Origin of the sequence: Paenibacillus sp. LjRoot56, from assembly GCF_964253335.1 — a bacterium.
In the GTDB taxonomy this organism is placed as follows: Bacteria; Bacillota; Bacilli; order Paenibacillales; family NBRC-103111; genus Paenibacillus_E; species Paenibacillus_E allorhizoplanae.
In genome coordinates, this window is sequence record NZ_CAXURV020000001.1 from 623528 (window position 1) to 681198 (window position 57671).

Sequence of the window (57671 nt, forward strand, 5' to 3'; positions counted from 1 at the left end):
TAGGCGTTCAGCGGATTGCCGAATCTTCCTCTGTTGTGACGGAAGCCTCCCATACGTCGATGATGGAAGTGCAGCAAGGCCGTGTTGCTATCACGCAAGCCGTTGAACAGATGAAGTTCATTAATGAGTCGGTTGGCAAATCGGCCGAAGATATGAGAGCACTCGAAGCCTACTCGCAAAAGATTGGGGAAATCGTTTCGGTCATTACCGAAATTACGAACCAAACCCAACTGCTATCGCTGAATGCTTCGATCGAGGCGGCACGTGCTGGCGAGCAAGGTCGCGGCTTCGCTGTGGTAGCGAATGAAGTGAAGAAGCTTGCAGAGCAGTCGTCCTCGTCAGCAAAGGATATCTCCCAATTGATCCGTGAAGTCCAATCATCGACAGCGAGAGCGGTACAAGCGATGAACAATGGTGTCAAGGACGTGGAGAAAGGTTCCGATCTGATTGATGCAGCGGGTCAAGTCTTTAATCGTGTGACGGTTGCGTTCGAAGAAATCTCAGATCAAATCCAAGAGGTATCCGCAGCATCGCAAGAAATGTCGGCAGGAACAGAGGAAGTATCAGCGTCCATGAGCGAGATTGTCTACATGACGAAGGCGTCTCATGAGCATGGTCAAGGTATCTCAAAAGGTTCGGAGAAGCAGCTCGAGGCAATGGAAGAAATATCTGCCTCTGCAGAGGATTTAAGTCATATGGCGCAAGAGTTACAAGAATCGCTTTCTCGCTTTAAAACTCGCTAGTTGTAGGTCTAATCAGCTATATTTACATAAATAGCTAGGTATTTAGGAGGTCAATTAGGAAATTCTGATTGGCCTTTTTCACTAGAAACATAGACCTTATGTTATAATCGGCTAAGAGGGGTGAGTCACAATGAAAGCGATTACTTTGATGAGGTCAATGTGGACTTTTATCATCATCATAGCTTTACTAATAGTAGTTATTGGAACAAACTTCTACCAAATGTTCGCTCTGAAGGGGACCCTTGACCATGTCAAGACGAATTGGATGCCGAGTATTGCTAGAATTGTAGAGATGCAAGAGCTCATTACACAGGAAAGAGTTCTTCTGCATAAAATGTTACTTGAAACGGATAAGAATACCCTTCTTAACGTGATTACCTCATATCAGAATGTCAGCCGACAGTTTGATGAGAAGTATCGAGGTTATGAGTCTTTCATCAACTCTGAAAGTGAAAGACAGATTTATATAGAAGTGTCGGATAATGCGATAGATTACTTGCAGAAAGGTCAGCTTATCATCGATGCCGTCCAATCTGGTGATTATATCAGAGGGAAGAGCTTGCTGGACATGCTCACACCGAGTCGAGCGCAAGCTGACGCAAGCTTACAGAAGTGGATTGATTACAATTTGATGGGGACCCAAAGAGATGTAGATCGCACATCCAATCAGCGTGAGTTAGTACTTTGGATGGCGAGCATTTTCACGATCGTGGCGATTGCGATTGGGGTTGCTCTTGCCTTGCAGACTCGATCCGTGCGGAGGAAAGGCGAACAGAAGTTGATGAAGGAGAAAGAGAAGGCCCAGAGCTATCTCGATCTCATTGATGTCATGATTGTCGTTTTGGACCGAGATGGTAAAATTGACATGTTGAACCGTAAGGGTTACTCGGTGCTAGGTTATGAGGAAAAGCATGCCTTAGGTAAGGATTGGTTTGAAGTTTGTGGGCCTGAGCATCTTTTTGAAATACGGACAGAGCGCTACCAAGAATTCATGGATGGCGAAGCTTTGTCGGACTATTTTGAATCGCTCATCGTAGATAAATTAGGTGAAGAGCGCCTTTACGGGTGGAGCAACAACTTGATTTGGACAGAAACCGGAGAAGTGGGCGGCGTTATCTTTGCAGGTGTCGATATTACCGAACGTAAGCAGGCCGAAGAGACGCTGAATCAGTACAAAGACCATCTTGAAGTGTTGGTGGAGGAACGTACATCTGAGCTGGAAAACAAGAATCTGCTTCTTGCTGACGCTAAAGAGTCCGCTGAATCTGCTAACCGGGCGAAGAGTGAATTCTTGGCGAATATGAGCCATGAAATCCGCACACCGATGAACGCTATCCTCGGATTGAATTATTTGCTGCAGCAAACGGATCTCACGGAGCGGCAGAAGGATTACGTCGGGAAGACGGTTCTTTCGGCCAAAAGCTTGCTGACGATCATCAGTGATATTCTCGATTTCTCGAAAATTGAAGCAAAGAAGATTGTGCTGGAGCGCATCGATTTTGATTTGTATGAAATTATGAGCAATATATCGAATATCATTGGATTTTCACTGTATGAGAAGGGGTTAAAGCTGCATTTCTCCATCCACCATGAAGTTCCTCAAGTCTTGAATGGTGATCCGTTCCGATTGAATCAAGTTTTACTTAATTTGGTGAATAACGCTTTGAAATTTACGGATGAAGGTGAAATTACGATTGCGGTAAGTGTTTCTTCACAAGATGACAGTGGGGTTTCACTTCGCTTCGAAGTAAGAGATACAGGCATTGGGATGACACCTGAGCAGCAAGCATTATTGTTCCACGGATTCACACAAGCCGATATGTCAACGACCCGCAAATATGGGGGAACAGGTCTTGGTCTAGTGATCAGCAAGAGTATTGTAGAGTTGATGCAAGGGGAGATTCATGTCGAGAGCGAGCTGGGGAGGGGGAGTTCCTTCATCTTTACAGTAAGGTTCGAAGTAGGTTCTGAGCACTTGTTCAGTGCGCCAGTAGCTTCCTATTTAAAATTTCTGCGTGTGCTTCTCATTTGCGATGACGAAGAAATGCGCCTTGTTTTGAAGAGTCAACTGGAACAGTTCCAATTCATTGTTAATGACGTAGATTCTGCTCAAAGCGCATTGGAACAAATTAGTTCCAGCGGCCGATATGATCTGGTTATGATCGATTGGAAGCTTCAGGATGAGAAGGCGCACGCCTTGGCGGAGAAAATAAAGCTGGAATATGCGACACCTGTGCAAGTGATCGTACTGATCAGTTCGTATCATGAATCGGAGCTTCAGCTGAAATCTCAGTCGGCGTCCGTGAAAAAAGTGCTCTACTATCCAATGAGCCAGTCTCAATTATATAACCAAATAACGAACTTGTTCCAAGAGCAGCTACAGATGAAGATCGCATCACCACAGGGTGAGAGTGAAACCAAGAAACTGCACATGCTCCGTAACACGGAGGTCTTGCTGGTGGAAGACAATGAAATTAACCAACAGGTGGCGCAAGCCATTCTTCAAGAGATGGACATTCATGTAGACGTAGCAGAGAATGGCATCGAAGCGTTGAAACGTGTAGCGACTAAGCGGTATGATGCCATTTTGATGGATTTACAGATGCCGCTCATGGACGGCTTTGAGGCGACGAGAAATATTAGGGATTTCGATCAGGAGACGCCGATTATCGCGATGACTGCTGATGCTATGCAGGGAGTCAAGGAGCAGGTCCTGGAAGCGGGCATGGATGCGTATATTTCCAAGCCGTTTGAACCTATTCAGCTATTTAGCGTCTTACAGCGAACGATTCAGAGCTCGCGTGGGAGAGGGTATGCTGAAGTCGCAGCAGCGAAGCAAATCGAGGCGCTGCCTGCCTTGAACGCGGCGGAGGCACTAGGGCGCTTGGGACAAAATGCGAACCTCTACGAGCGGATTTTGCACAAGTTTGCAGCGAATCACGCGAACGCCATAGATGAGATACGAGAAGCGATCACGAACATAGACTATCCCGAAGCGCTGATGCTTGCTCATACGCTGAAAGGCGTGGCTTCCAACATCGGAGCAACGCCGCTCAGTCATACGGCTGATGAGCTTCAAACAGCGATCCATCAAGGTTCACTCGGGTTGCTGGAGGCGCTTTTGGAAACTGCCGAGAGCAGGTTGGCGCAGGTTAATCAAGCTATTATCGCGTATTTGGCAGCAAATGCTCAAGAGAAATAAAGGATTATCTTAGTGCTTAGACGAAGATAAGGCTCTTTTTAAAACACAAATGACCCGTAGGAGTGACATTTATAAAAATGCCACTCTTGCGGGTCATTATTGCGAGTTGAGGTTATTGGGGCTTGCTTGTTATTTCTTCAATGGTGTTTCCGTTTTGTGTTCAATCACTTGTGATACCTTTGGTTCAATAGCTTTTGACATTTGTTCAATGGAAGCATTGTTTTTAGGAACATTACCATTGTTTTCACCTTGCATTTGTAAACCGGCTTGCGTTTGTGCAATGACATCAATCACTTGTTGTTTAGAGATGTGTTTAGATGCTGCAATGTCCACAACAGATTTACCTTTTGCTAATTCTTCTTTTAATTCTGTAGGGCTAATTTGTAGTAAAGAAAGCAGCTTTTCATCATTTAAGTAGGCATCAGCAAAATGATCAGGCTTACCATCTTTAGAGAAAAAACCTTCTACTTTCGTATTTGAAGCTGTAGTTTCACCACCTACCAGAGACAGGCTGATGGTATTGCCTTGAACAAATACCTGATAGAAAGGTGTATTTGATCCCTTTTTAGTGTAATTCAACATCAACGTTTTTTGATCCGGATTCTCCATTTGCTCGATAGCAAACTCGTACTCTTCGATGTGACCATACAGGTTACTAATGAGATAATCTACCTTGCCCTTAATTTCTTGATCGGTCAAAGCAATGAGTGGCTTGTCCTTAGGCTCCCAATTCTCTTGATTCACGTGTTCAATCTTACCTGTACTACTGTTTGTATGTAGGATGAACTTTTTGCCAGTTCCTCCTTTTTCCTGGAGTATGATGCTTGTTTGAACACCTTGAACGTGGCTTGCCTCGATAATCTCAAACGATTTTGTTTCGGGAAAGGCGCTATACAGCTTCTCGAGTGTTGCATGGCCAACCTTATCTACTTTAACTTGTTCAGCAGTCATTGGTGTTCTAGTAAGCATTTCAATTAGGGTAGGGGCCGCGAATGCTGCGGTCGGAATCAAAAGTGCAGCAGCAACAAGTCCGCCAATTAGTCGTTTTTTCATGTTTTTTTTGCTCCTTTTTGATTGGAAATAGTCAGAATAGGATTGTTCGATTCGTTTGGAAATGGCCGGGGGACACGCCATCTTGTCTGCCTCATTGTGCAGATGCTCACGGATTTTGCGTTCAATAGTCATTGATTTGTTCCATCCTTTCCGGGGGGAGATTCCATATGTTTTTTCGAAGCGCCTGGAGCGCAGCATGATATCTGGACTTGACTGTACCCAGCGGAATATCGAGCAGAGTTGCAATTTCCTCAAGCGTATAGTCGTGATAAAAGCGAAAGATAATCACTTCCCGCTGTTTATCGGTCAGTTTTCGCATGGACTGCGATATCATGTGGTTCGACTCATCCATTAAAGTAGTATGTTGATCCCAATGAGGCTCTTCTCGCGAGAAGGCACGGATGCGTTCGAAAATTCGGAATCTCCGCCAGCTCTTGACCCGAAATCTCTGCACCTGACGAATGACCAAGCCGTGCAGCCAGAAGTGGAAAGGACGGTTTGTATCGTAGTTAGCAAGTGAGGTCCACATTTGCATATAGATCTCATTCATGACATCTTCCCGATCCTGCTGATGGTCCACAAGAAAGGAAAGTGTTCGGTAGATGTCTTGATAGGTGGCATCGTACATCGCGTGAAACGCCTGTTGATCACCATCTTTCATTTTTATAAGTAATTGGTACATGAATTCATTTTGCATTCGGAGGGCCCTCCTGAGTTAGCGTACACCCTATATTGTCTCTCAATCGGAAAAAGGTTCGGTTTTATTTTTATTTTTTTTATTTTTTATTCTGGGTCATTGTTTGGTTAATTATTTCATTTTCCGAGATAAGAAATAGCGGCAGCCATGGACGAGAAACTGAAGTCCGAGGCTGCCGCTGTTTTATTTTCAAAATTCATGGATGATTTACACGTTACCGCTAGTAAAGTTCATTGAAAATAAAGTAATCGCATCGATTCAATTTTTTGACGGATGTATGCCGTGGCCGCAGTGGGGGTCACCACTTTAACCTCATCCCCGAATTGCCAAATCAAATCCATGTAGAAATGAATGTCCTCTACCGCTATTTCCATCGTTAGGGATGCGCTTCCATCTTTATTGTGCTGTATGAATGGATTAAACCGCGGGTTCGATTCCAACAGCCACACCCCTTTATTGGTCATCTCAATTTCGAGTGTAATTTGTTCTCGATCATCCTTAGTAGGCTTATCCAGTAAAGTCTTCTGGTTGATGTCCTCCCGGCAAGCAATTCGTTCGTTCAGCGTAGCGGAAAGGATTCGATCAGCTCTGAACTGCCTTATGTCCTCCTTAGTAAAGCAATAAGCGGGACAATACCAATAACCCGAACTAGTATACAGACCAATCGGTTGAATATTCCTCTCTGATACACCGCTGCTGGATTTGTACTCGATATGGACTACACTACCGATCATGATAGCTTTTAGGAGAGTTTGAAGAATCTCTGCTGACATCAATCGATAAGGGTTCCAGAACATGATCCTGTTCTTTAGTCGGTCAATTTGTTCCTTTATATCTCCAGGTAAATAATGATAAAACTTATGAAGTGCGGAGTTTGCCCCCTCCCCAAAAGGTAAAGAGCTAAAATAATCCATCGTTTGACATGCAAAAAATAGGGAGAGCGCTTCACCCTCTGTAAAGCTGATTGGTGGCAAAAGTCTTTCTTGGAGTAGCCTAAAGCCTCCTCCTCTTCCTTGAATGGAGTATACGGGAACACCGAGTTCGCTTAACTCTAGCAGATCCCTTGTAATCGTTCGAGTGGATAGACCGAATTCATCGGCCAATTCCCTGACGGTGAAATAGGGTTTGGCGTTAATCCTCATAATCATTTGGATGAGACGCTGTGACTTCTGCAAAGACCCACCTCATTTGTAATCGTTTATTTCATAATACGCTATAAATAAGACATAAATTGTCTTGTTTACTTGATATTATTATCCTATAAGTAATCTAAAGCTACAACCAATGGGGGCTTGATCAATGTGGATAAGAATTCACGAGAAAAAATAGGTTTTGTATTTGTCAATGGGGCAGGCTTGGAAGGGCAGGTTTGGAGTAAAGTTGCGGATAATTTAGAACATCCTTACTTATTTGCCCAGTTTCCTCTGAGGAAAAGTTCCTTTGATTCTAGAAGCCATCTTTCTTTGGAGGATTATGTGACACATATGAAAAGACAAGTGGATGAATGGGGGACTCACAACATTGTAATTGTTGCACATTCACTTGGAGGCGTTCTTGCTCTTAGACTGGCATCCTTAATCACTGATCGATTGGTGGGGATTGTCGCTGTAGGAGCAGCAATTCCGAAGCGGGGTGGTTCTTTTTTATCCGTTTTGCCGTTTCCTCAGAGGATTCTGATGTCAATTATCCTGCGTACCCTAGGTACGAGACCACCAGAGTCTTCCATCCGCTCGGGATTGTGCAACGACCTCTCACCCTATCAAGCTATGGAGATCGTAAAAGGATTCATTCCCGAGGCCATACGCGTATATACCGATCGAGTCAACGTGCCCTTTCTCGATGTACCAAAGCTGTTTGTGAAACTAACTAAGGATAAAGAGTTCAGTCCTTCATTACAAGATAAGATGATCTCAAACCTTTCCCCGCAATCTATACGAAGTTTGGATACCGGACATTTACCGATGATTAGCAATCCAGAAGGCTTGCAATCGATACTGGTAGACTTTGTAACGAAAGAACTAAGTTAGCTTTACTAATTGTAGAGAAAACTTGCTGTTATTTTATTTATGATAAGGTAATTTTGCCTAAAAGTTGGCTGAATTCATATTCCAATTACTACGTAAGGAGAATCAGAGAGATTTGATTTGATTCCGATACTCACTCGGCGAGACGCCATACCAACGCCTGAACTGCTTAGAGAAGTACAGCGGGTCATAGAAGCCTACTGATGCTGCGATCTGCTCAATGGTGAGCTCTAGTCGCTCCCGCAGCAGCAGGCGCGCTTTGTCCACGCGCAGCTTGAGCAGGAACGTTACCGGCGTCAGCTTGGTGTGCCGCTTGAATATGCGCGATAAATAGGCGCGATTATAGCCCAGGCTCTCAGCCATCATTTCAATCGTAATGGGCTCCGCATATTGCGTGGACAAGTAGTGAATCGCTTGCTGCACGATGCGGTCGCTTTCGTCTTCCGCGACCAGTCCTGTTACCACAGGGGTAGACATGGCTTCACAGTACTCGCCGAGCAACAAGTTAAGGTAGCCCGCCGCTTTGAGTTGCGCATTGGATTTCTTGGATTTGAGCGCTAGCTGGATCTGGCGAAAAAGCACAGGCATATGCCGGTTGCGCGCGATATGGATGATGGGGTTCGCGGGCGTGAGGCCCGCCTCACCAACGAGCTTTGCCGCTTGCACGCCTGTAAAGGCAATCCAACAATAATGCCACGGATCTAACTCATCAGAGACGTAGCTGATGAGTTGTTCCGGCTCAATGACGAAGCTGTCGCCAGCGCCAATGGCATACTCTTCTCCATGTGTAGAGAATACGCCGCGACCCGATATGACATAATGAATTAAGTAGTAGTCATATACTTTTGGTCCCAGTCGATGTTCAGGCTTGGTCTGGCTTTCCCCTGCGAATAATACCGTGAAATCGCTCTCCCCAGCAGGAAGGGGGTTCGATACGACATAATAGCTCTCTGGCTTATCCATGGCGTTTTCTCATCTCCGTTCGAGTCCATTCGTTCCTTCCACTGTATCATACATCTAACATAAAACGGAATCTGTAAATCACATTTTTCCATGTTGAAATAACATGCCTCCATAGCCAATCCATGGCATATCTCTTATACTTAAGCTACAAACTTACACAAACATCATTTCTAACAACAACCAAGCAAACATACCAATACCACTAAAGGCGGTGCCACACATGGCAGATTTGCAAGCACTTAAAGACACGTTTATTGAAATTTACGGAGAAACAGCTGCGAAAATATCAGCATTTCACGCTCCTGGTCGAGTGAATTTGATCGGCGAGCATACGGATTACAACGGCGGTTATGTATTCCCGGCAGCTTTGACGTTCGGAACGACCTTGATCATTCGTCCAAGACAAGATCGCGTGATCGGCTTCGCATCTACGAATTTGGCACTTCGCAAACAAATTTCCATAGACGACTTGTCCTACCAAGAAGAGGATGATTGGATCAATTATCCGAAAGGCATCTTCGTTCACTTAGCGAAAGCAGGATTCCCAGTGACGCAAGGTTATGATCTTTTGTTCCACGGTGAAATTCCAAATGGTGCAGGGCTTTCTTCCTCAGCTTCGATCGAGGTTGTTACAGCTTTTAGCTTACTGACACTAGAAAAATACCCAATCGATACCGTCAAAATCGCGCTGCTCGCACAAGAAACAGAAAACCAATTCGTTGGCGTAAATTGCGGCATCATGGACCAATTCGCTGTAGCGAATGGCAAGAAAGACAACGCGATCTTGTTGATGTGCGATACGCTCGAGTATCGTCATGTTCCTTTTCAAAGCGGCAGCTATAAGCTTGTGATCGGCAACACGAACAAACGCAGAGGTCTCGTCGACTCCGCTTACAACGAGAGAAGAAGCCAATGCGAGCAGGCAGTTACTTACTTGCAAAAGCAATTCCCAGACATCACGCTGCTTGGTCAACTGAACCTTGAGCAGTTTAACGAATATAAACATCTGATCCCTGATGAAACGGTTCGCCGTAGAGCGGAGCATGTTGTTGAAGAGATTGATCGTGTTTTGAAATCCATCGAAGTACTTGAGAAGAATGACCTGGAGTCCTTCGGTAAGCTGATGATCGGTTCCCACGATTCCCTTCGTGACCTGTATGAAGTAACAGGCTTGGAGCTCGATACCATGGTTGCAGCGGCGTTAAAGGTGCCGGGTGTACTCGGTGCTCGGATGACGGGCGCAGGCTTCGGTGGTTGTACGGTTTCCTTAGTGCATGAAGACAGCGTTCAGACGTTCATCGACCAAGTAGGCGCAGAGTATACGGGCATTACAGGGCTTACACCGAGCTTCTATGTTTGCGATATTGGCAATGGTGTAGAGCAACTTGAGGAGGCGTTGTAAAATGGCAATTCTAGTTACAGGTGGAGCGGGGTATATTGGATCACATGCGGTAGCAGAGCTTCTAGCCAAAGGTGAAGAAGTCGTTATCGTTGATAATCTGCAGCAAGGACACAAGGACGCGGTGCTTGGCGGTAAGCTTTACGTTGGCGATCTGCGCGACGGCGAGTTCATGGATACAGTTTTTACAGAAAATAATATCGATGCCATTATTCATTTTGCAGCAAATTCCCTTGTTGGTGAGAGCATGACCAATCCGGCGAAATATTATCATAATAACGTGTACGGAACCCTTTGTTTACTTGAAAAAATGACGCAATACGGCGTGAAACGCATCGTATTCTCCTCAACAGCTGCCACGTATGGCGAGCCTGAGAACATCCCGATCCTCGAAAGCGATCGTACCTTGCCAACGAATACGTACGGCGAGACGAAGCTGGCGATGGAAAAAATGATGAAATGGTTCGATACCGCTCATGGTATCAAATACGTGTCGCTGCGCTACTTCAATGCAGCTGGCGCTCATGCGGGCGGCAAAATCGGTGAAGACCATAGCCCAGAAACGCATTTGATTCCGATTATTTTGCAAGTAGCGCTAGGTCAAAGAGCGCACATCTCGATTTTTGGCGAGGATTATGCGACAGAAGACGGCACTTGTGTTCGTGACTACATTCACGTTAGCGATCTAGCCAGCGCACACGTGCTTGCGGTAGAGAAGCTGCGCGGTGGTGCGGACAGCAACATTTATAACCTTGGCAATGGCACAGGCTTCTCCGTGAAGCAAGTGATCGATATCGCGCGCAAAGTTACAGGCCATGCGATCCCTGCTGTAGTTGAGCCTCGTAGAGCAGGAGACCCAGCAACGTTAATCGCCTCCTCGGAGCGCGCAAGAGCGGAACTAGGCTGGAAGCCAGCTTTGGATTCCTTGGAAGCGATCATTGAGAGCGCGTGGAACTGGCACCAGAAGCACCCGAAGGGGTACGCGGCGGAAGTGAACGTTTAACCTGAGGTTGAGGTTCTCATAAGAAAGGGAAGTGGCAATATGGAACGCACATTACAAACGCCGCAATCTGCAGCGTTAACGATAGAAAGACTTCTGCAATTCGCTACCCAGAATGGGTTGATCGAACAGCTGGACGTCTATACTTCACGCAATGCTTTGCTGGATTTGTTCGAACTGGCGGAGCCTTTCCAAGGGGAAGTACCTGCGGAGAAATTGAACAGTCCGGTTGGTCTGCTGGAAGAGCTGCTGGATGCGGCTTGGGAAGCGGGACTACTGGAAGAGAACACGATGACGTACCGCGATTTGTTGGACGCGCGCATCATGGGACTCATGATGCCTCGTCCTTCCGAGGTGGTAAGTGAATTTTGGAAGATCGCGAAAACGCAGAGTGTGGAAGCGGCGACGGCTTATTTCTACAAGCAATCCATTGATTCTAACTATATTCGTATGGATCGTATTGCGAAGAATGCTTACTGGCTGGCGGAAACAGCTTACGGGGATTTGGAAATTACAATCAACCTCTCTAAGCCGGAGAAGGATCCGAAGGAAATTGCGCTGCTCAAAACGCTGCCACAAAGCAGCTACCCCCTATGTCTACTCTGTGTAGACAATCTGGGCTATGCAGGCCGTGTGAATCACCCGGCTAGACAGAATCTGCGCGTTATCCCGCTTGAGTTGGATAATGAGAAGTGGTACCTACAGTACTCACCTTACGTGTATTATAACGAGCACAGCATCATCTTCCATGAGAAACATATCCCGATGAAAACTACAGCAAATACGTTCTATCGTCTGCTGGACTTCATCGAGCAGTTCCCACATTACTTCATCGGGTCGAATGCCGATCTGCCGATCGTTGGGGGTTCGATCCTGAATCACGATCATTTCCAAGGGGGACGCCACAAGTTCCCGATGGAAAAAGCGCCAAGTGAGAAAGCATTCTCACATGCGGATTTTGCTGGCGTGAAGGCCGCGATTGTGAAGTGGCCGATGTCAGTGTTGCGCCTAAGCGGGCACAACAAGCAACAGCTGTACAAGCTGGCTAGCAAGCTGCTCGACGACTGGCGTGCATACAGTGATGCGGAAGCGGAGGTCCTCGCGTTTAGCGAGAAGGACGGACAGCGGATCCCGCATAACACGATTACGCCTATCGCTCGCAACAATGCGCGCGGTGAGTACGAGCTTGACCTGGTGCTGCGGAACAACCGCACCAGCGCAGAGCATCCGGATGGGATTTTCCATCCGCATCAGCACTTGCACCACATCAAGAAGGAGAACATCGGCTTGATTGAGGTTATGGGGCTGGCGGTGCTGCCAGGCCGCCTGCAAGAGGAGCTAGCGGCTATCGCCAAGCTGCTCACCGGCAAAGCCGAGCTCAGCCGCGAGCTGAGCGACACGAGCCATCCGCTGCATAAGCATGCGGATTGGATCGCGGCGCTGCTCGCGAAGCATGGCGCGTCGCTGACGGCTGACGCGGCGAATACGGTGCTGCAGACCGAGGTCGGCAGCAAGTTCATGGACGTCCTGCTCGACGCAGGCGTCTTCAAGAGAGACGACGCCGGGCAAGCGGCGTTCGGACGGTTTTTGGCTGCGGTGGGCTTCGCGCAGCTCTAGGTTAGAGCGGAATCCCTGGTCGGTTGACTAGGGATTTTTTGTTGCGCGCGCCCGAAGTGGTCGCGCGGGTCTTGGGGTTGGCGATGGTTCCAGTAGCGTTAGCTAGAATAACTGGATAAACTACAGCTAATTTCAAGGGAAACCCATGAAATTGGAGGATAGATGGAAAAAGTACAGCTAATTTCCCCGGTTTCTCTCGTTAGGAGCTAAATGGTGAAAATTAGATGTAGAAAATCCAGCTAATCCGAAATTTGAGGGGGAAATGATGAGTTTAGATGGAGATTTTCCATCTAAGTGATAACTGGGCTACTTTAAGTTCTGGACCCAACCCAGCCTCTGCAATAAACTCACCAACCCCAGCAACCATCGCACTAAAAACAAGCTAATCACTCCCCGACCCACTCCCACCATCAGACGCACCATTCCCCAACAAGCCTCTCGCATCCGAAACAATCCAATCACTCCCTAACTCGCTAGCATCAACAGAAGTGCCATCACCACAAAGCTTTCCGCACCCGAAACAAACTAATTACTCCCTAACTCACCCCCACAACAGACGCGGAACGCCCACCAATCCGTCCTCACCAAAAAAATAAATACTCCAATCCACCCCACCAGCAACATCAGGCCCCTCCATACACATTTCTTCCCCAGCCCCTGATCATCCGGTCCTTCCTATCACGATCCCCTCACACGTGCAAATGGAAAAAAACGTATTGACAGAACAAGCATCGCTACCTAGAATATTGATTAGCCGACTAACTAAAAAGGAGCTGCTCCATTGTCCCGTCACCATAATCCTGATTCTCTGACACATATGATGTCTCATTTGCTAAAAATGCACCGCCGCAACATCGATCAAATCATTCATAAGTATGATGTTTATCCTGGACAGCCACCGCTGCTGCTAGCTTTGTTTGTCGAAGATGGTCTCAGCCAAAGCGAGCTTGCTGACCGCATCCACAACAAACGGGCGACCCTGTCCGTCATGGTGGACCGTATGGAAAAGACAGGACTCGTCGAACGTCGTCCTGACGAGAACGATCAACGGGTTACGCGTGTCTACCTGACCGATAAGGGCAGAGAAGTCACCGTTCATGTAAAAGAAGCGATTAAGGAGACCGATGAGCTGACATTTTCGCATTTTTTGCCTGAAGAATTGCTCTTGTTTCGACGTCTGCTACTCCAAATGAAAGATAATCTCCGCTCTACTGATATCGAAAATTAGTTAGCTGACAAACAAAAGGAAGGACATCATGCCATGTGGAAACTACGATCGTTTGTTAAACCGTATTGGTTCATAACGCTACTCGCACCTTTGCTGATGGTGATGGAGGTATGCATGGATTTATCCCAGCCTCGCCTCATGGCGACCATTGTAAATCACGGGGTTGCTGAGGGAAATCTCGCATTGATCTGGTCGACAGGCATACATATGTTAGGCGTCGCCATCATTGGTCTCATAGGCGGGGTGGGCTGTACATTTTTCACAGTGAAAGCGGCCCAAAGCTTCGGTGCTGACCTGCGATTAAGCGTATTCGAGAAGGTCCAGTCCTTGTCGTTCCGACAATTGGATACATTCTCGACCGGATCGCTGATCACACGTTTGACCAGTGATGTGATGCAAATGCTGAACATCCTTCAAATTTTACTGCGTCAATTTACACGTGAAGCGTCACTGCTTATCGGCAGTTTGATCATGGCTGTGGTCATTTCACCACGTCTTTCCTTGATCCTGCTAGCCGTTGTACCGTTTCAATTCGTCATTCTGTATCTATTGATGAAACGCTCTACACCACTTTTTCGCCAGATGCAGACGAAGATCGATCGCGTAAACACCGTTATGCAAGAGAGCACGACGGGCATTCGTGTGATCAAAGCTTTTGTTCGCGCCGCCTTCGAGCGGACGCGCTTTGGTAAGGCGAACACAGACCTGCTGAACGCCAGTCTTAGCTCCGCGCGTGCCTTGGCTACAAGCGGGCCGTTGATGACGTTGATTTTGAACATAAGTATCGTTGCCGTCCTCTGGTTCGGAGGTGCTCAAACGTGGAGCGGCTCGATGGCGATTGGTGATTTGGCCGCATTCATCATCTATATCAGCCAAGTGTTGTTTTCGCTTGTTTCCATTACGAATACGCTGATGAATATTTCCCGTGCGCAGGTTTCCGCTGAACGGATTCGAGAAGTGCTCGATACGAAGGTGGATCCGAATGAGCCTGCGCAGGATCAGAATAAACCAGAGCTACTTGAACCAGACCAATCTTCATCGACATCATCCCCTGTAGTAGGTTGCGAATTGGAATTTGAGCGGGTTTCATTCGTGTATGAAACAGCTCCCGATCAGCCAGTTCTCAAGGATATTTCGTTTAATGCACTGCCAGGTCAAACCATTGGCATACTTGGGGCAACAGGTTCAGGTAAATCTACACTGGTTAGCTTGATCCCGCGACTCTATGATGCCTCCAGCGGACATATTCGTCTAAATGGCGTTGATGTGAAAGAACTGCCAGTTGAGCACTTGCGTAGCCAGATTGGTATCGTGCTGCAGCAGTCTATTCTGTTTAGCGGGACGATTCGCGACAATATTCTTTTCGGCAAGCCAGGGGCATCGGATGCAGAGATGATGGCAGTCGCCAAAGCCGCAGAGGCGGATAGTTTCATCTCCAAACTGCCTGAGGGCTATGAAGCCAAGTTGGGGCAACGAGGCGTGAACCTATCCGGCGGTCAAAAGCAGCGAATAGCGATAGCTCGGGCATTGCTTCTGCGATCTCCTTTACTTGTGCTGGATGACAGCACGAGCGCAATTGATTTAGGTACGGAGAAACGCATCCAGCGTTCTCTGCAAGCGTTGATGGCAGGCAGCACGCGCATTATTATCGCTCAGCGCGTATCCTCCGTCCTGCATGCCGACCAGATTCTTGTCCTCGATGAGGGACGCATCGCTGCACGAGGAACACATGAGGATCTGCTGGCGACAAGCGCGCTGTACCAAGATATTTACAACTCCCAGCAAGGGAAGGAGGCTGCTCTGCATGGCTAACAAGCAAACACGCAAACCACGCGCGAAAAACATCGGCGCAACCCTCCTTCGCATGTGGGGGTATCTGAGGCTTCAACGTACCGGGCTGCTCACCGTTGCCGTCTTGACGGTCCTGGGCAGCGGTCTCGCCTTGCTCGGACCTTATTTAATTGGGAGAGCTATTGATGATTACATCATACCGCGAGATCGGAGTGGACTGCTCGGACTCTGCCTCCTTCTACTCGGTTGTTACGTAGTCAGCGGAGCTGCATCTTGGATCCAATCTTATCTGATTGCTGGGGTATCCCAGCGGACCGTCTGGCAAATGAGACAAGATCTGTTCCGCCACCTGCACAAGCTGCCTATCAGCTATTTTGACAAGACCTCACATGGGGAACTCATGAGCCGCACGACCAATGATGTCGATAACGTCGCAACCACGCTCAGTCAAAATTTAACGCAGATCATGACCAGTATCATTATGATTGTCGGGTCGTTGATTATGATGATTACTTTGAATATTTGGCTTACGCTCATCGCCTTAATCACGGTGCCGATCGTGCTCTTCACAACCAAGCAAATCACGAAACATACACAACGCTTGTTCAAAGAGCAGCAGCAGCGGCTCGGTGAACTGAATGGCTTAATTGAAGAGACGATTTCTGGGCAAAAGGTTGTGAAAACATTCCAACGCGAAGCTGCTGCCGTCGATCAACTCGCTGCAATTAATAAGCAGCTTCGAGTTGCTGGTACAGGTGCGCAGCAGCTATCGGGTATGATGGGGCCGAGCATGAATATGATCAATCATTTTAGCTTCATTCTGCTGGCTGCTATCGGGGGTTGGATGGTGCTGAGGGGATGGACGATGGTTGGCGTGATTATCAGCTTTTTGAACTATTCGAAGCAATTCAGCCGTCCGATTAACGATCTCGCTAACCAGTATAATATGATTCAGTCGGGTATTGCGGGTGCGGAGCGCGTTTTTGAAGTGATGGATAATGAGACGGAGTACGAATCGAACAAAGAGGGTATCCAGCTAACGGATGTCAAAGGGGAAGTCGTATTTCAAAATGTTTCCTTCAGCTACACGGACGAAGTGCCCACGCTGCATGAGGTTTCGTTTACTGCGGAGCCTGGTGATTTAATTGCCTTAGTAGGTCCCACGGGTGCAGGCAAGACCACAATCATCAATCTGCTAACTCGCTTCTATGATGTAAATGAGGGCTCTATTACGATAGATGGGCTCGACATTCGTAAGATGGAAAAAGACAGCCTTCGCAGCCAACTCGGCCTTGTACTGCAAGATGTTTACCTGTTCTCGGGGACGATCCGAGAAAATATCCGCTTCGGCCGCTTGGACGCGACGGACGAAGAAGTGGAGGCCGCCGCGCAGCTTGCCAACGCGGACGGGTTCATTTGCAAGCTGCCGAGCGGCTATGACGCCAAGTTGACCGCCGGAGGCGGCAACTTGAGTCAGGGCCAGCGGCAGCTGCTCACGATCGCGCGGGCGATTCTCGCCGACCCCGCGATTCTTGTGCTCGACGAGGCGACGAGCTCCGTCGACACGCGCACTGAACAGCACATCCAGCAGGCGATGGGCGTGCTCATGAAGGGGCGAACGAGCTTCGTGATCGCCCATCGGCTCAGCACGATCCGCGAAGCGAGTGCGATTCTGGTCATCCACGGCGGCGAGATCGTGGAGCGCGGCACGCACGAAGAGCTGCTGGCTCTTCGCGGCCATTACTATGACTTGTACGCGAGCCAATTCAGCGAAGCAAGTTCGTTTTGACGGACGGACGTGTAGGTCCGGCTACAAATAAAAAGGGAGTTCCCGTAGAGGGGAACTCCCTTTTGCTATTTGGTACAGTACGTATCCGTCCGTCGCCAACTTCGTCACATCTGTCACCAGCCACCAGTGCTCCGCCATTCCCCACCGCCACCAGCCACCAGTGCTCCCCCAACCCCGCGACCAGCCAATTAACTGGATTTCCTCCATCTATTTGGGTGCTTTTTCCCCGCGCGCGCTGAATAACTGGATTTCCTCCAGCTAATTCAGGCCATTTTCGCCGAAATGCTCGCATATGACAGAATTAGCTGTAGTTTTTCCATCTAAACTCAGGAATCGCCGAGTTAAGCTAATTTTAGCTGTAGTTTCTACAGTTAATGCTCACCGCGAGGTGCCGAACGTTACTTCCACAGGTCCGTCATAGACTTGGATCTGATTCCGTCCTGCCCGTTTGGCCTGATACAAGGCCATATCAGCATGCTTCAAAAGCATCTCCAAAGACTCCCCACGATGGTTTGCCTGCGTTAATCCGAAGCTTGCAGTTATGGCAATTGTTCCATAGCTGCCTCTCATCGGCTCAGCTGCGAGCCGTGCACGAATCTTTTCGGCGAGCAAGGCCGCCTCATCCAGCGAGCAGGCAGGCAATGCGATGACAAACTCCTCGCCCCCATACCTGGCAATCAGTACACTAGGTACATCTACCTCAATTTGCCTCGCCACTCTCACTACATGCTGAATAGCGAGATCGCCAACATCGTGACCGTAGGTATCATTGATACTCTTGAAATGATCAATATCGAAGAGCAGGATGCACGTCGATTTCTCGCCAATCAGATCTTCTTCCAGAATCATCTTGCCCCGACGCAGAAACTCCGTTCGATTCAGCAGCTTCGTCAAACCATCATAATAGGCTAGCCGTTCCAATTGATCTTGAAGCAGTTTCTGCTCTGTGACGTCGATCAGCATCAGTAGACTCCCCATCGGCTCCCCATTGCGTCCTCGTACAACGGAGGAACGGATCTGGTAATAGAATTCCTTGCCATCGGCGGCATGCCAACTAAATTCTTCCTGTGCACCGTCCTCTGACCGGACGACGGGAAACGGTGTACCCGATAACCGAATCCAAGCTTCATCGAGCGTTAGTCCTAGCATATCGGTTGTTAATCCTGGAAACATCGAGCTAATCACACCGTTAAAGTCCACCAGTCGGTCTGCGAAGTCCAGCACAATAGCACCTTCACGCATACTTTCAAAAATACGATCCTTCGCTATCGGAATCACCGTCAGCATTCTTGTAGATACAATCGCCCAGATGTACATGGCAGAAGTAATACAAAGAAGCATGGGGACGGGGTCAATGCCATACGGTGTTAGGCCCATGAGATAGACAAATGCGCCGGTCATTGGCATGAATTGCCCCATGATTAGGGTTACGAGCTGTAAACGGTAGGCTTTTTTGGTTTGACGCCATCTGCGTAGAAGCAAGACGACCGCTGCCAGCATACATCCGAATATATAAGCGCCGTGAACGATGTAATATTGTCCGATGACGATATCCGTAGTAGGGAAGGGTACATTTTCGCGAAAATACATGTCTTTATAAAATAAATGATGATATTCATTCGTACTCACCATAAAGAAGGTAATGGCTGGAATGACGAAGAGTGCTGCGATCTTACTACGAGTCAAGTTCAAGCCAACGTACTGCATGACAATCAGTAGACCAATGGCAGGCGCCGCCCCGATGCCGATATATTCGAGAATCGTCCATCGTTTTACTTCGGCTAACGTACTGCTGGCCATTTCAAAAGCATGGGCAAAAATGTAAATAGCTTCTGTAACCGTATAGATGACGAATGTATATGCACCGGGGATTTCTTTGCGTTTGATATAGGCATACATGCACAGAAAGACGGTGAAAACTCCCGAGGTCGAGATAAGTGAAATGAACATGGTTAGTTTAGGATCCATGGGTCGCACTCCAGTGTTTGTAAAATGATAAGTTATCTTGTCGATTTAATCGTATCACATCCTTACGTGCGGTCATAGGGAATGGTTGGAAAATGTGATTGGAGGTATAGGGATTCAAGAATGGAAAGGAGATACAAAATTTAGTAAACTATTAGAATCAACTGAAATGATGAGCAATAGCTTGGAGGCGCGAATATGGATAGCTTTAACGCAATAGTCGTGGAGCGAATACAGGATCAGTTTTCTTGCAAAATAAAAGAACTACGCATGGAGGATTTACCTGCTGGGGAAGTGACGATCCGCGTCGCTTACTCCGGCATTAATTATAAAGATGCGATGGCTTGCAGCCCATCGGGGCGAGTCGTGCGCCAGTACCCCATGGTACCTGGCATCGATTTGGCGGGTACGGTCGTGGCCTCGTCAGATCCCCGCTATCGCGAGGGCGATGAAGTGCTCGTGACCAGCTACGAGCTGGGCACAGGGCATTTCGGCGGATTCAGCGCGTATGCGCGAGTGCCCGCCGATTGGGTCGTGCCACTCCCGCAGGGACTGACCCATCGCGAAGCGATGATCCTTGGCACGGCGGGATTTACAGCAGCACTGTCCATTCACCGAATGGAACAGAATGGGCTGCGCAAGGAGCAGGGACCCGTGCTCGTGCGCGGGGCAACGGGTGGTGTGGGCAGCAGCAGCGTCTCGATGCTCGCCGCCCTCGGTTATGAAGTGGAGGCAAGCACAGGGAAGTCCGCTGACCACGCGTATTTGCTTGAGCTTGGTGCGACGCGGGTGCTATCTCGGGAGGAGCTTTCGCCTACCGAAAGTAAGCCGATCAGCAAGGAGTACTGGGCTGGGGCAGTTGATCCTGTGGGAGGCTCGGCGCTCGCGCATGTACTCAGTCGGATGAAATACGGCGCCTCCGTGGCGCTGAGTGGATTGACGGGCGGCGCGGATTTTACGGCGACGGTGTATCCTTTTATCCTGCGAGGCGTGAATGTACTCGGGATTGATTCTGTCTATTGTCCGTCAGCAGTGAGGAGGACGCTCTGGGAGCGGATGGCCACGGAGCTGAAGCCACGTCTGCTCGAGCAGACGGTGTATAAGGAAGCCCGGCTGGATGAGGTTGCTGAGGCTGCGCAGTTAGTGTTAGAAGGTAAGGTCAGAGGCAGGGTGTTGGTTCGGTTGTAACGGGATCGTTAGAATAATGAGGTGGGGGAGTGTTGGAATCATGAAGATGCGGGTATCCGCTGTTCAATATCATTTACATACGATAAGCAGCTTTGAAGAGTTTGCTGCACAGGTGGAGCATTATGTGAAGGTGGCGCAGGAGTTTGAGGCGGATTTCGTCCTGTTTCCGGAGTTGTTCACCACACAGCTGATGTCCATTGGCGATGAGAACGGCAAGGCATTGCCGATAGAAGCCCTCCCTTCTTTTACGGAGAAATATCACGACTTATTTCAAGGACTTGCTCAGCAAACGGGCATGCATTTGATTGGCGGCACGCACATTACGGCTGAGGGAGACAAGCTGTTCAACACAGCGTTCCTGTTCTATCCAGATGGTCGTATTGGCGAGCAGAAAAAGCTTCATATTACCCCAACGGAAGTGAAGGAATGGGGGATGGGCGCTGGGGATTCGCTGCAGGTTTTTGATACGGACAAAGGGCGAATTGCCATTCTCGTCTGTTACGATGTGGAGTTTCCCGAAATCGTGCGGATGGCTAGGGCTCGTGGGGCAGATGTGCTATTCGCTCCTTCATGTACAGATGATAGACATGGGTTCCATCGGGTTCGATATACGTGTCATGCCCGGACGATTGAGAATCAGATCTATGTGGTAACGACGGGGACTGTTGGCGCTTTACCAACGGTTGATTTCATGAGAGCGAACTTTGGGCAAGCCGCTGTCATTACGCCCAATGATGTGCCGTTCCCGCCCAAAGGTATTCTCGTCGAAGGTGAGATTAATGGCGATATGGTTGTGACCGCTGATCTTGACCTCTCGCTGTTGGCAGTCGTTCGGGAGCGGGGCTCCGTCACTACCTGGCGAGACCGCCGAACCGACTTGTACACCGATTGGTCATGATGGTATGAGAAAACATCTCTATGTTTTCGATGGTGATACCCCCGTGGAGGCCATCATTCGCACTTATGACGTGGCAGATTTTGAGGCGTTGATTGCTGTTCAGCAGGCAAGTTTTCCACCTCCCTTTCCATCTGAGCTTTGGTGGACGAAGGAGCAACTGACGGAACATGTGACTCGGTTTCCCGAGGGCGCGTTGTGTGTGGAAGTCGCGGGTCAGGTTGTAGGTTCAATTACGGGACTGCGTGTGGACAGTGAGGATATGGCGGCTAGCGCTGATCATAGTTGGTCAACAGTAACGGATAGTGGATCCATCCGCACGCATCGTCCAGACGGGGACACACTCTACATTGTGGATGTCTGCATCATGCCAGCGTATCGCAAGCTTGGGTTAGGCAAGTGGCTTATGCAGTCCATGTATGAAGTCGTCGTTCAGTTAGGGTTGGTACGGTTGCTTGGAGGCGGGCGGATGCCAGGCTACCACAAGGTTGCGGAAGCGATGAGTGCAGATAGCTATGTGTCAGCCGTGATGGCGGGGACGATGAAGGACCCGGTGATCACTTTTTTGCTAAGATGTGGCCGGACGCCAGTGGGCGTGGTTGCGGGGTATTTGGAAGATGAGGAATCGCTGAATCATGCGCTGTTGATGGAGTGGCGGAATCCTTTTACATATTACAAATAGGAGTGAGTTGAGCTTATGGAATTCAAACGTATAACAAGCATTGAGGATCCGTTGTTCCGATCGATGCACGATTTAATGAAAGAGGTATTTCCGCCGGAGGAAGTGCTGGATTATCCCTTGTGGAAAGAGCCGTTAGAAGACCCGGGCATTCGCGTTTTTGTTGCGGTGCATGAAGGCAAAGTGGTCGGTACAACGGAGTACCGCTATTACGAGGATTGGCAAGTGGCGATGACGGATTTCACCATTATTGGTGGGGCGGGGCTTGGGATCGGTCGGTTTCTCGCGAGAAAACGCTGGCAGGACCTTGAGCGACTTGCTGCAGAATCGGGTAAGCCAATGCTAGGGATGTTTGCCGAGATTTACGATCCGTATCGGATCGAGGGACATGCTTTTGGCGGCGTGAAGCCGATGGATCCTTACGTTCGACGTGAGGTGTTGTCGCATCTTGGCTATAAGCGGATTGATTTCTCCTACGTACACCCATCCTGGGAGAACAATGGGGAAGCTGTCGAGGAGCTGGATCTTTGTTTCCTGCCAACGGATGAAGATCAGGTGGAGATTAGTGCGGCGTTGGTGGCGAAATTCTTGCGGCGGTATTATGCGGTGCTTGCGAATAAGCCACATGCTTGGGAAGCAATGGTTGATGGTTTGGAAGGTAAAGAGAAGCTGGCACTGATGCCATTGTAATAGGTGTTGAGCTATGCAAAAAGGAGTCCAGATGGACTCCTGTATTTCTTTCTAGGTTAAAAGTCTACCAACCGAAATCTAGCGTTTTACCCGTCTCGGCTAGCGTCTTGATATTGCTGAGAATCATCCACCAGCTGGCCTTAGTAGACTCAAAGCTCGGGTGGTCTGGTGTCCATTGATCGTTCACAAGCGTCAATTTCGTACAGTTCCCAACCGTGTCTAGGGTAATTGTCATACGTGATTCAAACTCTGCATGGTTCTCCCGATAGGAAGGACCTGCATGCTCGGTACAGCTAAGTAACTTCTCAGGCTCATAGGCCAAAATTTTGCCATACACATGAACCGTCTCATCGCCATCTTGACCAGGGCCAATATAGGAATAGTCCGAGCCAATTTCAAAGGTAGAATGCAGCACGCTGCCAAATAAAATTTGCCGAGTACCCTCTGGTGTGATGAGAATATCCCAAACTTGCTTCGTACTTGCACCAATATAAAATTCATACTTTAGCTCCATAACCGCTCGCACTCCTTCGCTTCTGTGATCCTACCTATCATACGGCAACTGTTGTTCCCATGTATTGTAAAAACGCGACAAGGAGTGTTCGATATGTCTACGAATCCGAATCCTAATCCAAATCCGAGTACGAGTCTAGGGACGAAAGCGACTCCAACTTCAAGCCCCCCGTTACCTAGCCTGGGTATCATCAATTTTCAGCAAGGTGGGCACAAATTTCAACTATGTCGGTATGCGCCGGCTGAGGATATAGCCTTTTTCGTTCGGCATTACTGGGTTGTCAGATGGGACCTAGTCGGAAAAGAACCCTATACACAGCATGTTATCCCCAATCCTTGCGTGAACCTTGTTGTGGAACCAGATCGCACGGCCATTTACGGCCCTGGCAAAGAGAAATACGGACATCACCTGGAAGGTCAGGGGAGTGTGTTCGGCGTGAAATTTAAACCGGGTGGTTTCTACCCTTTTGTCAAAGAAAACGTATCTAGTATGCTAGACAATCCGTTAAGTATTAGGGATGTTTTTGACACCGACCCTCGTTCTTTGGAAGCTCAGGTGTTTAGCCATAGTGATGATGGGCGGAACATTCGTCTGGTTGAAAGCATGATTCGTTCTAAGCTTCCAGCGCAGGATGAACAGGTCCTACTAGTTAACCAAATCGTGGATTATGTGTACGGGCAACCCGATATTACCAAGGTTGATGCGATATGCGAACATTTTCAGATGAATATCCGCACGCTGCAGCGCCTCTTCGACCAGTATGTCGGTGTCAGCCCGAAGTGGGTAATCAAGATCGCCCGCATCCAAAACGCAGCGGAAACAACTGATGGAAACGACACGCACAACTGGGCTAAGCTTTCGATGGACCTTGGCTATCACGATCAGTCGCATTTTATTAAGGATTTCAAGTCGATCCTAGGGCAAACTCCGGAGGAGTATGTGCTAGGGAAGCGGGTAAAGTGATGGGAGGAGTGGTGGCGGGCGAGTGCAAGGAATGGGCAGACTCTTCGCAGGCACTTTACCGCCTATGCGATTGCGCAACTGCGGGATTGGATACTAGGCAGCTGCGCGTCAACCCTCATCTCTGGCACTCCGCACCTCCGCCGTCAAAAATAGCTGGAAAACCTCCAGTTATTTTTCAAGTATTTCACTAATATCAATGATTAGCTGGAAAAGCTCCATCTATTTTTCCGATTATCCGCATGAAGTCCCTGAACGGGACGAATTAGCTGGAGAAAATCCAGTTATTTTAAGAAATGAGCTCTTTTCGAGGAATTTAGCTGGAGAAAATCCATCTAATCGCTTTGGAGCAGATTTAACGCAGATGTAGAAAGTAACGGCAACCCATTTAATACACCACCAAAGCTACTCTACCTAAAACAACCACTTACTCACCCGATCGCCAACTAGCAATCCAGCAACAATGAGCTCCCCCATACAACCAGTCTCCCACATTTGCTGTGCATTAGTGGCACCCACCACAGTCACACCTGGCGAAACGGATGCCGCCGACACTTCCTACATTGCCTGTTGCTTGGAACTTGCTTGCTTTTTCTTAAGAAGCGGGCCAAGCAGCACGACCCCCGCGAACAGTAAACATCCACTCAAAGCATAGACGGTAAACAACGATGTCGAATCCTTCAAATAACCGGATAAAGCCATGCCTATTAGCATCATTCCCAGAAAAATCGGCGTAATCGCTCCGCCAACTCGCCCCATGAACGGCCCCTCAGTGTTCCGCATAATCAGGGTTTGAATACCAACATGGATACAAGGATAGAACAAGCCACTTACGATCTGTAGGATCAATGTCACGGATACGAGGGTGGAAGATCCGACGCCAACCGTGCAGAGGGCGCTGACTAATAAACCAGTGGCAAGCAAAAACTGCGGTTTAACCTTCTTCGCAATCCCCATAATAACAATCCCGCCGATGAGCATAGCGGCCCCATTGGCCATCATGAACCATTGGAGAGACTCTTTGCTTAATCCTAATTTCTCAATAGCAATGAATATCGCGAGTGGTTGAACTAGACCTGCGGCTAAACCCGTGACACCGAAGGTGAGGCTCAGCGTTCGTAGCGCACGGTTGGTTTGCACATACCGCAGGCCGGCTGTTAGCTCTTTTAAGAACTTAGTGCTCCCAGCGGAGACTTCTTCTCTGTCGTCTTTAGGGAGGGAAGTAAGCACAAGTGATGAGCCTAAGAACAGCACACCCGTGAGGATCAGCGAAGCCTCAATGCCATATTTCAGATAGATAAATGTACCGATGGCGGGTCCCAAGACCATGAAAATAGCTACAAGGGATTGCGACATGGCCATGACACCTTGGAGCCCATCCGCGGGTACATTCTTTTTGTAGAGCTTCATGGCAGACGGTTGAGAGAACTGCGATAAACTCGCGGAAATAAACGTCCCCACCAGCAAGGCGTACCAAGAGCCGGAGAGTACGGCAAGCAGCACGATGAATACGGTAATGGCGGATATGAAATCACACCAAACCATGGTTAGCTTCGGGCGCCAACGATCCGCGAATGTACCGCCAATGAAGGCGAAGATGAAAATAGGCGCTGTCTCTACAACGGAAATCAAGGATACATACTGCGGATTATTATGGGTAATATCCGAGATATAGAGGAGGATGGCGAAATTTCGGATCCAAATACCGAGCTGTAGGAGCACACGGGACAGGAGAATGGTACGTACATAACGATTGGTTAACAATGTTTTCAGTCCTTTCGATTGATATTTACTAAATTACTAATTTACTAAGTTAGTAAAATAACAACCAAATCATAGCTCACTGGACCGAAGGAAGTCAATATAGATTTTGAATTGGAAATAAAAAAAGGCTGCCCTGGAAGGCAACCGTAACGGTAGTACGTCATTCATTTCCGGTGAATCTTACGCACCGCGAACAGATAAACAATCGTGGGAACCGGGGCTTGAACAATGCCCCAAATGCCCCAAAACCAAGGGTGGCGAGCGCCACGCCTGCGGGAGTCAATGTACAGCCATGTGCTTTGTACGAGTAAAATCAATGCAATACCGATCCATGCCCAAAGGGGCAGTTGATCGAATTTAGATTCAGTTGGTGTCATGAGAGTCCACCTGCTTTCTTAGGATTAGCCAAGCTAACGGAACCAATATGGCCGCGGCTTGGATGGAGAGGAAGGCAACCGGCTGAGCTGTTACCGTAAGATATAATACATAAAACGAAAGCATCGCGCTGATCCATAGGATCACTAGATCGCGCATCAGTTTGGATTTCCGTTGGAGCTTCGCGGCGGCAATTTGCTGATCAAACCATGCGGCGCTCGGCGTTGGCACGTGGACTGCAGCCTCAATCAGATCCAGCCCTTCACGCAGCTTGCGAGAGGTTATTTCATCGGCCAGCTCCTCGCTCGTCTGCTCTCCGTCGTCCTGCTTCGCCGCCTCTCCTCCAAGCATCTCTGCTTGTCGCCGCTTGTGCAACTCATCAGCCATCTACTTCAGCTCCTTCCGTAATTGTTTTAATGCATGGTGCACCCGAGATTTTACGGTGCCCTCCGCGATGGCGAGCATGCCGCCAATTTCTTCATAGGTGTATCCGTAGTAATGCTTGAGAATGAGCGGAATACGACTCTCACGCGGCATGTCGGCCAAGGCATCTAACACTTCTGGCCAAGCGTCATCGGTGTGATGTGCTGTCTGCCATTGCAGTTGGCGTAAGGATTGCTGCTGCTCTTTCTCCTGCCACTTGCGCTCCCAGAGTCGACGTCTGCCCTGATCGATCATCAATCGTGTGGCGATGGTGATTAACCAGGATGAGAACTTGGAAGTCCCGTTGTAGAGCTTTATTTTTTCGATACATCGGACCATCGTTTCTTGCGTAAGATCCTCAGCTTGAGAGGGATTCAGCGTGATTTTGACTAAATATTTATAGACAAATGCATAATGCTTCTGCAGAAGCTGAGACAGAGCTGAGGTGTCGCCTAACATGGCTCGACGAATGAATTCATTCTCATCCAAGTGATTGAACACCCTCTCTGTCTGATATCATAGATAGTACGAATAGCTACTGCATACCGTTCACAGCTGCACGAAAAAATATGTAGAATGATTTATTAGCTTACCACGGCAGCGCTCAGACATGTATAATGACAGCAGGTAAGTCCATATGAATGAGATGACTAATGGAGGACAACATATGAAACAAGGCATATATGCAAGAGCAGGACTATCTCCTGAAGAGTTAGAGGAAGTTCGAGCGCTATGGGAGATATGTAACAAGCATGAAGGCATTGACATTAAATTAAACTGGAGCACCTTATCCAGCCGCCCTGCTGGCGTGACGAACGATTTCGTTTATTATGAAAATGACCGGATAGTTGGTTTCCTAGCTATTTACAGCTTTTTATCTACGGAGGTGGAAATCAGCGGCATGGTGCATCCAGAGGCGCGGCGCCGAGGGATTTTCAGGCAACTTGTTCAAAGGGCTAGGGAAGTGTGCAGCCAGAGAGAGGTTCCTAAGCTTATTTTCATCAATGAGCGTGGCTCGGAAAGCGGGAAGGCTTTTCTGACCAAGCTGGGCGCGGAGTATTCATTTTCGGAGTATGTGATGGAGCTGAAAGAGCAGGTTATCCCACCTGCCTCCACGCCAACAGAGTTGAGCATTCGCTTAGCAGATAGTTCCGATACGGAGCTGTTAGTTAAGTTGAATATGTCAGGCTTCGACATGTCGGAAGCTGACACACGTGAGTATGTTATGCAGACCATTACGGGTGACAAGGAACGGACGTGGATTGCGGAGCTAGGTGAGAACAAAGAGCCGATTGGAAAGCTTGGTGCCATGGTGGAGCCGGGTGTTAGTGGATTTATTTATGGTTTCTGCGTGTTGCCTGGAACCAGGGGTAAGGGGTATGGTCGTCAGATTTTGAGTCAAACGATTACAGCATTGAGAGAAAAAGATCAAACAGACCATATCAAACTGGAAGTGTCGGTAGAGAATGAGAAAGCGCTCGGCCTCTATGAATCCTGTGGATTCGCAACGAAAAATGCGAATGACTATTACGTGCTTCTACGCGCTTAAAAACAAAAGGATAGAACAGCGATCTTTCTGCTGCCTATCCTTTTTTGCTATTTGCAGGTTCACACTCGTCGCCACCGCTCTGCCCTGCCGAGCATAACTGGAAAACCTCCATCTATTTTCGCCGATTTAGCCCGAATTGGACGATTAGCTGGAAAATGTACAGTTAAAATCCCCCGAATCCGCCGTTTTAGCGAAAAGGATCAAATTAACTGGAGGAAATCCAGTTGTTTTATCCGATGCGAGAAAAGTAGCAGACTTAGCTGTAGTTTATACAGTTAAAGCCGCGAAAGTGAGGTGGTATGAGGGTGTTATGGCGTCATGGTGTGAGTTGAATTAAATCTATCAATGATAAATGAGTTCAGATGACGCGCTAATAATCGTCCCCGTATTCAGCCCCGCACAGATGTCCTTCATCGAGCCAGGCTTGTCGAAATTGAACACATGAATCGGTACATGGTAGTCCCGCGCTAGAATAAAAGCAGATTGATCCATCACCTTCAAATTGTGCTGAATCACATCGTTGTAATGGAGAGATTTGTACTGGAGCGCCTCCTGATGGTGCTTCGGGTCTTTGTCGAAAACACCGTCCACGCCTTGTTTGGCCACGAGAATAGCATCGCAATTGACTTCGATCGCACGCTGCACGGACGGATAATCCGTCGTAACGAAAGGCTGCCCATTTCCGCCGGCGAAAATGACGATGTACCCTTTTTCCAAGTGATGAATGGCTCGTAAACGGATGAAGGGCTCCGCCACAGATGCGATAGGAATGGCCGTCATAACACGTACCTCGGCCTCCGTCTTCGCTTTCAACACACCGCGCAGCATCAAACTGTTGATGACTGTTGCAAGTGTGCCGATATTATCAGCTTCCGCTTTCTCGATACCCCAGCTTTCGCCCATATTGCCGCGGAAAATATTACCTCCACCAATCACAAGACACACTTCCACGCCTAAATTCACGACGGTCATAATTTCATTGGCGATATGATCTAGCTGTGTGGGGTCAAATCCGAAGGAGCTGTCACCTGCTACAGCACCGCCACTAAGTTTAATGAGGACTCGTTTGTACCGTAAAGCCATTACCATATCCCCTCTCTCTGATGAGAATGCCTGTACGATAGATTGTGTCTGACTAGGAAGTGTAGTGTGGCAACCAATGGATGTTTACAAAAAAACACTAAAGCCTTTAATGCTCTAGTGTTTGCTGTGTCTGATCCCTCATGTTAGAAGTAATTGTACATGAATTAAGCGGGATTTTGCAATTTTTGCGGAACTCGCATGTGGACGATGAGCCCGATGATGACTAGGACCAGTAAGGAGCCAAGTGCCACTCGACTCGCTAAGTTGCCAGTAGAGGCCATTGCCCATGTGATGGAGCCATAAAGTAGGGGTCCAACAATGGAAGAGACCTTCCCAGAGAAGGCGAATAGGCCGAAGAATTGACCGCGTTTTTCTTCCGGTGTTAACTGCACGATCAATGTACGAGAGGTCACCCACATCGCACCCATAGAGACACCGTACAAGCTGCCTGCTACCCAAAAGATGCTTTGGCTTGTTGCTAAGGAAGCGAGGGAGATGGCCACAATGAGGATTATAGCGACAATGGTTACTGCTTTCTTAGGTCCAATACTGCGCGTCACATAACCGAATAGGTAGGACCCGATCACGCTAGACACCGTAGATACAAGATAAAGTAGAATGAATTGCCCCGTCGAGAAGCCCATGACGGTATTCGCATATATGGCCATAACCGCAATCGCTGTGGCAATGGCATCGTTGAAGAAGAAATAAGCGATCATGAACGTGAAAGCTGCTTGGTACTTCCGAGCATCTTTGAATGTCGTCCAGATCTCGCGATAGCCGCTAAGTAACGATTTATGGCTAGCCACTGGCCTTTGCCGCTTCTCTTTATACAAGAACATGATCGGCAGTGAAAAGATGAGGAACATGACCGCACTTGGGATGAATGTACTTTCGAAGTGATTATCATGCACGAATAAGAAAGCAACAAGTCCCACGAGCGTACCTACATAACCGACGGCTACACCAAATCCGGAGATCAAAGGAATCTCGCGTTCATTGCCCAGATCAGAAATCATGGAGTCATAGAACACTAAGCTGGAGTTATAGAAAAATTTGGCGACCATGAAAAATAAAATAACACCGAGAATCGATGTATTGAGGCCGAGCCACTCTTTATTGGTATCCCATACGGCCGATGCCCCCATTAGAAATGTTGCGATGATCGCGACCAGTGTGAAGGGGACGAGATAGGCTTTCTTTTTGCCCGTACGATCAATCCAAACACCGAATAAGGGAGATAGGAGCACTAAGAAGAAGCTGGATAACGCATTGGAGTATGTGATAAACGTACTTGCAATCTGGTTCATTTCCTCGCTGCTCCCTAAGGTTTCTTTTAAGTAAAAAGGATAGAACACAGTTACGATATTAGAAGAAAAAATGGTATTTGCAAAATCGTACATCGCCCATGCGAAAATAGGCAGGGAGAAAAATAACGCCCAAACACTACGTCCACGCACTGGATTGGAAGCGGATTCAAGTTTTGCCATAAGAGCACGCCCTTTCTCTTCACTTATCTCTATTTTTCTATTATATTGGCGATTCTGTAGGGAAATCCCTCTTCTTTACAATAATATTAAAAATCTCCCCCACCTAAAATAGGTAGGAGAGATCAATAAACGGTTACTTGTCCGACGGAGGCCGAATGAGATCAACCTCAATCATGTCCTGATTCTCTTGCATTTTGAGCACGTTAATGCCGTTGCGTTCTAGGGTGGTGGAGAGGGTTTCTTTGTTTTGAGCTGGGAAAACGTAAGCTAGGCTGCTTTTATTGTCGAGCAGGCGTTTCGCTACCTGCACGAGTCGTTCCATCGTGAATGGCTTCTTCAGATATTTCTCAATCTCTTTCTCATGATAATCATGAGGCGGATCGAGCGCTGTTGAAACAATGACTGGCGTTTGCGCATGCACGGGATGCTTGTACAAGTCTGCGATGAAATCCCAGCCTGTTTTCTCGCCTTCTAGATGGATGTCTACGATAAACAGAACAGGACCTTCACCCTTACAGCGACGCAATGCGATCATGCCTTCCTCAGCGGAACGCAGTTGGATGGAAGGTAGACTCAGCTTATTTAGAGCGACTTGAATTAATTTGGCCAAGTTATCATCGTCTTCGAAAATAACAATTTTTCCGTCTAGGCCGGAAATTTCATACTGGTCCAGTTCAATACGGAACGTGGTGCCATGCCCCATTTCAGACGAATAGGAGATGTTCCCGCCATGGCCCTCGATGATTTCTTTCACAATGGCGAGTCCGAGGCCTGTGCCGCCAATCTGACGACGGTCGGAGTTGTCGACACGGAAAAATTTCGAGAACATATGCTCATTTGCTTCCAAAGGTATACCGAGACCATAATCTTGAATGGCAATGGTAACTTTACCGTCATGTGTCAACAAGTGAATGTCGATGTGATCAGCTGCCGGCGAGTATTTAATAGCATTGCTAATGAGGTTATCAAAGACTTGGCGAATACGATCAACATCTGCCCGTACCCAAAGCTCGGGCTCTTGCTGGTGAATGACGATCTGATGCAGCTGTTTATCTTGCCATTGCTCTGCAATCTCGGTGACGAGAGACTGCAAATGAATCGGGGCGAAGTTGTACGATTGACGACCGGACTCCATCCGCTGTAGATCTAAGAAGTCATTGATTAAATTCGACAGGCGCTGGGCTTCGTTATAAATGGTTTCCATGTAACGTTTCTGCTTCTCTTGCGGCAGGTCGCGATGCAGTAAAATTTCGATAAATCCAAGCACACTGGCCAGCGGAGTCCGCAGCTCATGTGAAACAATGGAGATGAATTCATTCTTCATTTCATCCACGCGTTCTTCTTCCGTACGGTCACGGAAAACGAAGAGGTAGCCTTGTTGCTCAGTGCCTTCGCTAACAACGGTAGCGTAGAGCTCCGCATGTTGGAGCTGCTCGTCCTGCTGGAAGCTGAAGCGCTGCGTCAAATGAGACAGCGAGCGATCAATCAAAGCTTCAATGGAAGCTGCTACCCCATGGAAACTAGCCGATTTGGCCCCAATCTCATAGCTGCAGCTAACAAGGTTCTGGCCGATCCGTTCATTTAGCCCGAAATATTGACTCATCCGATGATTGGAAAAGAGAATCGTACCCTCTGAATCACACATCATCATACCCTCGTGGGCGGACTCTAGAATATTTTGAATAAGGTCATGCTGACCTTCTAAAAGCAATTTCTCTGCCGTGAGTTGATCGTTCAACAAGGCTAGGCTTTCTGCCTGTTGCAGCTTCTCATCATTCACGACCTGCGCATAGAACGCGAGTCCGAATTGACGAACTAAACCTTTGGTTAGACGTTGATTATCTTCTTGATAGAGCGAGCTTTGGTAACTCGTCAATAATAGAAAACCAATGACTTCTTGCTTGTCATCCGTGAGCGGAATGTAATGATCGATGGCTCGTGTCATACCATTATGGACACCTTGCTCATTGCCTGTCACGTCACGAGTATGTGTGATCGAAACACCCTCATCGAATACACGTCTGGCTGGGCCGAAGAGCTCGCTGCGAGAAGTTTGAATATGTCCCTTGGGATACCCAATGGAATGAATAACTTCGTAGGAACTATCACCATTCTCTGAGCGATCCTCGAGGACAACTAAGGCGGCATCCTGCGCAAGCGAATTTAATAACGCAGGGAGCGTATGTTTCAAGAAATCGGTTAATTTCACATAGCCAGTGAGCTTCTCTTGGTACGAGGAGATGAGTTCCAAATCCCGTTCGCGCTCAGACAGCTTAGCCAGCGTAATCTGTTGTTCCTCTTGTTGGGCAATAATTTCCTCGTTCTGTGATTCCAGACTCTCGGCCATATAGCGGTAAGTTTCCTCGCTCTTGCGCAGTTCTTTCTCCGCTTGGTAGGAGCGTAAGGAGATGATAATGGACATAGCTCCTGCAAGAAGAGCGATTATGAAGCCGACAATGGTGATCAAACGGGAGGTTTGACCCGCTCGCTGAGAAGCCTCATAGGCTGTAGACGTGATCTGCCCAATATTTTTTTCAATACTCGTATGAATGACACGATAGCGATCCATTAGCGTTTTGCCGCCAGTGACACGGGCTTTCGCTTCTTCAATTTTACCTGCACGGAATAATTCTAAAGTCGTATCATAGTACTTTTGCAAATTGGTAATGGCTGGTATTGCCTGGGTATCAATAATAAGTTGTAGGGTTGGATATTTCTTGTCGTAGGTCGAAAGCGTGTTTAAATCCATGGTGACCTGCTCTCTTCCGGTGGTATAAGGTTCAAGAAATTGTTCATTTCCACCACCTAGTTGGTAACCGCGGAGCCCCGTCTCCTGATTGATTAAGCTGGTCAATAAACTATTGGCCGTCGTTAGAATCGGAATCGCCTGATTGACAATCGCATTGTTTTCTCTCTCCATATTTCGAGAAGCCATGTAGTTGGATACACTGACGAATGCTAGTAAAAGGACTATTAAAATAACATATAGCATGGAGATCCGCGATCTCGTGAAGGTTTTCATTCCAATCGGTCACCTAACTTCTAATAGAATAAAAGATCACTTAGAAATTCGACAAACATCAACAAATTCCTCTAAAATCTGATAATGTTATGTTTTCTTCCATGGGAGATTGCGGAAAAGGGCGATGTCGTTTAAAATATGAGTCAACAACGATATAGGATGTCAAGTCATATGACATGGAAAATTTTCTAAGAAGGAGGCGCACTGTGCAGGTGAAAAACATCAAGATTCCGCCGCGTCACGAAGTACGTCCCTATTTTCAACCGATTATCTCTTTGCAGAGTCAACGAATAATAGGGTATGAAACACTAGGTAGATGGGTTCGTGAGAGTGGTGTGGAGAGCTTAGGCCCCTTTTTCAAGGACCCTGATATGTCTGAGGACATGCAGCTTATGATCGATCGCCATTTAAGAGAGCAGGCCATAGAACGAATAGCTGCTGCATCGGACGAGAGCGAACTGTTTATCAACCTAAAGCCCTCTTGGATTTATAGAACCTACAAACGAACAGGAATCTTACCAACGATTGAATTGTTAAAAAAATACAAGATTAATCCCTCGCGGATCGTCATTGAAATCACCGAGGAGGAATTTACGGGCAAGCTCCAGGAACTGACGTGGATTGTTGAATTATATCGTGAATTCGGATGTACGATCGCTATTGATGATGTGGGAAGCGGGTTTAGTAATTTCGATCGCATTGCGAGCTTGCAGCCGAAGATCTTGAAGGTTGACCTGAATATTTTGAAAAAGAGTATCGTCCACGACGGCTACAAGGCAGTTATGCAGTCATTCTCCATCGTTTCTGCTCAGATTGGTGCTTCCCTACTCGTTGAAGGCGTCGAAACGAAGCAGGAGTTGCGCAGCGCTTTACAGGTTGGGGCTAGATATGTGCAAGGCTTTTTATTCTCAAAAGCAGAGCCAGACCTGCAGCGTCCAGATGCCTACAAAGCCATGCTGGAAGAGGAAATTAAATCGTTCGGACAGGATGAATTTAGGCGATACCATCACCTGCTGAGTGTACATCAAAGGCTGGATGCGTTAATCAACGCCTCCGTTCACATCTCGAATGCAGAGGAGGCTGATGCGGTAATCGAGCAAACCATCGGTAACGTTACGGACAATTGCATCCGTATGTACATCTGTCAGGGGGATGGCTACCAGATTTCCTCTAACTACACGCGTTCCGAAGATGGGTGGGGCAAAGACGAGAGCTATCGTCAAGCGAACTGGACGTGGCGGCCCTATTTCATCTCTAACATTCTGATGATGAATTTGCAAAAGCAAGGCATTCTCTCCCAAGCCTATACCGACTTGGATACCTCGCGTCAGATTCAGACGTACTCATGTGCGATGGGTGAGGGGTATTATTTGTTCTTGGATTTGTTGATCTGAGCAACACCCCTTTACATTCGCGATAGCTGGCGTGTATAGAGTTAACTCCGTGGATAAGCTTGTTGGCTGAAGAGGTAGTGTGGATGGTAGAAGGTTAATAGTGAAAAGTGACTCGTACTGGGAGGACGTGTAAGAAGAGTAGCTGAGATCGTGTAGTAGGTTGCTAGAGAGATAGAGCGGGACGGAACGACGGATACGCATGGAGCACAAAAGAGGTTATCCCAGGTGAAGCTTGGGATAACCTCTTTTGTGTTTAAATCTAGTATCTTGTAGTAACTATACTATGGAAGAGCCAGATTTCATCCCAACTTCAAATAGCGCTGTGCCATAACGTTATTCGGATATATTCCGAATTTACTTAAGGTATAGGATGATAGCATAACGTTATCTATAACTCGAAATGAGGATGGTTCTAAACTAAAAAAAGAGGCAGCCAAAGACTTTACTACGTCTCAGGCTGCCTCTTTTAGCTGTTACGCCTCCACCCACTCGCGGCGGAGCGAGAACAAATCGCGCAGCTCGTCGGTAGACAGCTCGGTGATCCAGTTCTCACCGGAGCCCACAATTTGCTGGCTAAGGCCGAGCTTGCGCTCGATCATCTCGTCGATGCGCTCCTCCAGCGTGCCGAGCGTCACGAACTTGTGCACCTGCACATGTCGCGTCTGGCCGATCCGGAAGGCGCGGTCCGTCGCCTGATTCTCGACGGCGGGGTTCCACCAGCGATCGTAGTGGAACACATGATTCGCCGCCGTCAGGTTGAGCCCAATACCGCCGGCCTTCAGCGAAAGAATGAACACATTTCGCTGCTCGTCGACCGGCTGGTCATCATTGTCTTGAAAGTGCGCGATCATTTCATCGCGCCCATTCTTGGATGTTCCGCCGTGCAGGAACAGCACTTTTTCGCCGAGCTCCTGCTGAAGCACATGCTGCAGCAGGTTGCCGGTCTCGACAAATTGCGTGAAGATCAAGCATTTGTCGCCCTCTTGACGCAACTCCTGCACCATCTCGAGCAAGCGCTCCAGCTTGTTGGAGCGTCCGCTCCACGGGGTGCCAAGCCCTTCCTTAAGCAGCAAAGCCGGGTGGTTACACACTTGCTTGAGCTTCGTCAACGCAGCGAGGATGAGGCCACGCCGCTCCATCGCAGAAAGCTTATCCAGGCGATCGAACATATCCTGGATGTAGTTCTCGTACAACGAGCCTTGCTCCGCTGTGAGCGAGATGAACGTTTTGGACTCGTTCTTCTCTGGCAGGTCCAGCTGGATCGCCGGATCCTTCTTCTCGCGCCGCAGGAGGAATGGGCGGATCAGCTTCTGAACTTTGCCGATCGTCGCTTCATCGCGCGTCTTCTCGATGGCATTCACATAGCGAGTCGTGAACTCGCGAACGGTGCCGAGGTAGCCAGGATTCGCGAAGTCGAAGATCGACCATAGCTCGGTCAGACGATTCTCGATCGGCGTTCCCGTTAAAGCGATGCGATGGAACCCATTCAAGCGGCGAATCGCCGTAGCTTGCTTGGTATAAGCGTTCTTGATATTTTGAGCTTCGTCCAAACAGATCGAGTTCCAAGCAATAGCGCCAAGCTCACTCTCATCCAAATGGGAAAGCGTGTAAGACGTTAAGACGAGATCGTATTTGCCAACGATTTTCTCACCAAAGGCAGGACCTTTTAACCGCTGTGGTCCATAGTGAAGATGGACGCGCAAGGAAGGCGCGAATCGTTTCAACTCCATCTGCCAGTTGCCCAGCACCGAGGTCGGACAAACGAGTAACGATGGTGTATCTGGCTGCTCGGTCTCTTTGACTGTGAGCAAGTACGTAATCCATTGGATCGTTTTCCCGAGACCCATGTCATCGGCTAAGCAGCCGCCAAGGCCGAATCTACGTAAGAACAACAGCCAAGAGATGCCGTCCACTTGATAGTGGCGAAGTGAGCCATGAAAGCTAGGCGGCGGCTCAATTGTCGGAATCGCCGAGGTTTGGGTCAGCTGGTCAATCATGTGGCGCAGCTGTTCATTCAGCTCAACCTCCATGTCGAGATAGCGCATCGCGTCAGGATCATCCTCAGCCGGCAGCAAGCCGCCTGCGTCACCGGCAAAATGCAGCTCCAGCACATCGCGGAACGAAAGTCCTTGCTTCTTGTGCACCTGCTTCATAATCTGCTCGACCTGTGCCATGAATTTGGGGTCGAGCTGAATCCAGTTGCCCCGAATCTGGATCAGCTTGCGCTTCTCCTCTAACAACAGACGGAATTCCTCCTCCGTCAGCTCCAAATCCCCAACAGCCAGCTTCCAGTCGAACTGCATCAGCTGGGTCAGCCCGAACATCGTCTCCCGTCCAGAACCGACGGAAGACTTGATCTTCGCGCGCAGCTTCGGTCGCATCTTGCGGATGCGATCCCACCATGCTGGCAGGAACACGCTTGTTCCTGACTCAACAAGCCTTACGCTTCCCTCTGCGAGGAAGCGCCAAGCTTCCTCCTCCGTCACCGTCTGACGGAGGACGCCCTCGCCCGCATCCAGCCACGGCAGGATGCGCACCCACTTCGCCGTGTCGCGCTCGACACGGCCCAGTTCAGGCAGCCACGCCTCCGGCAGTGGCTGTTCCCCTGCGACCGGCTCGCCGATGGTCGTTACGGTGCGCAGCACCTCCGGCGCCAGCCGGTCCTGCAGCAGCACGCGCAGCTGCCAGCCAGCGGCGTGCGCCAGGTCTGGCTCCACGAGCTGCAGGCACGTGCGCATCGGCGTCCGGTCCTGACGCCAACCAATGCTGACGAGCCAGTCTTCCTCGTCCAGCCAAACCTCGGCGCTGACATCGCCGCGCCGCATTAACGGATACGCAGCTTCCAGCTTGCGTAAATTGTCTTTCATGATCCCGTCGGCATCGACCCATTCCGGGATCAGCGCATGAATCCAGCGTGAGATCGCTGGTGTTTCTAACAACTGCAGCTCCTCTGGCAGCTGCAGCTTCCAACCGATCTCGCCGGACTTCCATTTCTCATAGTCTGGCATGAAGCGGCCTGTCGCAAGCGACTCGCGAATAGCAGGAGCCAGCGCAATCACATCAGCGGAAGAAGCATGCCACTTCAATTGTAAGTGCTGAACAGGCTGCGGTTCGCTGAAATAATCAAGCGCTTCAAGCGGCTGCAATTCGATGCCTTCCCGGTTCTGCCATTCACTCGGTTCCATGAAGGTGCCGAAGAAGGAGGCGCGATGCCAGGCGAATAGCATATGTTTTAAATCAAGAGCATCCCAAATACCACCGTTTTCACGGGAACCCCATAGAAATAATGACCCGTTAGGTAAGGAACTAACGTGAACGGTCAGCGCGCTGGTTTCGATCATCGAATCCATTTTCCTTTCTTGAGCTCTTCTTGGAAAGCACGCAAACGCGAGAACTTATCCGCTAAGCGGTAAATATAGTGCTCCCAGCGGTCATCCTGGCCGATGTGTTTATAAATGCTATGCAGCTTCTTCAACAGGCGGACTGCCGTCTTGTAAGAAGCCCTATTTTTCTCCAGAACAGCCCGTTCGGCTGCTTGATGATAGAGCGGAAGGAGCAGCGCCGAGTCGTGCTCTTCGATCGCTTTAAGCTCCATCCCATATAAATTCAAGGGGGAAATCCGATTCGCCAGTTGCAAATCGACCCACTGACGGTACCGTTTCGTTTGCAGCAAATACGCGGTGTAATAGTAGTAGGAACGTGGGAGTAAGGACTCCATCACCTGTACCCACTCGCTATCGTTAGCCAGATGCTTCGTCGTATCCAGCCAATATTGGCAGAACGTGCGGAAATCATCATGATTCGCATTCGTTATCGAAGGGAACAGCCAGCGCAGCCAGACCAACATGTGATCCCACTGTCCATCGCTCGCAAATTTATTTAAATAAAGGAAGAAATCCTTCGCATGCGGTTGAGCGAGCTGCCCAAGCCGTTCGAAGGCTTGCTCGGTATGCCCCTGCATAATATCAAAATGCGCTCTAGCCGCAAGTAACGTATCCTTTTTCTTCGGAAGCAGTTCCTTCTTGGCCAAAAGACCGTCGAGACGTGCGATTTCCTCTTTCTGTGCACTAGGTTGATCGGTCAGTTTCCACCAGATGAAACGATACACGAACAGCCAATCAACGGGACTGTCTTTGCCTTGCAGGGCGGATTCTCCGACCATTTTCATCGTGGATAACCAAATCTTAGGCTCCGCAAGGAAAGAGCGATTCACATCGATTCGATCGACGAATTCGACAAGCTTATCTTCACAGTTTTTGGCGGAAATTTTGCATCCATTTTCATGATAGTAGCTGAGGTAAGAACTCTTCGTTTCTTGATAAAATTGTTCGATCTTCCGCATCATGAACAGCACGATGTGGAACATGTAGAGTTCGCGCGTCGTATCGCGCCAATTGGCAGCATAAGGCGGCAACGACTCCAAGGCGGACTCATAGAAGGTTTCTATGGAATGTTGATGCGAGATGGAGAAGCCATGAAACTTACCCTCAAAAAAACGATGCCAATCACTAGGCATACTCTCTTCCAAAGGCACATTCGCCTGTGCGGCCGCTTTGCGTTCTTGTATAACGGAAGCTGCAGCACTTCGGGCTGGCTTCTTCCGTGTATGGATTTGCTGCTTTAGCTGCTGTAGGACAAGCTCTGCACGACCATAGGCGGCGTATAGGCTAAAAAACGTAGCACCGATATGCTGACAGAAGCCCTCAAAAGAACAAGTGCAGGTACTCGCAGCGAAATTTTCTAAATGAACTTCTACCTTATGGACTTGTTTGCTTGTGACGGTGGCCAGAACACTAAGCCCTTTGAGATCAACCTCGGTCACGCGACCTTTATGATAATACTCCCAGCCTTGCTCCAGACGGATGGCGTCAAAGTGAAGCGGGATTTGCTTGATGAGGTAGTTCATTCGATTTTTGGGAATTTGAAGTTTCAACATGTGATCGTTCCTACCCTCCGAGCGGCGCATTCCTTCTTCCATAGTAACAGATTTTTTCCGAAATTGCCCATTTCCACAGTTTATGCCAAAGGTGATATTTTTAATCCGTGCCGAAAGGGGTTAACCCTGCATTCTTACCTAGAATATGATAAAGTGAAGCTAGATGAAATGCTTCTTGAAGGGAGACTGCGCGAGTGGGTATTAAATTTGGTCGTGAATATAAGGATATTGTTACTGATTTTGTACGTGGGATCGAAATGGTGAATGGTTTTTATGAGCTGCTGGAGATGAATGCAGAAGACTGGCAGGAGCTAGACGCACATGAACAGGAAGAGTGCCTGCGTACGCTGGCTGACGATATATTCTACGGACTAGGCAGTACACCTGTGATGCAGGTTGGAGCAGGCTCAGTTAGGCATGATGCGGGTAATCACGTGCTCAAGGTGCATGATGGTGAGAAGTTGGTATCCGTTATTTATTTGGTGTAAAACAGGCAGAACTGTACGATAGAAAGGTGTAAACAAGCTATGTTGGATGGCGCAAGAAAGGTTCTACAACAGGTTTACGGGTATCCGGAGTTCCGGGAAGGCCAGAAAAATATAATTACGAACCTTCTCGAAGGGAAAGATACGCTGGGCATCATGCCGACAGGTGGCGGGAAATCGATCTGCTATCAAGTGCCAGCCTTGCTGATGGAGGGAGTGACGTTAGTCATTTCCCCTCTTATCTCTTTGATGAAGGATCAGGTGGATGCGCTTGGCGCTCTTGGAGTTCCTGCCACGTTCATTAATAGTACGTTGGAAGCTAGAGAAGTGGAACAGCGCATGCAGGGGGCTATGCAGGGCAAATATAAGTTGCTTTATATTGCACCTGAGCGTCTAGAGTCGGAACGGTTTCGTGCCCGGATGGCGGCGTTGAACCTGCCTTTGGTTGCGATTGACGAGGCGCACTGTGTCTCGCAGTGGGGGCATGATTTCCGTCCGAGCTACGTCTCGATTGCACCGTTCATTCGGGGGCTGCCGAATCGACCTATCGTGGCGGCGTTTACTGCAACGGCTACCGCGGAAGTGACAGCGGATATTGCCCGATTGTTGGAGCTGGATACCGCAGGGATTTTCATCAACGGATTCTCGCGTGACAATTTGGAGCTAACCATTCTTCGTGGTGAGAAAAAGCGGGATTACATACAGAACTATGTGAAGGAACATACGCATCAGCCTGGCATTATCTACGCTGCGACGCGTAAGGATGTTGAGGATTTGTACGAGACGTTGCGCAAAAAAGGCTTCGCCGCAGGCAAGTATCATGCTGGCATGTCTGATGATGAGCGCTCCTATATGCAGGAGGCGTTTCTCTACGATGATATTCGCGTGATGATCGCGACGAATGCTTTCGGGATGGGGATTGATAAATCCAACGTCCGTTACGTGATTCACTACAATATGCCGAAAAATATGGAAGCTTATTACCAGGAAGCCGGCCGTGCGGGTCGTGATGGTGAGCCGAGCGAGTGTATTCTGCTGTTCAGTGCGCAGGATATTATGACACAGAAGTTCCTGATCGAGCAGAACCAGCTCTCGCCTGAGCGCAAAGCGAACGAATACAAGAAGCTCCAAACGATGATCGACTACTGTTATTCGCCGCGCTGTTTGCGGAATGCTATTTTACATTATTTTGATGAGCAAAATATTAAGGACACCTGCGGGAACTGCAGCTCCTGCAAGGACGATCGAGACACCGTCGACATTACGGTCGAGGCGCAAAAGATCTTCTCCTGTATCCGCCGCATGAACGAGCGCTTCGGGATTTCGATGGTTGCTTCGGTGCTTAAAGGCTCTAAGGCGAAGAAGATCATGGACTATCGATTTGATCGCTTGCCGACACACGGAATTATGAGCAATTTGCCCGAAAAAGAGATCGCTGAATTGATCAATGTGCTTATTTCGGAAGGTTTCTTGCAATTGTCCGAGGGTCAATATCCGGTTGTTCGTTTGATGCAGCCTGCTGCGGAAGTGCTTCAGGGCAAGCTGCCCGTGAATCAAAAGGTGCGGAGGGAACCCGTTCGCGCTGTCGCCGCGATGGACAATACATTGTTCGAGCAGCTGCGATTGCTGCGTCGTGAAATGGCTGCGCGTGAGAAGGTGCCGCCTTATATTATTTTCGCCGACAGTACGCTGCGTGAGATGAGTGAGAGTTGTCCGACTACGGAAGCCGCGATGCTGCGCATCAAAGGGGTCGGTGAGGTGAAATACCGCAACTACGGGAAGCCATTCCTAGAGCTTCTTCGGACGTATGCGGGTGAGAGTGATATGGGCGTGGTTGCCTATGATTACGAGTAAGGGGCAGGTACCCAATTATCCCCACAATTACATGCGGTGATCCAATCACAATCCCAGAATACGCATCCCCAGTAGGCGTCGTTGAACGAGAGCAGGCAATGAGAATGCGGAGGGTGTTGCTGAGAGTGAAGCTAGAGAGAGTAACTGTGGATGAGCGGTTGTCCACGTTGGGAACGTGGAGCCTTGAAGCTGAGGAAAGCAAGTGGATCGTGCGGAAGTATCGGTTTACTTCTTTTCTACAGGGAATCACTTTCGTAAATGAAGTTGCCAGAATTTCCGAGGCTGTTAACCACCATCCCATGATCGCCATTGATTATAAAATGGTGACGTTACGCCTGACCTCGTGGAGTGCTGGTGGTTTGACCGAGCTGGATTTCTCGACTGCTGCGAAGTTTGATCAGGCGTTTGTGGAGTTAACGCGCTAAGAGGATAGTCGGACCTGTATAGACCATACAGTGGAACTCAGCTGTTCCGGTTGGCGTCCACTTCTCGTATGTATCCGTAATCGTGAAACCAGCACGCTGGTAGGTGCGAATAGCTCGCTCGTTCCAGACGAGTACCTCGAGGTCGATTTCTTGCTCGGGGGTTCTTTGTTGGGCTTCTGCCACAAGGAGTTGAACGAATTGCGTGCCAAGTCCGCCACATTGATCCGGTTTAAGTCCTAGGCCTAGCCGGGTAACGCCAACGATTGGGAAATACTGAACAAACCCTTGTAATGCATCCGATTCATCGACAACACCGCGATATTGTTCATCCCTTATTTGTGGATCAGCGAATTCAGCTTGGTTGTCGAGCATCGTGGCCCAGGACGGCCAGTTGTAAATGTCGTAGGGAGCCGGATAGCTCCACGTGCACAGCTCCTGACAAGCCGATTCCGTTAGCGGAACCACGCGCCAAGGTAAAGTTATGGTAATAGGTTGAGGCATATATGGGGCAACCTTTCTATAGGTAAGAATTTGATGTTTCATTTGGTAAACTATGAATGCCTATATGCGGAACCCTGTTTGGGTGCCATTATGCAGTGCAAGATGACGGATAAGACATCTGAGAGGGCTTATTTCTTCAAATAGCCCTTGTTATGCGTGCTTAAGCAAGCTATCTTGTCTTATTTTTGGTTAATGCACGCTGAAAGTAAAGTTATGCAGCGAGTAAGCATGTTTCGTGGTCTTATTTGAGGAGATGCCTCGATTTTAGATGGGATAAGACATTTGTGAGTGCTTATGTTAATTTTGAAGTACCACTAAAGTGATGCACGATTATCATTTTTTCGATATTTATTGTCCATTGTTCTAATGACTAAAATGACATTACTTTTATTTATACCATACCATATGAAGATTAAGGAGGGCACCCGTGATGACACAAGTGACCATTCGTGAAGCCGTTATGTCCGATATCCCCCAGCTCAAAACTTTAATGCTCGCTTATATTGTGGATTTCTATCAGTACCGACAACCGGAGGATGAGAAGCTGAACGCTTTGATTCATGAATTGCTCGAACAGAAAATTGGCATTCAATTTGTTGCTGAAACGGAGGAGGGGACATTAGTCGGCTTTGCGACGTTATATTTCACCTTTAGCACGCTGCGTGCCTCCAAAATTGCGGTGATGAACGATTTGTACGTTGTTGAAGCTGAGCGTGGACAGGGTGCGGCGGCAAAGCTTTTCGCTGCTTGCAAAGGGTACTCAGCCAGACACGGTTATGCAAATTTAACCTGGACAACTGCGCCAGATAACTTACGCGCGCAAGCTTTTTACGATAAAATGGGTGGAGATCGAAGTAATTGGCAATCGTACTCCGCTAATCCCACAAGTGGGATGGGAGATTAACTGTAGGTAGGGGAAGGTGGCAGAAACCGTGGAAAATATCGTAAGTCAGTCATGGTTGCTTGGGCAATTGGGGGATGCGAATATCGTCATCGCGGATTGTCGTTTTGCACTTGGTAAGCCTGAATCAGGCCGTGAACAGTATGAGCAGGATCATATTGAGGGAGCGGTGTATGTCGACTTGGAGAAGGACCTATCCGGTGCCCTTATGGCGCACGGCGGACGTCATCCGCTTCCGGATCTCGGTGCATTCTCGATCCTCGTCGGCAGTCTCGGCATTGACGGCACGAAGACCGTCGTTGCTTACGACGATCAAGGCGGAGCTATGGCATCCCGTTTGTGGTGGATGCTGAAATTCCTCGGCCACTCCGAGGTATACGTATTGGATCAAGGGTACACCGCGTGGAAATCCGCGGGGTACCCGGTCACGGCTGAAGTGCCTGCTATATTCCCGCGCACCTTCTCACCGAAGGTGCACCGCTCCATGCTGGCGAGCATGGATGAAGTGAAGGACAAGCTCGGTCGCCCAGGCACCGTGCTGGTTGATTCGCGCGAGGAGCGCCGCTACCTCGGCTTGGAAGAGCCGATCGATGCGGTGGCTGGCCACATCCCAGGCGCGCGCAACTTCTTCTGGAAAGGCGTTCTCGGCGAGAACGGCGCTTGGTTGTCTGCTGCGGAGCAGGAGCAGCACTTTGCCGCACTGCGTGACGCTGATGAAATCATCGTCTATTGCGGCTCGGGCGTTACGGCGTGCCCGAACGTGCTGGGGCTTAGTGAAGCGGGCTTCGACAACGTGAAGCTCTACAGCGGAAGCTGGAGCGACTGGATTTCGTGGGCAGATAACCCGATAGCGACGGGTGAAGAGGAATAGCGCGAAAAGACCGCGCGGGACGGGAGATTGGCGTACAGTGTGATATCACTGTACGCCTTTTTGCGATGCTTCGGAGCAGCGGTTACGGGTCAACAGATTGTAAACAAGAATTCCTAGGGTAGATAATCATTCACAGAGGTATGTTCCTATGAGACAATACGATTGAAACAAACTTCTTGCATATTTTTTGTGATGGGGGTACATACTGTGAAGCTGGAAAGGCTCTTATCCATAATTATTCTGCTTCTGAACCGCCGATTGGTGCAAGCCAAGGAACTCGCGGAGCGGTTCGAGGTATCCGTACGAACGATATATCGAGATATTGAAGTCATTAATGGGGCTGGTATCCCCATCGTCACCTATCAGGGAACGAATGGTGGCATTGGACTGATGGAAGGTTACCGCTTGGATCATAATGTACTTACCAACGATGAGCTTGCAGACATCGTTACCGCCCTACGCAGCATCTCAACCTCATACGGCAACGAGCATCAACTGCGGTTATTGGAGAAGATCCATAGCGTTGTCCCGCCCGCATACTCCGAAGATTTCCAACATAAGACGAACAGTGTGTTGATTGACTACTCGCCTTGGGACGGCAATGAAAGGCTGCGACCTAAACTTCAGCTACTAAAGGAAGCCGTAGATAAGTGTCTAATAGCTAGATTTATCTATTCCAATGCCGAAGGTGAAATAACATACCGTACTGTAGAGCCGTACATGCTCATCTTAAAAGGGAGACAGTGGTACCTGCAAGCCTACTGCCTGGAGAAAGAGCAGTTTCGGCTATTCAAGCTAAAGAGAATGAAGGAGCTGGAGATAGCGACGGGAAGAGTATTCATTCGCCGTGAGCTTCCGATGCAAGAACGTGACACGGGCCAGAACCCATGCGAGCCGTCCCTGGTGACAGAGATCGTTTTGCGTTTCCATGCTGACTCTCGTCATTTGGCGGAGGAATGGTTTGGCATCGAAGGTCTTTTGCCGGATGAAGACGGCAATTGGCAAGTAAGGAAGGCATACCCGGAAGATGATTGGTTGTATAGATTCATTCTCGGTTTGGGTCACCATGCAGAGGTGATTGAGCCACCCCATCTGCGGGATATTATCGCTAGTCGTGCAGAGCAAGTTGCGAAAATATATAGCAGAGCTAAATCAACTTGACAGAAAGATGTCAGGTTTGTTGTTTTATACTAAACTCATTCCAATAAAAGGAGAATGATTAGTGATGAAACAAGACCAATCCATAACAAACGAACAAAACGGTCGGACTGAATTGAAACACTCGCTGTCGATAGATCCAGCTACCCGCAATCCAATTGAGCCTGCACGTATAGAGGAACTTCCCTCTTTCACGCTAGCTGGAATTAGCACTGTCACAACAAATGAAGCCGAGTTCAGCGATAAAGGCAAAATCGGCAAGCTGTTTGAACAATACTACTTACACAATATTAGCGGACAACTGGCCGCCTATGTACAACAGGATGGTCATTATAGCTGTTACTTCAACTATGAACAAGGCGATGCTGGGCGGTATGAAGTAATGGTTGGCGTACACGTTCGGGAAGACTTGCAGGGGCAATATCCCGAGTCCGTTAAGACGTTCACAGTTCCTGCTGCGAAATACGCCGTATTCGTCACAGAGCGGGGGCCGATTATAGAGGTGGTGCAGCGGGCCTGGGGCGATATTTGGGAATGGTCGCATCAGTCCGGCAATGATCGAGCTTTCACAGGCGATTTTGAGTATTATGGCCAGAATATCGATCCGAACGATGGGCAAGCTGAAATTTATATCGCTATACGCCGATAGCTTGTTGCGCCGTCACCCAAAGAAGAACATGATGTGAGCGATTTTCTAGTTTGCAACGACAAAGCCTCCAAACCAACATAAGCTTGGATTCGGAGGCTTTACAAATAAGGAAAGGAGTGATCAATATGGGTGCGATTGAAAACACGAAGGTAGCAGCTGTATTCGAACATTACCCCGAACATATTCAGCAACAAATGTGGTTTCTTCGCGAATTAATTCTGGATACTGCAACGGAAACAGAAGGCGTTGATACCGTGGAAGAGACACTAAAATGGGGTGAACCTAGTTACCTAACAAAAAATGGAAGCACAATCAGAATAGACTGGAAAAAATCTAGCCCGCAACAGTATGCCATGTATTTTAACTGTAATACCATGTTGGTTGACACATTCAAGGAACTTTTTAGAGATAAGTTCAAATTTGAAGGTAATCGGGCGATTGTGTTTGATGAAAACGATGAAATACCTGTCAACGAGTTAAAACAATGCATTTCATCGTCTCTCACTTACCATACTAGAAAGCATCTTCCAATGCTGGGCATATGATAATGACACACATTACGGCACAGGGATATGGTAAGGATTTTGTGCCGATCGTGGATCATGTGGCCCAGATGGTGGCGGACCAATTCGTGAGAAAGCAGTTTGCGGACTTTGATTATTTGCAAATTGAAGTTAGTGATACGTCGATTTATATCATTTGGGGACTTGAGATGTCTCTGTTGGCATTTTACATGTACAGGTGCATCAAATCCTTCCTCCATCGTCGACGGAAGATGACATTATATTCATAAGTGAAAAGCGTTCTCCCGCCGGATGGTGAGAGAGCGCTTTTTATCATACCTAGCCAACTTCGTTAAATTAACAAAACAAAAATAATTGCCTGTTATACCCCTTACAATTAAGTAATACAATGTGTGGTGCTGGCTCCTGAGTATCCGGGGAGTGAAGCATTCGATGACGAACAGTCCTTTCGTACAGTGCGAGGATCATTTATGCGTGGAGAACGTGCACACTTTTTAAGTTGGGGACGACTGTTCAGCCACGTGAAAAAAATGATGACGGTTGAAGAACCAGATGTCACAGTATATGGCTATGTGCTAAATCGGTTTCATTGGATTGCTGTTTAAAGTATTTGGTGGGCGCCGCTATGTCATTTCGACACATGGCATGGATATGCTAATGTTTCGCCGTTTTTTCGGCTTAAATTATTTAGTTAAACAAATATTGATACATGCTGATGGCGTGTTGACGAATAGTTTATTTACTAAAAGGTTCGTGGAGGATTATGGGGTTAATCCTTCTCGAATTAGTCTTGTGCATCCTGGCGTAGAGGCCGTTTTTGAGCGGAAACCTGTAAATGAGGAGCTACTTAGACGGCATGGGCTTGAAGGTAAATATATTATTTTATCCGTAGGGAGATTAGTGACGCGAAAAGGGCAAGATCGGGTCATAGAGTCGATGCCCCAAATTATCCAACACATTCCCAATGCTGTGTATGTCATTGTTGGTGACGGACCAGAACGAGCCCGCCTCGAGCAACTTGCCCGCACTACAGGCGTTACGAATGCTGTCATGTTCATTGGAAGCGTAAACGGCGGTGAGGAATTGAATGACTATTATAATTTGGCTGATCAGTTCATTATGGTATGCAGGGAAATGGAGAAGGGGGATGCGGAAGGGTTTGGTATTGTATATCTGGAAGCAGCGTCGACGGGTATTCCGGTCATTGCCGGAAGGTCTGGTGGTGCTCTAGAAGCGGTGCTTGATGGAGTGACAGGAGTTCTTGTGGATCCGAATTCACATGCCGAAATTGTAGAAAGCGTTCTCCAGTTGGCAAGGGATGAGGCGTTTAGAGAAAGGCTTGTACAGGGTGGTTATAGACGTGCGAAGTCCAGTTTCCAATATGATGTGTTGGCAGTAAAGTTCGATCAGTATGTGGAAAGCCTTTGTGCGACCCATCCTTCACGTAAAAAGTTTATTAGAAGTCGATTCGATATAAAATCATGATGGTTGATAAGACCTTAGGTACTTGTTATATTTCAAATAGAGGAATGCTCCTAGTAGACTCGTGGAGGTGAGACTTATGGAAATGACGTACTTGAGGACATTTCGCGAAGTGGCGAAGTGGGGAAGTTTCACGAGGGCCGCGGAAACGCTAGGCTATGCCCAATCAAGCATTACAGCCCAAATTCAGAAGCTCGAGGAATCCTACGGGGCTGTTCTCTTGGAACGTTTTGGACGGAGTATGAAATTAACGATGGCTGGAGAAGCACTCCTGCAATATGCGAATGAGATTAATAGGTTGCATGAAGAATCCAAGGAAGTCGTATCCCAGCAATCCAAGGGGACGCTCACGATTGGGACGATCGAGACGTTAGCGGCTTTCTATCTGCCCCCGTATCTACAGGCGTATCGCCGCGATTTCCCTGAGGTCAACATTGTCATTCAACCAGGGAATGAACCCTTCATTATTGAATCGGTGAAAGAAGGCGCTCTGGACATCGGGATCATTCTGGACCCGCCATTTACGGATCCAGAGCTGGAGAGCCTTATTTTGAGAGAAGAACCACTTGTCATCATTGCAAGTCCCGATCATAAATTAGCTGGGCAAAGTGAAGTTCACGTGGAAGATCTGCAGAATGAATCTCTGATTCTGACCGAGGATGGCTGTACGTACAGAGCGATGTTGCTTAAGGTGTTAAAAGGAAATCAAGTGAGCTACAAGTTATCTTACGAGTTCGGTAATCTGGAGGCGATCAAGCAGTGTGTAACCTACGGACTTGGCATTGCCCTATTGCCACGAATTACGGTTGCTGAGGAAATCCGCAAAGGCCAGATCGTCGCGATCCCCTTCGTTGATCCAGCGTGTAAGTTCTACACACAATTGATTATCGCAAAGAAAAAATGGAAATCGAAAGCCTATCTAGGTTTTCTAGAGCTGCTCGGCGGCGCCAACTATCGAAATGATTGAAGTATAGGTTCAATAACTATCGATAACTCCAGTGTTTGGGGCTGTGTTACAGTAACAGTAAGAAATCAACAACCACACTGGAGGTAACCCAAATGACCATTCAAACAACCAAATCGCTCGTTCTTGAGACGCCTGCTGCATCACCGGAGCATACGCACCAGCATTTTATGAATAAGCTTTCGGTAGAAACAGACGTTGCGGATGTACGTTACGACATGCAGCATGGCTGCAATGACTTCCTGCTCATCGATGTTCGCAGCGCAAAAGCCTACGGAGAATGCCATATTCCCGGTGCGATTAACCTGGCTTCCAACCAGATCAGCGTCGAAACGACGGCTTCCTTTTCCAAAGAGCAAACGATCGTCGTCTATTGCTGGGGACCAGCTTGCAATGGTGGTACCAAAGGGGCCGCTCGTCTCTCAGGTCTAGGATTCAAGGTGAAAGAAATGCTAGGTGGTATTGAGTACTGGCGGAAGGAAGGGAATGCGGTAGAGGGAACACTTGGTCAAGAAGCGCCTTTAATCGGGTAAATATAGGTAAACGGGAAAGCATCCAAGGTGTTGGATGCTTTTTATGTGCGCAGATCAGCGTTCTTAGGTGTCGGCATCTTCCTATGTTTATTGATGAAATGATCAAAGTAATTTGACATAGCCAATAACGCCAGACACAGGTATGATAGTGGCAAAAGGCGTTTCGTAGCAGGGGAGGAGGATTAGGAATGGCTGAAGGAAGCGAATGGATTCAAACATATAAGCATTCTCCAGAAAAACAACAGCAGCTTTACCGCAAGACGTTGATGACCGTCATCATCGCTCAACTATTCGGCGGAGCAGGGCTCGCTGCAGGTGTGACGGTTGGAGCGCTGCTCGCACAAGATATGCTAGGGACGGATAGCTTGGCTGGTGTCCCCTCCGCATTGTTGACGCTAGGTGCTGCTTCGTCCGCCTGGATAGTTGGACGATTGTCGGGGCGTTATGGTCGGAGGGTAGGCTTAACAGCCGGCTTTCTCGCCGGCGGAGTAGGGGCCATTGGCGTCGTATTCGCAGCTGTTGCGAATAGCCTGCCACTTCTGTTTCTATCGATGCTGATTTACGGCGCAGGTACATCAACGAATCTTCAAACACGGTATGCGGGAACGGACCTAGCTGGGCCCAAGCAGCGGGCAAGAGCGATCAGCTTAGCTATGGTCTTCACGACGTTCGGTGCCGTTGCAGGACCGAATTTGGTTGGAGTGATGGGGCGATTCGCGACATCCATCGGTACACCAGCGCTAGCGGGGCCATTTATGCTAGCCGCTACGGCTTTTATACTGGCGGGCTTGGTGTTATGGACATGGCTTCGGCCAGACCCTTATATCGTGGCTAAAGCGATAGCTGAAGCGCAGGCAACGAATCCAACGCAAGAGGGAGTTGCCGCGAAACCTTCAGCACCAGCTGGACGTGACCGAGGAGTTCTCATCGGGACCACGGTGATGGTGTTGACGCAGATTGTCATGGTCGCGATCATGACGATGACGCCGATCCATATGAAGCATCATGGACATGGCTTAGATGCAGTCGGTATGGTAATTGGCATTCACGTCGCGGCGATGTTTTTGCCTTCTCTGGTAACAGGGATACTTGTGGATAAACTCGGGCGCATCTTCATGTCCTGTGTATCGGGGGTTACGCTGTTATTGGCCGGTTTGCTTGCCGCGTGGGCGCCAGCGGATTCGATGTTCTGGCTCATTATTGCGCTGGCCTTGCTCGGACTTGGCTGGAACTTCGGTCTTATCAGCGGTACTGCGCAGATTATTGATGCGACAACACCTGCAACACGTGCGAGGACGCAAGGAACTGTTGATGTCTTAGTTTCGTTGGCGGGAGCTTCTGGCGGAGCTTTGTCAGGCATGGTTGTTGCGCATTCAAGCTTTGCTTGGTTGTCTTTGGCGGGGGGATTCCTGTCCTTGTTGCTGATCCCTGTTGTTATTTGGTCGCGTAGAGGGAGTGCGAGTGGCCGCGAGGGTGTATTTAAATCCTTAAAGTAGTCATTTTCAAAAAAAACACAAATCACCGATTCATTCAAGAGATGGTTCATTGCCAAGAAGTTGGCGGAGAGCCGTCTTTTTTTTGTAATAATTAGGTAATTAGTTGTATGGATGTATTTTCCAATTAGTAGTATATTCCAATATATCATTTAAATGGGAGTATCATCCATATAAATAGATGAAATTACCAATTTAGCTGAAACTTTTTATTAACTAGCACCGTCTACTTTATCATACGGATGATTTGGAAATGAAAGGAAAAATAACCATATGACAAGCTGGTTTCGCAAAAGGAGCACATTGGAGGCTTTTTCTGTCGAAGAAGAACCGATTTCTAACAGCGCTTCCTCCCGCATTATTGGGCCCCAATCACCTTTGTTGACGGTACGTGATGTACATCGCTCCTTCCAAGTTGGAGGTCAGCAGTTAGATGTCCTGAAAGGGATTGAAATGGAGCTGAGGCCGCTGCAACTTGTCATGCTCAAAGGTCGATCAGGTTCGGGGAAAACAACCCTGCTTAATTTAATCGGAGGACTGGATCTGCCAACGAAGGGGGAGATTTTGTTTCAAGAGTATGCTTTTCACCACAGCAGTGATGATGAGAGGACGTTGATCCGTCGTAAAGAGATTGGTTTTATATTTCAATCCTATGCTTTAATGCCGTTGTTATCTGCTTGGGAAAATGTTGAGTTGGCGCTGCGCATGGCAGGGATGCCACGCTCTCAGTGGAAAGAGCGGGTCAATCATTGCCTAGACCTTGTCGGTTTAAGCAAACGTATGCATCATCGTCCCTACGAGCTCTCCGGCGGTGAACAGCAGCGTGTCGCGATCGCCAAAGCTATTGCACATCGACCATCGCTCATATTGGCGGATGAACCAACGGCTGAACTGGATTCACAGATGGGCGCCCAGATTATGTCTGTTTTTCGCAGCATTATCGCCACAGAGCAAGTCACGATTTGTATGACAACACATGACCCTACAATTTTGGAGGTTGCCGATCATGTTTATGAAATGGTGGACGGACGATTCGTCACGTAAATGGACGATGAGACCACTAGCAGCACTATTATTAAGTTCCACACTCCTTCTTGCTTCGGGATGCTCCCTATTGCCCAAGGAACAGGATGAAGAATCGCTTCCGACGATTAATCCACCTAAGCTTTCGAAAAAACCTGAATATACGGTAAAAACGGAAACCCTTGAGACGAAAGTGAGAGGGAGCGGGCGATTAATGGCCTTACAAGAAGAGAAATTGTTCTTCTCCGAAGATATGTCTGCCAAACGGATAAGTGCCATACTTGTGAAAAATGGAGATTCCGTTGAACAGGGACAGCCGATTGCAGAACTCGACGTGTCGGATATAGAGAGCGATTTAAAACGGAAGAAGCTTCAAACACGTAAGGACGAACTGACGATGATCGAAACGCTTCGTAAGGCTGATGAAATGACGCCTGAACAAGTTGAGCAGGCGAAGATTGATTTCGAACTGAAACGCGAGGAGCTGACGAAACTTGAATCACAAGTGAGTAAAGCGAAACTGCTCGCGCCGTTCAGTGGAACAATTGTCACCGTATCTGTTAAGAAAGGTGATACCGTGAAGTCTGGAGAATCCGTAGCAACACTCGCTGATTTGAAAGAACTAACTGTCGCTGCAAGCATTAGTGCTGATGATGCGAAGAAAGTGGCTATCGGCATGGAGGTTCAGGTGGATATCAACTCAGCTGGTCAGCACAAAGGGAAAGTAAAGCAGCTTCCTAACCCGCAAGCTGCGAACAACACGAATAATGGTGGGTTCCCTGGTCAGGGGCAACAAGGGGAGCAGGATACGATTGATAACTACTTGGTTGTTCAGTTGAATGAGTTTCCCAAAGGGTTGAATCGCGGTACGCCGCTAAGCGTGACGATTATTACCCAGAGGAAAGAAAACGCCACGACGATCCCGCTTGCAGCGCTACGTTCCTATTCGGGCCGAAATTATGTGCAAGTCGTTGATACCCAAGGAAATAAGAAAGAAGTGGATGTAGAAATTGGTCAGCAGACATCAACCGATGTGGAAATCATAAAGGGTCTCACAGCCGGACAGAAAGTAGTAGGTCGCTAATGTCCATGCCGATGCTGCGGTTTTTATTTCGGAAAATGTGGAATACCCGCTGGCTAACGCTCAGCACCCTGCTTGGTCTTGTCATGGCTGTAGCTTTCACCACAAGCATTCCCATGTATGCCGATGGGTCTCTGAAGCGAGTCGTCGCCAAATCTTTAGAAGAAAAGAGCGAGGGACTTCCCGCAGGCTCACTACTTATGCGGTATCAAGCAGTAGGGACAGAACGTGCAGATTTGAATGATCTGGCGAGTATCAATACATATATACAACAGGATGTTCCCAAAGATATTGCTTTTCCTATACATACATATGCAAGTAGTTATGCAATCAAAGGGGCTCCGTTATCTCCCGCTGAGGGGACAAAAGCCGATCCAAGTAAACGTCGTCAAATGACGTTAACGTCACTAAGCGGGTTAAAGGATGAAGTCGATTGGTCCAATGGACACATGCCTTCGGGGCAACTACAAAATGGCCAAGTGGAAGCTGTCGTTCTAGAAGAAGCTTTGTTTCGTAATGATTTACACGTAGGTGACGTGTTCAACTATTCCGTTGCAAGTGCAAGCGGCAGTCAATTGCTCAAGGTGAAGATCGTAGGTTCCTTCAAACCGAAGAATGAAACGAGTGCGTATTGGTTCCAAGGGTTAGAAGGGTTAGTTAATGCACTTATTATTAGCGATGATGTATTTATGAAGACGTTGCTAACGGAGAAGAAAATTCCGCTGCAGCTTGCCAATTGGTATTATGCTTTCGATCTGCGAGACATTCAAACAAGTCAATTGTCACCGCTTGAGAGTCGTTTGGAACGATTAGATATTAACTTGTTCCAGAAACTTAAGAATACCAAGGTAGATGTATCCTTTAAGCCGATTCTAACTGAATTTAAAGCCCAAAGCCTACAGATGCAGATTTTATTATTCACATTGGCGGCGCCCATGATTGCTATGGTCTTCTATTACATAATGATGAATGCCAGACAATCGCTGGATCGGCAGCGCGGCGTGATTGCGATTTTGCGAAGCCGTGGGGGCAGTACGAATCAAATTGTTGGAATTTACTTCCTAGAAGGATTGTTACTAGGCGTGATTGCGCTATTGATAGGACCGTTAATTGGCTGGTTCATGGCGAAGAGCATTGGTTCTACCAGCGGGTTTCTAACATTCGTGGATCGCAAATCAATCCCGATTAGCTTTACACCAGAAGCGATGCTTTACGGTGGGCTCGCTGTTCTCATTGCGATTCTTGCTAGCGTTGTTCCAGCGGTGCTTTTCGCTAGATCTTCCATCGTCAATTATAAGCAGCAGCTCGCAAGATCAGACCGTTCGCCACTCTGGCAGCGGTGGTTCCTCGATATTGTCCTGCTGGGGATTGTTGGTTATGGTTTCTACTTATTTGACCAACGTCAAGTATTATCCGTGCAAACAGGAATGACAACCGATCAACTTCAGGTACACCCGCTGCTGTTTTTCGTCCCAGCACTTTCGATTTTCGCACTGGGACTGTTTTTTCTTCGCATCTTTCCGTGGTTGCTGCGGTTGTTCGGTTGGTTTGGCCGAAAGTTCCTGCCTGTGCCGCTTTATTTAACGCTTGTTCAGCTGTCTCGTTCAGCGAAAGCGTATTATCCGCTAATGCTGCTGCTCATTCTTACACTGGGTCTTGGCGTGTACAATTCCTCGGCTGCACGAACGATAGATTTGAATTCTTCGGAGCGAATCTTATACCAGTATGGTACCGACGTCGTGATACAAACCGTGTGGGAAGGTTTCTCCGATGATTTGCCGCAGGATCCAAAGGCCGGAGGAAGCGGTGGCGAAGCGCAAGGAGGAAATGGGGCAAACGGTGGATCTGGTTCAGGCGGTGGCCAAAACCAGGGTCAGGGTCAAGGTGCCCCGAAGCCTGGTGAGGAAACCCCCACCAAGATACGTTATGTAGAGCCGCCATTTCAAGTGTTTCGCGATTTGGAAGGTGTTCAGGCTGCTGCTAGAGTGATGCAAACCAAAGGAAATGTCGTCGTTTCCGGTAAATCTACCGGGCAGGGAACGATCATGGGGATCGATAATACGGATTTCGCTAAAGTAGCGTGGTTCCGACCTGATTTATTCCCAGCCCATCCGAATCAATATTTGAATTTGCTAGGCAGCTATGAGCAAGCCGTTATCATTCCATCCAGTTATGCCAGCAAATATGCGCTTAAGGAGGGTGATTTACTATCCATTACAATCGGACAGCAGCCCTTGGAATTCGTGATTGTTGGGATATTACCGTATTGGCCGGCTCAATATCCGGATCAAACACCATTTTTCGTAGCAAATCTGGATTACATCTACGATCAAGCACCAATTATACCCTATGAAGTATGGCTCAAAATGAAACCAGACGCTAAAGTGACTCCAATCGTTACAGCTTTACAGGCCAAAGGGATTGAAATTGCTTCCATCAAGGATGTTCGCAACGAGCTTATCGTCCAGAAGAAGCTGCCAGCAAGAGGCGGTGTGTTCGGTATTCTTAGCTTAGGTTTCCTTGTTTCTGTCGTTGTGTCTTTGATCGGTTACATGCTGTATTGGTTCTTTAACTTATCTAGCAGGGTCGTACAATTTGGTGTCCTGCGTGCTATGGGGCTCTCCCGCAAGCAATTGACGGGGATGTTGTTGCTCGAGCAGGGTTTTACCGCTGGACTATCCATCGTGTTAGGTATCGTAATTGGCAAGCTAACGAGCTATTTCTTCTTACCCTTTCTACAAACTTCCCAGAATGTAAAGACGCAGGTGCCGCCATTCCGAGTCATATTCGATTCCAAAGACACCTATCAGTTATATTTCGTGGTTGTTTTCATGATGTTAACTGGTGCACTGTTGCTGTTTTTACACATTAGAAGGCTGCGTGTTCATCAGGCAGTGAAGCTAGGGGAGGAGAAATAGCATGATTACTTGCGAGGGCTTAGTAAAAATTTATAAAACCGACGAAATCGAAGTTGTCGCTTTGCAAGGACTTAATATTCAGATTGACGATGGCGAATTAATGGCGATTATTGGGAATAGTGGAAGCGGGAAATCTACCTTGCTGAACATTTTAGGAGGCCTTGATCGCCCTTCCGCAGGTCAAGTGAAAGTTGGAGATTGGGATTTACTTAAGATTACAGATAAGCAGCTCGTTGATTACAAACGACATACGGTAGGCTTCATTTGGCAAAATAATGCGCGAAATCTCGTTTCTTACTTGACTGCACTTGAAAATGTGGAAATGCCCATGATGCTTAGCGGGAACTATGATCCTGCCTACGCGAAGCAATTGCTG

53 protein-coding genes (2 of these 53 running past the window's edge) are annotated in these 57671 nt (G+C 48.3%); 35 read left to right on the forward strand and 18 right to left on the reverse strand.

Going from position 1 to position 57671, the window contains the following annotated elements:
* A protein-coding gene (locus ACSQ8O_RS02745; protein ID WP_436240376.1) for a methyl-accepting chemotaxis protein crosses the window boundary here: on the forward strand, positions 1 to 743 show its 3' end. Its footprint begins 1285 nt before the window's first position; only the last 743 of its 2028 coding nucleotides appear in the window; its start codon lies off the left edge, out of view; it ends in the stop codon at positions 741 to 743.
* Positions 744 to 873: 130 nt separating this feature from the next.
* Positions 874 to 3945: a response regulator gene (locus tag ACSQ8O_RS02750; protein WP_436240377.1), complete on the forward strand. Its 3072-nt coding sequence runs from the start codon at positions 874 to 876 to the stop codon at positions 3943 to 3945.
* Positions 3946 to 4074: 129 nt separating this feature from the next.
* Here ACSQ8O_RS02750 and ACSQ8O_RS02755 read toward each other — a convergent pair whose 3' ends face one another.
* The 3 genes from ACSQ8O_RS02755 to ACSQ8O_RS02765 form a co-directional block, all read right to left on the reverse strand.
* Complete coding sequence (locus ACSQ8O_RS02755) at positions 4075 to 5130, reverse strand: hypothetical protein (RefSeq protein ID WP_436240378.1); 1056 nt, start codon at positions 5128 to 5130, stop codon at positions 4075 to 4077.
* The gene (locus ACSQ8O_RS02760) at positions 5120 to 5695 is read right to left on the reverse strand and encodes a sigma-70 family RNA polymerase sigma factor (RefSeq protein ID WP_436240379.1); all 576 of its coding nucleotides are present in this window, start codon (positions 5693 to 5695) and stop codon (positions 5120 to 5122) included. The genes ACSQ8O_RS02755 and ACSQ8O_RS02760 overlap by 11 nt, the downstream gene beginning before the upstream one ends.
* 230 nt (positions 5696 to 5925) lie before the next feature.
* A complete protein-coding gene (locus ACSQ8O_RS02765; protein WP_436240380.1) occupies positions 5926 to 6843 on the reverse strand; it encodes a helix-turn-helix transcriptional regulator in 918 nt (305 codons plus the stop codon).
* Positions 6844 to 6996: 153 nt separating this feature from the next.
* On the opposite strand from ACSQ8O_RS02765, the gene ACSQ8O_RS02770 reads away from it, so the two are divergent.
* Positions 6997 to 7722: an alpha/beta fold hydrolase gene (locus ACSQ8O_RS02770; protein ID WP_436240381.1), complete on the forward strand. Its 726-nt coding sequence runs from the start codon at positions 6997 to 6999 to the stop codon at positions 7720 to 7722.
* A gap of 102 nt (positions 7723 to 7824) precedes the next feature.
* Here the strand turns inward: ACSQ8O_RS02770 and ACSQ8O_RS02775 are convergent, their stop codons facing one another.
* A complete protein-coding gene (locus ACSQ8O_RS02775) occupies positions 7825 to 8682 on the reverse strand; it encodes an AraC family transcriptional regulator (RefSeq protein WP_436240382.1) in 858 nt (285 codons plus the stop codon).
* A gap of 220 nt (positions 8683 to 8902) precedes the next feature.
* On the opposite strand from ACSQ8O_RS02775, the gene ACSQ8O_RS02780 reads away from it, so the two are divergent.
* From ACSQ8O_RS02780 to ACSQ8O_RS02805, 6 genes are all read left to right on the forward strand, one after another.
* Positions 8903 to 10084: a galactokinase gene (locus ACSQ8O_RS02780; RefSeq protein WP_436240383.1), complete on the forward strand. Its 1182-nt coding sequence runs from the start codon at positions 8903 to 8905 to the stop codon at positions 10082 to 10084.
* Position 10085: 1 nt separating this feature from the next.
* Positions 10086 to 11084, forward strand: coding sequence for a UDP-glucose 4-epimerase GalE (gene galE, locus ACSQ8O_RS02785; RefSeq protein WP_436240384.1), 999 nt, complete (start codon positions 10086 to 10088; stop codon positions 11082 to 11084).
* Between the two features lie 39 nt (positions 11085 to 11123).
* On the forward strand, positions 11124 to 12698 hold the full coding sequence (locus ACSQ8O_RS02790; protein WP_436240385.1) for a UDP-glucose--hexose-1-phosphate uridylyltransferase: 1575 nt from the start codon (positions 11124 to 11126) through the stop codon (positions 12696 to 12698).
* Positions 12699 to 13536: 838 nt separating this feature from the next.
* Positions 13537 to 13926 (forward strand): MarR family winged helix-turn-helix transcriptional regulator, encoded by a 390-nt coding sequence (locus ACSQ8O_RS02795; RefSeq protein WP_436240386.1) that lies wholly within the window; start codon positions 13537 to 13539, stop codon positions 13924 to 13926.
* A gap of 33 nt (positions 13927 to 13959) precedes the next feature.
* The gene (locus ACSQ8O_RS02800; protein WP_436240387.1) at positions 13960 to 15738 is read left to right on the forward strand and encodes an ABC transporter ATP-binding protein; all 1779 of its coding nucleotides are present in this window, start codon (positions 13960 to 13962) and stop codon (positions 15736 to 15738) included.
* Positions 15731 to 17506, forward strand: coding sequence for an ABC transporter ATP-binding protein (locus ACSQ8O_RS02805; RefSeq protein ID WP_436240388.1), 1776 nt, complete (start codon positions 15731 to 15733; stop codon positions 17504 to 17506). The genes ACSQ8O_RS02800 and ACSQ8O_RS02805 overlap by 8 nt, the downstream gene beginning before the upstream one ends.
* A 21-nt stretch (positions 17507 to 17527) precedes the next feature.
* Here the strand turns inward: ACSQ8O_RS02805 and ACSQ8O_RS02810 are convergent, their stop codons facing one another.
* The gene (locus ACSQ8O_RS02810) at positions 17528 to 17713 is read right to left on the reverse strand and encodes a hypothetical protein (protein WP_436240389.1); all 186 of its coding nucleotides are present in this window, start codon (positions 17711 to 17713) and stop codon (positions 17528 to 17530) included.
* 171 nt (positions 17714 to 17884) lie between these two features.
* Positions 17885 to 19474 (reverse strand): histidine kinase N-terminal 7TM domain-containing diguanylate cyclase, encoded by a 1590-nt coding sequence (locus tag ACSQ8O_RS02815; RefSeq protein ID WP_436240390.1) that lies wholly within the window; start codon positions 19472 to 19474, stop codon positions 17885 to 17887.
* Between the two features lie 195 nt (positions 19475 to 19669).
* Here ACSQ8O_RS02815 and ACSQ8O_RS02820 point away from each other — a divergent pair, with 195 nt between their 5' ends.
* The 4 genes from ACSQ8O_RS02820 to ACSQ8O_RS02835 are packed head-to-tail and all read left to right on the forward strand — an operon-like array spanning position 19670 to position 22923.
* A complete protein-coding gene (locus ACSQ8O_RS02820) occupies positions 19670 to 20659 on the forward strand; it encodes an acrylyl-CoA reductase family protein (protein ID WP_436240391.1) in 990 nt (329 codons plus the stop codon).
* A 40-nt stretch (positions 20660 to 20699) separates the two neighbouring features.
* Positions 20700 to 21557 carry a carbon-nitrogen hydrolase family protein gene (locus ACSQ8O_RS02825; protein WP_436240392.1) on the forward strand — a complete coding sequence of 286 codons (858 nt, stop codon included), beginning with the start codon at positions 20700 to 20702 and terminating at the stop codon, positions 21555 to 21557.
* 4 nt (positions 21558 to 21561) lie between these two features.
* Positions 21562 to 22236 (forward strand): GNAT family N-acetyltransferase, encoded by a 675-nt coding sequence (locus ACSQ8O_RS02830; protein WP_436240393.1) that lies wholly within the window; start codon positions 21562 to 21564, stop codon positions 22234 to 22236.
* 15 nt (positions 22237 to 22251) lie between these two features.
* Positions 22252 to 22923, forward strand: coding sequence for a GNAT family N-acetyltransferase (locus ACSQ8O_RS02835; RefSeq protein ID WP_436240394.1), 672 nt, complete (start codon positions 22252 to 22254; stop codon positions 22921 to 22923).
* 64 nt (positions 22924 to 22987) lie between these two features.
* On the opposite strand, the gene ACSQ8O_RS02840 is transcribed toward ACSQ8O_RS02835, so the two are convergent.
* Entirely contained in the window at positions 22988 to 23437 is a 450-nt protein-coding gene (locus tag ACSQ8O_RS02840; RefSeq protein WP_236290933.1) for an SRPBCC domain-containing protein, read from the reverse strand.
* A gap of 93 nt (positions 23438 to 23530) precedes the next feature.
* On the opposite strand from ACSQ8O_RS02840, the gene ACSQ8O_RS02845 reads away from it, so the two are divergent.
* Both ACSQ8O_RS02845 and ACSQ8O_RS02850 read left to right on the forward strand, forming a co-directional pair.
* The gene (locus tag ACSQ8O_RS02845) at positions 23531 to 24400 is read left to right on the forward strand and encodes an AraC family transcriptional regulator (protein WP_436240395.1); all 870 of its coding nucleotides are present in this window, start codon (positions 23531 to 23533) and stop codon (positions 24398 to 24400) included.
* A gap of 196 nt (positions 24401 to 24596) precedes the next feature.
* Positions 24597 to 24767 carry a hypothetical protein gene (locus tag ACSQ8O_RS02850; RefSeq protein ID WP_436240396.1) on the forward strand — a complete coding sequence of 57 codons (171 nt, stop codon included), beginning with the start codon at positions 24597 to 24599 and terminating at the stop codon, positions 24765 to 24767.
* 44 nt (positions 24768 to 24811) lie between these two features.
* Here the strand turns inward: ACSQ8O_RS02850 and ACSQ8O_RS02855 are convergent, their stop codons facing one another.
* The 5 genes from ACSQ8O_RS02855 to sigY all read right to left on the reverse strand — a co-directional run bounded on the left by ACSQ8O_RS02855 (position 24812) and on the right by sigY (position 27448).
* Positions 24812 to 24952 carry a hypothetical protein gene (locus ACSQ8O_RS02855; protein WP_436240397.1) on the reverse strand — a complete coding sequence of 47 codons (141 nt, stop codon included), beginning with the start codon at positions 24950 to 24952 and terminating at the stop codon, positions 24812 to 24814.
* 3 nt (positions 24953 to 24955) lie between these two features.
* Positions 24956 to 26161, reverse strand: a complete 1206-nt coding sequence (locus ACSQ8O_RS02860; protein WP_436240398.1) for an MFS transporter — start codon at positions 26159 to 26161, stop codon at positions 24956 to 24958.
* 164 nt (positions 26162 to 26325) lie between these two features.
* Entirely contained in the window at positions 26326 to 26538 is a 213-nt protein-coding gene (locus ACSQ8O_RS02865; RefSeq protein WP_236290929.1) for a sigmaY antisigma factor component, read from the reverse strand.
* The gene (locus tag ACSQ8O_RS02870; protein ID WP_236290928.1) at positions 26525 to 26911 is read right to left on the reverse strand and encodes a YxlC family protein; all 387 of its coding nucleotides are present in this window, start codon (positions 26909 to 26911) and stop codon (positions 26525 to 26527) included. Before ACSQ8O_RS02870 ends, ACSQ8O_RS02865 begins: the two co-directional genes overlap by 14 nt.
* A 12-nt stretch (positions 26912 to 26923) precedes the next feature.
* Entirely contained in the window at positions 26924 to 27448 is a 525-nt protein-coding gene (sigY, locus tag ACSQ8O_RS02875) for an RNA polymerase sigma factor SigY (RefSeq protein WP_436240399.1), read from the reverse strand.
* A 178-nt stretch (positions 27449 to 27626) separates the two neighbouring features.
* On the opposite strand from sigY, the gene ACSQ8O_RS02880 reads away from it, so the two are divergent.
* Complete coding sequence (locus ACSQ8O_RS02880; protein ID WP_436240400.1) at positions 27627 to 28508, forward strand: GNAT family N-acetyltransferase; 882 nt, start codon at positions 27627 to 27629, stop codon at positions 28506 to 28508.
* 342 nt (positions 28509 to 28850) lie between these two features.
* Here the strand turns inward: ACSQ8O_RS02880 and pyrH are convergent, their stop codons facing one another.
* The 3 genes from pyrH to ACSQ8O_RS02895 all read right to left on the reverse strand — a co-directional run bounded on the left by pyrH (position 28851) and on the right by ACSQ8O_RS02895 (position 34103).
* Positions 28851 to 29591, reverse strand: coding sequence for a UMP kinase (gene pyrH, locus ACSQ8O_RS02885; RefSeq protein ID WP_436240401.1), 741 nt, complete (start codon positions 29589 to 29591; stop codon positions 28851 to 28853).
* Between the two features lie 164 nt (positions 29592 to 29755).
* Positions 29756 to 31081, reverse strand: a complete 1326-nt coding sequence (locus ACSQ8O_RS02890) for an MFS transporter (RefSeq protein ID WP_436240402.1) — start codon at positions 31079 to 31081, stop codon at positions 29756 to 29758.
* A 133-nt stretch (positions 31082 to 31214) separates the two neighbouring features.
* Positions 31215 to 34103, reverse strand: coding sequence for an ATP-binding protein (locus tag ACSQ8O_RS02895; protein ID WP_436240403.1), 2889 nt, complete (start codon positions 34101 to 34103; stop codon positions 31215 to 31217).
* 212 nt (positions 34104 to 34315) lie between these two features.
* Between ACSQ8O_RS02895 and ACSQ8O_RS02900 the strand changes: the two genes are divergently transcribed.
* Positions 34316 to 35497 (forward strand): EAL domain-containing protein, encoded by a 1182-nt coding sequence (locus ACSQ8O_RS02900; protein ID WP_436240404.1) that lies wholly within the window; start codon positions 34316 to 34318, stop codon positions 35495 to 35497.
* Between the two features lie 473 nt (positions 35498 to 35970).
* Here the strand turns inward: ACSQ8O_RS02900 and ACSQ8O_RS02905 are convergent, their stop codons facing one another.
* Positions 35971 to 38847, reverse strand: a complete 2877-nt coding sequence (locus ACSQ8O_RS02905; RefSeq protein WP_436240405.1) for a DEAD/DEAH box helicase — start codon at positions 38845 to 38847, stop codon at positions 35971 to 35973.
* A complete protein-coding gene (locus tag ACSQ8O_RS02910; protein ID WP_436240406.1) occupies positions 38835 to 40433 on the reverse strand; it encodes an SWIM zinc finger family protein in 1599 nt (532 codons plus the stop codon). The genes ACSQ8O_RS02905 and ACSQ8O_RS02910 overlap by 13 nt, the downstream gene beginning before the upstream one ends.
* A 194-nt stretch (positions 40434 to 40627) precedes the next feature.
* Here ACSQ8O_RS02910 and ACSQ8O_RS02915 point away from each other — a divergent pair, with 194 nt between their 5' ends.
* The 3 genes from ACSQ8O_RS02915 (at position 40628) to ACSQ8O_RS02925 (ending at position 43197) form a co-directional block, all read left to right on the forward strand.
* Positions 40628 to 40921: a hypothetical protein gene (locus ACSQ8O_RS02915; protein ID WP_056622100.1), complete on the forward strand. Its 294-nt coding sequence runs from the start codon at positions 40628 to 40630 to the stop codon at positions 40919 to 40921.
* A gap of 39 nt (positions 40922 to 40960) precedes the next feature.
* Complete coding sequence (gene recQ / locus ACSQ8O_RS02920) at positions 40961 to 42772, forward strand: DNA helicase RecQ (protein WP_436240407.1); 1812 nt, start codon at positions 40961 to 40963, stop codon at positions 42770 to 42772.
* 125 nt (positions 42773 to 42897) lie between these two features.
* Positions 42898 to 43197 (forward strand): 4a-hydroxytetrahydrobiopterin dehydratase, encoded by a 300-nt coding sequence (locus tag ACSQ8O_RS02925; RefSeq protein WP_436240408.1) that lies wholly within the window; start codon positions 42898 to 42900, stop codon positions 43195 to 43197.
* Here ACSQ8O_RS02925 and ACSQ8O_RS02930 read toward each other — a convergent pair.
* Positions 43186 to 43698, reverse strand: coding sequence for a GNAT family N-acetyltransferase (locus ACSQ8O_RS02930; protein ID WP_436241931.1), 513 nt, complete (start codon positions 43696 to 43698; stop codon positions 43186 to 43188). The two genes, ACSQ8O_RS02925 and ACSQ8O_RS02930, sit on opposite strands and share 12 nt — an antisense overlap.
* A gap of 430 nt (positions 43699 to 44128) precedes the next feature.
* Between ACSQ8O_RS02930 and ACSQ8O_RS02935 the strand changes: the two genes are divergently transcribed.
* The 15 genes from ACSQ8O_RS02935 to ACSQ8O_RS03005 all read left to right on the forward strand — a co-directional run.
* Positions 44129 to 44602 (forward strand): N-acetyltransferase family protein, encoded by a 474-nt coding sequence (locus ACSQ8O_RS02935; RefSeq protein WP_436240409.1) that lies wholly within the window; start codon positions 44129 to 44131, stop codon positions 44600 to 44602.
* A 28-nt stretch (positions 44603 to 44630) separates the two neighbouring features.
* A complete protein-coding gene (locus ACSQ8O_RS02940) occupies positions 44631 to 45470 on the forward strand; it encodes a sulfurtransferase (RefSeq protein ID WP_436240410.1) in 840 nt (279 codons plus the stop codon).
* 207 nt (positions 45471 to 45677) lie between these two features.
* Positions 45678 to 46631 carry a helix-turn-helix transcriptional regulator gene (locus tag ACSQ8O_RS02945; protein ID WP_436240411.1) on the forward strand — a complete coding sequence of 318 codons (954 nt, stop codon included), beginning with the start codon at positions 45678 to 45680 and terminating at the stop codon, positions 46629 to 46631.
* A 64-nt stretch (positions 46632 to 46695) separates the two neighbouring features.
* Positions 46696 to 47277 (forward strand): GyrI-like domain-containing protein, encoded by a 582-nt coding sequence (locus tag ACSQ8O_RS02950; RefSeq protein WP_436240412.1) that lies wholly within the window; start codon positions 46696 to 46698, stop codon positions 47275 to 47277.
* A gap of 125 nt (positions 47278 to 47402) precedes the next feature.
* On the forward strand, positions 47403 to 47822 hold the full coding sequence (locus tag ACSQ8O_RS02955; RefSeq protein WP_436240413.1) for a DUF1801 domain-containing protein: 420 nt from the start codon (positions 47403 to 47405) through the stop codon (positions 47820 to 47822).
* Positions 47819 to 48070: a hypothetical protein gene (locus ACSQ8O_RS02960; protein WP_436240414.1), complete on the forward strand. Its 252-nt coding sequence runs from the start codon at positions 47819 to 47821 to the stop codon at positions 48068 to 48070. Before ACSQ8O_RS02955 ends, ACSQ8O_RS02960 begins: the two co-directional genes overlap by 4 nt.
* Positions 48071 to 48271: 201 nt before the next feature.
* Complete coding sequence (locus tag ACSQ8O_RS02965; RefSeq protein ID WP_436240415.1) at positions 48272 to 48406, forward strand: hypothetical protein; 135 nt, start codon at positions 48272 to 48274, stop codon at positions 48404 to 48406.
* Entirely contained in the window at positions 48396 to 49286 is an 891-nt protein-coding gene (locus tag ACSQ8O_RS02970; protein WP_436240416.1) for a glycosyltransferase family 4 protein, read from the forward strand. Before ACSQ8O_RS02965 ends, ACSQ8O_RS02970 begins: the two co-directional genes overlap by 11 nt.
* Positions 49287 to 49362: 76 nt before the next feature.
* Positions 49363 to 50250: a LysR family transcriptional regulator gene (locus tag ACSQ8O_RS02975; protein WP_436240417.1), complete on the forward strand. Its 888-nt coding sequence runs from the start codon at positions 49363 to 49365 to the stop codon at positions 50248 to 50250.
* 92 nt (positions 50251 to 50342) lie between these two features.
* On the forward strand, positions 50343 to 50780 hold the full coding sequence (locus ACSQ8O_RS02980) for a rhodanese-like domain-containing protein (RefSeq protein WP_436240418.1): 438 nt from the start codon (positions 50343 to 50345) through the stop codon (positions 50778 to 50780).
* A 188-nt stretch (positions 50781 to 50968) separates the two neighbouring features.
* Entirely contained in the window at positions 50969 to 52276 is a 1308-nt protein-coding gene (locus tag ACSQ8O_RS02985; protein ID WP_436240419.1) for an MFS transporter, read from the forward strand.
* 270 nt (positions 52277 to 52546) lie between these two features.
* Positions 52547 to 53317 carry an ABC transporter ATP-binding protein gene (locus tag ACSQ8O_RS02990; RefSeq protein ID WP_436240420.1) on the forward strand — a complete coding sequence of 257 codons (771 nt, stop codon included), beginning with the start codon at positions 52547 to 52549 and terminating at the stop codon, positions 53315 to 53317.
* Positions 53280 to 54380, forward strand: coding sequence for an efflux RND transporter periplasmic adaptor subunit (locus tag ACSQ8O_RS02995; protein WP_436240421.1), 1101 nt, complete (start codon positions 53280 to 53282; stop codon positions 54378 to 54380). Before ACSQ8O_RS02990 ends, ACSQ8O_RS02995 begins: the two co-directional genes overlap by 38 nt.
* Positions 54381 to 54385: 5 nt before the next feature.
* On the forward strand, positions 54386 to 57295 hold the full coding sequence (locus tag ACSQ8O_RS03000; RefSeq protein ID WP_436241932.1) for an ABC transporter permease: 2910 nt from the start codon (positions 54386 to 54388) through the stop codon (positions 57293 to 57295).
* A gap of 1 nt (position 57296) precedes the next feature.
* On the forward strand, positions 57297 to 57671 hold the beginning of the coding sequence (locus ACSQ8O_RS03005; protein ID WP_436240422.1) for an ABC transporter ATP-binding protein. The gene runs 552 nt beyond the window's last position; the window shows 375 of its 927 coding nt (coding positions 1-375); it begins with the start codon at positions 57297 to 57299; its stop codon lies beyond the right edge, outside the window.

What these genes read in the sequence shown, in the direction of transcription:
- ACSQ8O_RS02805 (WP_436240388.1), top strand. Translation starts at nt 15,731, where the DNA reads ATGGCTAACAAGCAAACACGCAAACCACGCGCGAAAAACATCGGCGCA.
- ACSQ8O_RS02930 (WP_436241931.1), bottom strand. Translation starts at nt 43,698, where the DNA reads ATGCCTCAACCTATTACCATAACTTTACCTTGGCGCGTGGTTCCGCTA.
- ACSQ8O_RS02815 (WP_436240390.1), bottom strand. Translation starts at nt 19,474, where the DNA reads ATGGATCCTAAACTAACCATGTTCATTTCACTTATCTCGACCTCGGGA.
- ACSQ8O_RS02760 (WP_436240379.1), bottom strand. Translation starts at nt 5,695, where the DNA reads ATGCAAAATGAATTCATGTACCAATTACTTATAAAAATGAAAGATGGT.
- ACSQ8O_RS02910 (WP_436240406.1), bottom strand. Translation starts at nt 40,433, where the DNA reads ATGTTGAAACTTCAAATTCCCAAAAATCGAATGAACTACCTCATCAAG.
- pyrH (WP_436240401.1), bottom strand. Translation starts at nt 29,591, where the DNA reads ATGGCTTTACGGTACAAACGAGTCCTCATTAAACTTAGTGGCGGTGCT.
- ACSQ8O_RS02905 (WP_436240405.1), bottom strand. Translation starts at nt 38,847, where the DNA reads ATGGATTCGATGATCGAAACCAGCGCGCTGACCGTTCACGTTAGTTCC.
- ACSQ8O_RS02835 (WP_436240394.1), top strand. Translation starts at nt 22,252, where the DNA reads ATGGAATTCAAACGTATAACAAGCATTGAGGATCCGTTGTTCCGATCG.
- ACSQ8O_RS02845 (WP_436240395.1), top strand. Translation starts at nt 23,531, where the DNA reads ATGTCTACGAATCCGAATCCTAATCCAAATCCGAGTACGAGTCTAGGG.
- ACSQ8O_RS02775 (WP_436240382.1), bottom strand. Translation starts at nt 8,682, where the DNA reads ATGGATAAGCCAGAGAGCTATTATGTCGTATCGAACCCCCTTCCTGCT.
- ACSQ8O_RS03000 (WP_436241932.1), top strand. Translation starts at nt 54,386, where the DNA reads ATGCCGATGCTGCGGTTTTTATTTCGGAAAATGTGGAATACCCGCTGG.
- ACSQ8O_RS02795 (WP_436240386.1), top strand. Translation starts at nt 13,537, where the DNA reads ATGCACCGCCGCAACATCGATCAAATCATTCATAAGTATGATGTTTAT.
- ACSQ8O_RS02935 (WP_436240409.1), top strand. Translation starts at nt 44,129, where the DNA reads ATGACACAAGTGACCATTCGTGAAGCCGTTATGTCCGATATCCCCCAG.
- ACSQ8O_RS02895 (WP_436240403.1), bottom strand. Translation starts at nt 34,103, where the DNA reads ATGAAAACCTTCACGAGATCGCGGATCTCCATGCTATATGTTATTTTA.
- ACSQ8O_RS02960 (WP_436240414.1), top strand. Translation starts at nt 47,819, where the DNA reads ATGATAATGACACACATTACGGCACAGGGATATGGTAAGGATTTTGTG.
- galE (WP_436240384.1), top strand. Translation starts at nt 10,086, where the DNA reads ATGGCAATTCTAGTTACAGGTGGAGCGGGGTATATTGGATCACATGCG.
- ACSQ8O_RS02850 (WP_436240396.1), top strand. Translation starts at nt 24,597, where the DNA reads ATGATTAGCTGGAAAAGCTCCATCTATTTTTCCGATTATCCGCATGAA.
- ACSQ8O_RS02800 (WP_436240387.1), top strand. Translation starts at nt 13,960, where the DNA reads ATGTGGAAACTACGATCGTTTGTTAAACCGTATTGGTTCATAACGCTA.
- ACSQ8O_RS02995 (WP_436240421.1), top strand. Translation starts at nt 53,280, where the DNA reads ATGTTTATGAAATGGTGGACGGACGATTCGTCACGTAAATGGACGATG.
- ACSQ8O_RS02950 (WP_436240412.1), top strand. Translation starts at nt 46,696, where the DNA reads ATGAAACAAGACCAATCCATAACAAACGAACAAAACGGTCGGACTGAA.
- recQ (WP_436240407.1), top strand. Translation starts at nt 40,961, where the DNA reads ATGTTGGATGGCGCAAGAAAGGTTCTACAACAGGTTTACGGGTATCCG.
- ACSQ8O_RS02790 (WP_436240385.1), top strand. Translation starts at nt 11,124, where the DNA reads ATGGAACGCACATTACAAACGCCGCAATCTGCAGCGTTAACGATAGAA.
- ACSQ8O_RS02750 (WP_436240377.1), top strand. Translation starts at nt 874, where the DNA reads ATGAAAGCGATTACTTTGATGAGGTCAATGTGGACTTTTATCATCATC.
- ACSQ8O_RS02810 (WP_436240389.1), bottom strand. Translation starts at nt 17,713, where the DNA reads ATGGAGGAAATCCAGTTAATTGGCTGGTCGCGGGGTTGGGGGAGCACT.
- ACSQ8O_RS02820 (WP_436240391.1), top strand. Translation starts at nt 19,670, where the DNA reads ATGGATAGCTTTAACGCAATAGTCGTGGAGCGAATACAGGATCAGTTT.
- ACSQ8O_RS02955 (WP_436240413.1), top strand. Translation starts at nt 47,403, where the DNA reads ATGGGTGCGATTGAAAACACGAAGGTAGCAGCTGTATTCGAACATTAC.
- ACSQ8O_RS02990 (WP_436240420.1), top strand. Translation starts at nt 52,547, where the DNA reads ATGACAAGCTGGTTTCGCAAAAGGAGCACATTGGAGGCTTTTTCTGTC.
- ACSQ8O_RS02765 (WP_436240380.1), bottom strand. Translation starts at nt 6,843, where the DNA reads ATGATTATGAGGATTAACGCCAAACCCTATTTCACCGTCAGGGAATTG.
- ACSQ8O_RS02840 (WP_236290933.1), bottom strand. Translation starts at nt 23,437, where the DNA reads ATGGAGCTAAAGTATGAATTTTATATTGGTGCAAGTACGAAGCAAGTT.
- ACSQ8O_RS02985 (WP_436240419.1), top strand. Translation starts at nt 50,969, where the DNA reads ATGGCTGAAGGAAGCGAATGGATTCAAACATATAAGCATTCTCCAGAA.
- ACSQ8O_RS02880 (WP_436240400.1), top strand. Translation starts at nt 27,627, where the DNA reads ATGAAACAAGGCATATATGCAAGAGCAGGACTATCTCCTGAAGAGTTA.
- ACSQ8O_RS02975 (WP_436240417.1), top strand. Translation starts at nt 49,363, where the DNA reads ATGGAAATGACGTACTTGAGGACATTTCGCGAAGTGGCGAAGTGGGGA.
- ACSQ8O_RS02755 (WP_436240378.1), bottom strand. Translation starts at nt 5,130, where the DNA reads ATGACTATTGAACGCAAAATCCGTGAGCATCTGCACAATGAGGCAGAC.
- ACSQ8O_RS02980 (WP_436240418.1), top strand. Translation starts at nt 50,343, where the DNA reads ATGACCATTCAAACAACCAAATCGCTCGTTCTTGAGACGCCTGCTGCA.
- ACSQ8O_RS02780 (WP_436240383.1), top strand. Translation starts at nt 8,903, where the DNA reads ATGGCAGATTTGCAAGCACTTAAAGACACGTTTATTGAAATTTACGGA.
- ACSQ8O_RS02825 (WP_436240392.1), top strand. Translation starts at nt 20,700, where the DNA reads ATGAAGATGCGGGTATCCGCTGTTCAATATCATTTACATACGATAAGC.
- ACSQ8O_RS02890 (WP_436240402.1), bottom strand. Translation starts at nt 31,081, where the DNA reads ATGGCAAAACTTGAATCCGCTTCCAATCCAGTGCGTGGACGTAGTGTT.
- ACSQ8O_RS02965 (WP_436240415.1), top strand. Translation starts at nt 48,272, where the DNA reads ATGCGTGGAGAACGTGCACACTTTTTAAGTTGGGGACGACTGTTCAGC.
- ACSQ8O_RS02865 (WP_236290929.1), bottom strand. Translation starts at nt 26,538, where the DNA reads ATGACACCAACTGAATCTAAATTCGATCAACTGCCCCTTTGGGCATGG.
- ACSQ8O_RS02830 (WP_436240393.1), top strand. Translation starts at nt 21,562, where the DNA reads ATGAGAAAACATCTCTATGTTTTCGATGGTGATACCCCCGTGGAGGCC.